This is a genomic window from Collibacillus ludicampi, from assembly GCF_023705585.1.
Classification (GTDB): Bacteria; Bacillota; Bacilli; order Tumebacillales; family BOQE01; genus Collibacillus; species Collibacillus ludicampi.
Genome location: NZ_BOQE01000001.1, coordinates 3,627,625 through 3,685,295 on the forward strand (window position 1 = coordinate 3,627,625; position 57,671 = coordinate 3,685,295).

Below are 57,671 nucleotides of genomic sequence, written 5' to 3' on the forward strand. Positions count from 1 at the left end.
GTTGTTTCCCATCCCATCGAATCGGGCGCATCGTTAACCTTCCTTCCTATTTTAAAAATGAGTGCTTGGGTGGATGTATCGTTTTGCGCTAGGGTTCGATGAAGGTCGTCATTGCGGGCATATGCTTGGCGTTCATGCTCCGTGGAGGTCGTTTCGGCGTGTATATGCATTGCGCTTATGCTCCGTGGAGGTCGTTTCGGCGTGTATATGCATTGCGCTTATGCTCCGTGAAGATCGTTTCGGCGGGTATATGCATTGCGCTTATGCTCCGTGAAGGTCGTCTCGCATGGAATCATAATCATATGTTGCGAGACGACCTTCAAAGTCGCTATTACGCGCAATGCATATACCCTTTTACATCCGAAAGGAAGCGAGACGACCTCCAAAGTCGCTGTTTCACGCCAAGCATATGCCCTCTTAACAGCTTAAAGGAAGCGCAACAACCTTCCACTCACATCTGCGCTGCAAGCGATACACCCACCCAAAAGACACTCCGGTAATTTTGGAAGCCACAACTTCTCCTTCCGCAACAGAAACTTTTTACACTCTGATGAGACTACTTAAGGCACGTGTGGCTATTTTGAAAAACTTGGGGTTATACAATCGTCCTACAAGGTCCCCAGTTCATCCAGCGCATGTGGACACGCGCATGTGCGCTCATGGTGACCGTTTTCGATCGTTAAGAGAAAGAGTTTTCGAACGGTCTCAATCCGGTCTTTCATGGTATCGATCACTTCCTGATGAGTGAGTGCATGCGGACTGATCCCCGAACAGTAGTTGGTCACGATACCGACCGTCGCGTAACAAAATCGGGCTTCTTTCGCTAAGATCACCTCGGGTACGGATGTCATCCCAACCACGTCCCCTCCCCAAGAGGCGTATGTGCGAATCTCGGCACGTGTCTCAAAACGCGGGCCTTCCGTACAGACATATACGCCGCCGTCTTGAACAAGAATCCCGTTCTCCCTGGCCACTTCGACCAATTGTCGTCGCAAACGATTGCAATAAGGATCGGTCATATCGATATGTATGACCCCTTCTTCTCCTTCAAAAAACGTTTGCACGCGATTTTTCGTCATATCGATAAAATCATCAACGATCACCAGACTACCAGGGGGCAGTTCCCGCTTCAGTGAACCTACAGCAGCCGTCGCCAGAACCTGCTGCACCCCCAACTCTTGCAACGCACGGATGTTCGCGCGAAAGTTGATTTTGTGTGGCGGTACAGAATGTTTATAACCGTGACGTGGCAGGAAAACAATCCGTTTCCCTTTGTATTCGCCTATGGTAACTTCTACAGCACCGAAAGATGTATGTATCATTTGACGAGTGGAATGATCCAGCAACGCCGGATCGTAAACGCCAGTCCCCCCGATTATCGCGAATTCTGCTTGCATGGGCTCCTCCTTTAATCACCGTACCAGGTATTGGGTCATAACCATTTAATCAGAGGATGTTCTCCTTCGTCAAGATGAGGAATGTTGGCGTATCAATTGTAGCAACTCTCCAATGTCTACTCCGGGACGAGTCAGAGGTGCGAACAAATCGCCCAATGTATTCACGCGTGATACCATGTTTACAATCGTAAAATCTTCGGGTACAACCCCTTTTTGCAGTTCCTCCCAAGTGAGAGGGGCGGATACACAAGCCTTTGCAACCGCTCTGGCCGAATACGGAGCGATCAACGTTTTGTTCGGCGCATGTTGCAGGTAGTCGATATACACTTTGTCCCCGCGATCCTTCACCATCCGCTCAACTGTAATGATTTTCGGGTATTTTTCTGCCATAAACCGACCGATGAAGGAAGTGATCATCCGGGTGTCTTCATATGAAAAACCTAGAGCGAGCGGAATGAATATTTGGATACCGGATGCGCCTGAGGTTTTCGGATAAGAAGGGAGCCCCAGATCGTCCAAAACCTCCTTCAAACGTAACGCGACTTCTCTTACCTTTTCAAATCCGGGAACAGACGGATCCAAATCAAACGCGATGTTCGTCGGACTATTCGGCGCTTGGATTTGGGAAAACCACGGATGAAGCTCAATACAAGCATGATTGGCCAACCAGATGAGAGTGCTCGTATCATTCGCTAACATGTAATGAATGGTTCGTTTGCTCTCCTCCGACCAAACAGGATACGTATTGACCCATTTCGGCGTTTCTTTCGGCGCGTTCTTCTGATAAAACGAGTGCGCGTGAATCCCGTCCGGAAAACGGATCACTGTCAACGGCCGATTTTTCAAATGAGGAATTAAGTAAGAAGCCATTTGAATGATGTACTGGATATATTCCGCTTTGGTAATCCCCGCTTCCGGCCAAAGCACCTTATCAAGGTTCGTAACGCGTACAGGATGTTCACAGATAAGCGTATTCCCATCAGCCGTCATAAGAACCCTCCTCAAACTATTCATTCAGTAGAGTTCCCAGACTGGAGAATTTCCACATGCGAACTCATGTTTGTATAATTTGCCATCCTATGATATAATTCAAGTAAACGACGTGTGTTTACGAGATCTGCGTAATAGGAGAGTTATTTTCATGGTCAAATTATCGAAAAGGCAACAGCAGATTATCGATTTTATAAAGAAAGAAGTTCGGGAAAAAGGATATCCGCCTTCTGTTCGGGAAATTGGGGAAGCGGTCGGTCTGGCTTCCAGTTCAACCGTGCACGGACATTTAGCAAGGCTTGAACAAAAAGGGCTAATCCGTAGGGATCCGACGAAACCAAGGGCAATTGAAGTGTTGGATACGGATGAGTACATGGCAGATTATGAATATTCGACCGTGATGGCCCCCATCATCGGCAAAGTTACGGCGGGCAGCCCGATCACAGCGATCGAAAACATCGAAGACTATTTCCCCCTTCCCTCCCGTTTTGTCGGAGACGCGGAAGTGTTTCTTCTTCAGGTACAAGGGGATTCGATGATTGAAGCGGGTATCCTCGACGGAGATCTTGTCATCGTACGCAAACAGTCGACCGCCCAGAACGGTGAGATTGTTGTCGCGATGACGGAAGAGGGAGAAGCGACTGTGAAACGCTTCTTCAAGGAATCGGATCACATTCGTTTACAGCCTGAGAATGCTTCTATGGAACCATTGCGCTATCATAACGTAGTGATCTTAGGAAAGGTGATCGGCGTCTTCCGTCATATCTTTTAAGATCGAATGGTGTTAATCGTATCCTTTAACAAACAGGTAAGCATGCAATCGAAACAAAAAACTCCGGCGGTAAACCGGAGTTTTTTGTTATTCATCCTTAATAAAGAGATAAGTATTGATCGCGTTCCCATGGTGTGACGTGCGTACGGAACATGTCCCACTCGATCGTTTTCGCTTCTACGAAATGTGTGAGTGCATGTTCACCGAGAGCACTGCAGATCACTTCATCGGCAAGAAGCTCGTCAATCGCTTCTTTCAAGCTGCCAGGCAAGGACAGAATGCCTTCTCTTTCACGTTCCGCATCACTCATGACATAGATATTGCGATTGACTGCTTCCGGCAACGGAAGTTCACGTTTAATTCCGTCGAGACCCGCTTTCAACATGACTGCAAGAGCCAAGTACGGGTTACAGGAAGGATCCGGGTTACGGACTTCAATCCGTGTAGACAAACCGCGGGAAGCAGGGATGCGAACGAGCGGCGAACGATTTTTCGCAGACCAAGCGATGTAAACAGGTGCTTCGTATCCCGGAACGAGCCGCTTGTACGAGTTGACCGTCGGGTTCGTGATCGCTGCAAAGCCGCGAGCGTGCGCCAGAATACCCGCCAGATAATGTTTCGCAACTTTTGAAAGGCCCAGCTCGTCATGTTCGTCGTAGAATGCATTGCCCTTCTCGGTGAAGAGGGATTGGTGTGTATGCATTCCGGAACCGTTGACGCCGAATAACGGTTTCGGCATAAATGTTGCATGTAAACCGTATTGACGTGCGATTGTCTTGACAACTAATTTAAATGTCATGATATTGTCTGCAGCTTGGACGGCATCCGCATATTTGAAATCGATCTCATGTTGCCCGATCGCCACCTCGTGGTGAGAAGCCTCGATTTCAAATCCCATTTTTTCGAGAGCAAGAACGATTTCACGACGGCAGTTTTCCCCGAGATCGACAGGTGCAAGATCGAAATAACCGCCTTTATCGTTGACTTCCATGGTAGGATTGCCTTGTTCGTCCATTTTGAAGAGGAAGAATTCCGGCTCCGGACCCACATTCATACTCGTGAAGCCCATTTCTTTCGCTTCTGCGAGCACACGCTTCAAGATGCCACGGGGATCCCCTTCAAACGGAGTTCCGTCAGGCATATAGATGTCACAGATCAGACGGGCAACTTTTCCATGCTCGCTGCCCCATGGGAAGATCAGCCATGTGGAGAGATCAGGGTAGAGATACATATCCGATTCCTCGATACGTACGAACCCTTCGATGGAGGAACCGTCAAACATCATCTTATTGTCAAGGACTTTTTCAAGTTGTGAAATAGGTACTTCCACATTTTTGATCACACCGAGAAGGTCTGTGAACTGCAGGCGCAGATAACGGACATTCTCTTCCTTGGCCATGCGAATAATGTCTTCGCGGGTATAATTGCGGTTCATGTTCTGGTAGCCTCCTTTTGTATATACAGATGCGAATGAATAAAAATTCGCATCGGGATTAACCTGTCACAACACCACTTCCATGATTAGTGGAAAAAACGTGAAAGCTCTCCTTGGATCAAACTGTTCGGTAAACCCGGACGGCTTGCTCTCGTTATGATTTCCTTTTTCAGCAGATCATGCAACTCTTGTTCCGTGAGCTCTTTTCTCTCTTTACGCTCGGGCCCTATCTTCACATCCGCTTCCGGTAACTGAGAAGCTTCAGGTGCAACGCCTACCATTTTTTTGATCCCAGCAATGTTCAACCCTTGATCGATATATCGTTTAATTTCTAACAAACGTTCCACATCGTTAAAAGAAAACAATCGTTGTTTACCTTCCGTTCTTGCAGGGCGAATTAACCCGTGTTGTTCATAGTAACGAATCTGGCGGGCAGAAAGATCCGTAAGCTTCTGCACGATTCCAATGGGAAAAAGCGCCAAATTCCGCCTGATTTCATCGTTCATGTGGAATCCCCCTCTGTTAGAAATTCCAACCGACACTTGTATTATAAAATTGGTACAATAAAAGTGTCAAGCAGTGTTAATTAATTTGACATAAAAAACCCGAATGACTACAGCAATTGTTTTTCCATCATGGTTTGAACCGCTAAAAGAATGGCCAATTTGGCATGTTCATATGTAAGCCCGCCTTGTAAAAAACCGATATAAGGTTCGCGCAAGGGACCATCCGCCGATAGTTCCAAAGAAGCACCTTGTACAAATGTGCCGGCCGCCATGATCACGGGATCCGCGTATCCTGGCATTGCCCAGGGTTCGGGGCGCACGTGAGAATCGACAGGTGATGCCGCTTGAATCGATTGACAAAATGAAATCAGCCGCTCTTTTGTCCCCAAACGGAACGCCTGGATAATATCCGTTCTTTTCGCATTCCATTTCGGCAGTGTTTCAAGCCCCAACTTTTCGAAAAGCAAAGCGGCAAACACCGCACCTTTTAATGCCTCTCCTACTACATGCGGCGCCAAGAAGAAACCTTGTAGAATATGACGGTTCATCCCTAGCATCGCGCCCTGTTCCGCGCCGATACCTGGCGCGGTCAAGCGGCAGGCCGCTTGTGCCACAAGATCTGCCTTTCCCACAATATATCCCCCGGAATGAGCCAAACCGCCGCCCGGATTTTTGATCAGGGAGCCAACGATGAGATCGGCACCAACTGCCGTTGGTTCTCTCTCTTCCGTAAATTCACCGTAACAATTATCCACAAATACGATGAGCTCCGGCTTTATTTTCTTGATAAAAGCGATCATTTCTTCGATTTCCTTGATGGAGTATGAAGGGCGCCACGCGTAGCCGGATGAACGTTGAATCCCGATCAATTTTGTGGAAGGTTTGATTTTCTTGGCCACCGTTTCGAAGTCTACCCGATCGTCTTTCAGAGGAACGTAATCATACGTGACCCCCCATTCGGCAAGAGAACCGTACCTCCCTTCCTCACGAATACCAATGACTTCCTCAAGCGTGTCATAAGGCGCACCCGTGATATAAAGCAATTCGTCCCCCGGTCGCAATACCCCGAATAAAACCAACGCGATCGCATGCGTTCCCGAAACTATATGCGGGCGTACGAGCGCCGCCTCCCCTTCAAACACTCGGGCATAAATGTGTTCGATCACATCCCGTCCACGATCATTGTGTCCGTAACCTGTCGAGGAAGCAAAATGATAATCGCTCACCTGCGCTTCCCGGAAAGCAGCTAACACTTTCGCCTGATTGTTTTCGACCACTTTGGCGATATCAGAAAATACAGCTTTTGCTTTTTCCTCCACTTGGGAAGCAAGTGAGCGTAAGTCATTCCGATAAATCAACTTCTGATACAACGATCTTCTCTCCCCTGTGTCATTTCATTCTCCTAAATCTTTTCGAAAAAGATCTAATACGGAAGCCAGTGCCGGGTTTACATTCGCCTCGATGGAAATCCCATCTTCTCGGAAGGTTTCCCGCAGAACGCTGCCCTCCGTATGAATGCGGTTCAAAAGCGAACCGCACTCATACGGAAGAAGTATGCGGACGCGGACAGCGGAACGTTGTAACCGCTTTTCGATCACACTCATGAGACGGTCGATTCCTTGACCGCGTGTTGCAGATACGCGCACTGTTTCCACTGCCATCGCATCATTCTCCATCCAAAACTCACGTACCTGATCGATCTTGTTGTAAACGGTCACGATCGGCTTGTCCAAAACGTTCAGCTCTTGTAATACTTGATATACGGTATTCATCTGCAAATCATGATGAGATTGACTTGCATCTACAACGTGCACCAACAAATCGGCATCAACCGTCTCTTCAAGGGTTGCGTGAAACGCATCGATCAACGTATGGGGCAAAAACTGAATAAATCCCACCGTATCCGTGAATATGACGTTTACGGAAGACGGCAAACGGATGCGTCGAGCGGTCGGATCCAATGTATCAAACAAACGGTTCTTTCCTTCCGCGACATGGCCTGCTTCCAAGCCATAGCGTTCCACGATCGCCCTCAACAAGGTACTTTTCCCTGCATTGGTATACCCTACGAGTGCAACGACGGGAACATCCGCTTTTTTTCGTCGAATTCTATGAAGTTGGCGATGCCGGCGCACTTCCGCGATTTCTCTCCGCAAATCGGCAATCCGCCTCCGGATTCGCCGACGATCCGTTTCTAATTTCGTCTCCCCTGGCCCTCGTGTTCCAATTCCTCCGCCAAGTCGGGACAATGCTTTCCCTTTCCCGGTTAATCGCGGCAACAAGTACGTAAGTTGCGCCAATTCCACTTGCAATTTTCCTTCCCGCGACCGGGCTCGTCCCGCGAATATATCGAGGATGATTTGCGTACGGTCGAGTACCTTACACGGAAGAACGCGTTCCAGATTTCTCACTTGTGCAGGAGACAGCTCCTGATCAAAAACCGCCAGCTCGATTTCAAGTTCAGCGCAGATGCGTGCAAGTTCTTCTACTTTTCCTTTCCCGATATATGTAGCCGGATCAGGTACATCGCGTATCTGTATGATTTCGCTTACAACCTTCGCACCTGCCGTCTCTACAAGCCCATGCAACTCCGCAAATGACATTTCCCATGCATGATTTTGATATGTGGGTAGTTTCACACCAACCAAGATCGCTTTTTCTTCCCGAATTTGCACGTAATGAACACCCCGTTTGCAAGAAAACAAGTTTATTGTACCACACGCACCGCCTCCAGTGTGAAAAGAGGCAGGATGTCATTCTCTTTTTTGGAAGGATTCCTCTTTGCAGGGAAGAAACGAGCTTGAAAGTCGTCTCGCAACATCAGTCATGATTCACAGCGAGACGACTTTCACAGAGCATGAACGCAAAGCCACGCCTACCGTACCATTGATTTCCAAATTCGTTCTTAAGGCATTATCGCTTGCAGTGATCATCCCGACCACGATCACAAATGGGACAAAAACCTGAGCGATAACTCTCCTCCCGCAATCGGAGTTTTGACTCTGAAAATCCCTTTTCTCGTCCCAAACGAATTCCGATCCTTCTGCCTGCAGCATAACCGATAAAAAGAAGGAACAAGATACTAATCAAAACCCATATGAACATGATCACGGTTTATGGCCTCCCGTGAACTCCAAAATCATATGAACAAATGGCATCGCGAGTAGTACCAGAACCGTCCCCATCGCGTTTAATAAAACGGAGACGAGAAAGAAAATCAAAAGCAACAATGTCGTTTCCACCATTCCCAAGAGCAGAACCATATTTCTTTGACCGGTTTGCGAATCTTTGTGAATATCGAAGATATCATCGAGCAACTGCACGGTCGCCATCATGGTGACCCCCCAGATGGCGGGCATGAAACCCACAATGATCATACTCACGAGAAACGCTCCTGCCATCTCTGCATACCCGGGAAGGCGTGTAGGCATCTTTTCCGCCCAATCATGAGTCATTCCTACCGCATAACTGCCGAGAAAAAGCGAGAGGGAATAACTGAGAGTTAACGCACAGCCGAGAGCGAGAAGCAACAATGTATAGGGCAAGGAGGCTCGCCCCAATCGAATCGCCAAGGTTCTCTTTCCTAAACATTGATCATATTCGATATCGAGAAAATCGTCCATGATCTTGATCGCGAGACCCGTCAAGAGAATCCCCGCAAAGTCCGTGAGCAGACTAGACCATACGCCAAACATATTCTTTCACCTCACGGAAGCCTTGGCGATACAAAGCGGATACCGGGAATATCACTTGTTGCGGCAGATCGTTCTGCATATAAGCCAACCCTTTTTTTACATCTGCCACATCGATTTTGTTGGCGAGAAGAGCATATCCTCTCTTGTGTTTACCGAATTCGGTGATTTGCAAATCCAATTCACCGAGTGCTTTCAATCCACCCGCCCGTTCGATTTCAACCAGATCGACGATATGCAAAATGCAATCGGCCGACTTCATCTCATATAAAGTTTGCGCCATCGCTTCTCTCAGATCCCGATCCGGATGAATCCCGTCAGCCAATCCCGTGGTATCCGTAAGCCTAAATTGCCGATAACCTTTGCCCATCGGTAATTGCAACTGAATGGATTGCAGACTGCGGGTCTTATGCGGACCTAAACCGGATAATTCATGACGCGCGGTAGGAGGATCGAATTTGCGCTGACGACATGTTCCATCGGGAAGTTGATAGTAGACCTCCAGTCTCTCCAAGCCTAAGTATTCGGCAAAGTTGAGACAAAACAACGTCTTGCCAACATTCGTTCTGCCTACGACGATACAATTTCTCACTGCTCTCCCTCCTCCAGGACAAGATCGTCAGCAGTGATCATCATCAGTTCCTCGCGCGTCGGAGATTTGACATGTAAGAGACGCACCGCCTGTTGTCGAATGGCCCGTTCTATGATATTGCGTACCATGCGGGCGTTGGAAAAATTTACTTTCCGATGTTGAATGCAAGCCCGCAAATATTGGCGCAATTTCACATCCGCTTCTGTCGACAAGCGATATTCACGAGAGCGTAACATGAATTTCGCGATCTGCATCAGTTCATTCTCTTCATAATCTTCAAATGTGACGGTAATGGGAAAGCGCGAAGGAAGTCCGGGATTGGTACGTAAAAAAAGGTCCATCTCATAACCATAGCCCGCTAATATTAAGATGAAATCGTTTTTATGGTCTTCCATCGCCTTGACTAACGTATCGATCGCTTCTTTACCAAAATCTTTTTCGCCGCCGCGCGCCAGGCTGTATGCCTCGTCGATGAACAGAATGCCTCCCAACGCTTTCTTCACATGCTCCCTTGTTTTTTGTGCCGTATGTCCGATATATTCACCCACCAGATCGGCGCGTTCCACTTCGACCAAGTGTCCCTTCGAGAGAACCCCCATCTCGCGCAACAACCTCGCGAGGATTCGAGCCACTGTCGTCTTTCCCGTTCCCGGATTTCCGCGAAAGATCATATGCAATACGACCGGTTCGGCAACAAGTCGGGCTGCCTTACGCCGCTCTTGTATCTGTATGAATGCGTAAATTTCTTTCACCAATGATTTTACTTGTCGGAGGCCTATTAAATGATCCAATTCGCTCATAATGGCTTCAAAGCGATCGGAATCTGCTTGCAAGGAGCGGCCGATCTCGCGCTTTATCCCGAACTCCTCGTGTGTATGAAGTCGTCTCAATGCATCATTCAGCGCCATCTGCCCCGATCGAAACGGTTCCAAAATCTCGTCTAGATCTCGATGGATGGGAGGGCGCTGACCGCTCTTCATCAATGTCTTCACACCTCACTCCCAAAAGAGATTGGTATAGTATACGCGCGCGTATGGGATTAGGTGATCGCCTAGAAATCTTCACCACGAAGATCCGATTAAAGGATGGGGGGCTGTCCCAACATGACCCGATCAAACAAAAAGACCGCCTCACTCATCTGTGAAACGGTCCAAAAACATAGTGGCACTGCTTAGCGGAATCACCATGCTACAGTATCGTAGCAACTTGTCGTTCTACCGGATATAGTTGAACCACTCGTATCTCTCGTTGAGCTTCTCAAAGATTGTAGGTTTAGATACCTCGGGTTGATTCGAAAGCTCGCTGACTTTTTTCTGTATCTTCTTAACCTCTACAGTATCGAGAACCTGTTCTGCTACTTTTTATAAACACCCTTTTCTTCAGACCGTACTCCATAGCCCACCAATGTGGTTGAACGATTCATTCTTATAGTCCTCTTTGTGACCTGTCCTTTAGAAGGTATCAATTTAATTCACTGTTGTTTTTGTAAATAATCAAGACATCGCTTCCCTAACAGCGAAAATTATATTTTCTTAACGAAAATTACACAAAAATTACTCGAAATTCTTTCATATTCTATGAAATAATTTCATTAAATGTTTTATTATACTTATGAAATAAAAATTAAAAGAGGTGATGTGTTGTGAAAAAAACAATGGCTACTTTAACCATGATTTCAGCACTTTCATTAGTGCGGTTCCTGTTTTTGCAAAAGGAGGTAACGGTAACATTCAAATTATAGGGAACGGTCATGCTCATCAAAACATTCACATTACAAATACAACCAATGTTGTCAATAACACATTCGTTTTCGACGATGTAAAAGGACATTGGGCAAATAAATACATATTGGATCTTGTGAAAAAAGGGATACTCTCCGGTAAAAGTAAACAGAAATTCGATCCAGATACTCAGGTAACACGCGCAGAATTCGCTACAATGGTTACGCGGTATTTTCAATTAAAAAATGAATCGACTCAACAAGACTTTGAAGATGTGCCTCCTACTTCTTGGGAGTATAAGTATGTAGAAGCCGCTAAAAATTACTTTGATGCCTACCGTACTTTAGATGGCGGTCTTCTGTTCAAACCCTTTGAGGGTGATAAGCGCGAAGACGTAGCAGTCACTTTGGTAAAAATCTTACTCAAGCAAAATCCGGATATGCAATTGTTAGATGCCGATACTGCAACACAATTATTACAAGAAAACTTCCCGAAAGATTATGCAAAGATTCCACAAGCACTCCAACCTTATGTAGCTACGGCAGTTAAATATGATTTGATGCACGGATATGGAGATGGTTCTTTTAGACCTGCTCGTGTTGTTTCACGCGCGGAAGCTGCCACATTACTTGATCGCTTACAAGATAGTACAGTCGTTGTAATGGGAGATCAATCAAATACGGGTGCTACAACTACAACGACTACATCTTCCGGCACGGAAACCACTGGCTCTCAACAATCTGTAGAAACTTCTGCCTCGAGTGGGTCTACAACTTCCGATACACAAGCTTCCAATCAAGATTCCGAAGATAGTTCAACTTCTGGAAACCAATCAACTCAAACCACTACATCAGGTAATACCAACGGTTCTACTTCTACGGAAACAGTAGCATCAAACGTGTATGGCACCACAACAAATAATCAATAAGATAGATAATAGAGAGGTGCGGGCACTCGCCTTCGACCTCTCTACAAGTAAACGTATCATGACGAAGCATTCGACAATGGTTTCCAGCCTTCGCTCTTGCCAATAGGTAAGGTCGAGGGCTTTTTTAAGTGTTTGGTGGATTTCTTTGTCTTCAAGCGAAAGCACCTGCTTACTTCTTCATTTAGGACTTCTACTTAGTGATAACGTTTATTCCGGGAGTACTCACAGAAAACACCGCAGAGAGCCCATTCCTTTAGGCGTGGGAGGGATGGGCCATTTTCGCTCCCTCTGCATTGAGTGAATCCTTCAAATTCGTCTATACGAAAGCCTCATTCGAAAAGTTCGAAGGAGGCTTTTTAGGAATGAGATTCGCAAAACTTCACCCATCGTTTGTCCTCGGCTGTTATTTTTTCTTCCTTATATCTTCAACATCTCATTTTTTCTTCTCGAGTACTTCTTGAATCCCAGGTAATATTTGTGTATGTTCTATCTGCACAGCTTGAAGCGCATGAGGGTCGAGTCCAAGCATTTTCAAAATCGTAGGTGCGACTTGCATGGTTTGAACTGGAGCGGTATTTTGTTGGGCTTTTCCTATCCCTGCGAAGGATACCAATAATGCCACATTCGTATCATCGTGGCTAAAACCACCATGTTCAGCAATCTTTTTTCCAGGTTTTGTGTATATTACCCCTTCATTGGGTTGGACAACAATATCAGGTACTCTTGAATCAGTGAGGGGATTATTGAATATCCACTGGGACTTCGAATTTGAGAAAGAATATACATCTTTAATGTTCGCTTTTTCCTTATTCTTTTTGATAGCAGCTACCACGGAATCAATCTTGGACTGATCAGTAAGCCAGATCAATGCAACGTCATCTGCAGTCACTTGAGCAATGAGGTCAGAGGGTACACCTTCAGTGATCAGGCTTTTATCCGTTATTTTCAGTTTAGCAGGGTCGATCGGGGATTGCCCGTGTTTAGCAGTTATAATGATAAGTGTAGAATCAAAAAGATGTTGTTTTTTTAATTCATTCGTGATTTTGCCAATGGATTCATCTGTATGTGTTAAGGCCTCTGCAAGACCATTACTGAACGTTCCGTTGCCATCGGTATAACCGTTTCCAGGGAGTTTTTGGGCAACACTAACAGCTTGAAAATTCATGCCAAATATCGTTGGTACGGGAGCGGATTTTGTCCCTTTGTGATCCTTGCCGTCGATTTCATTCAGAAGAGCCGCTACCTTTAAATCATCGTTTGCCTCAGTACTAGCTATACTGGTGGTGGCATCACCATTGGCTGCTATTTCAGGAGTATACAAGTCGTCAACACCTTTGCCAGACGGCCCATTCACTAAATCATACGCAAGATGTTTGTCCGCCCATGCCGTACGTTTTCCGGCAGCCTTGATAACTTCAAAAATAGTATTTACTCGTAAATAATTGTGAGGATAGACGGGCTTTTTTGTCACAGGGTCACGGGGTAACGCATCAGGATTCATGCCACCACCGCCATCAAGTTTACTGAAGTCGTTATCGATGGACTCGTCATAAAGAACCTCGGTTCCTGGTTTATCACCTGCTTTACTTGCGATAGGTGGTAAGAGTTTTCTATCATAGCTGTCATCATAAAAAACGCCGGTTGAATTCGGAGAACCGCCTGTCACTAAAGACAGAAGACCTGGGAACGAGTCAGATGGCTTTGAGGTGGAGGCATTCGTATAGGTAATTCCATGGTTGCTTAAAGCCGCCAGATTAGAATGTGGATGGTTTTTCACGTAGTTAGCGAGGTCACTTGCATGCAATCCATCTACACTAATTAATAAAACTCGTTGTACTGCATGATGCTGACTGTCACTATTAACGTTGATGGATGTTTCCTTTAACGCATAACTGGGTGTCGCGAAAATAGGACTTAACGCAAGGATACTGCTAGCAAGCCCAATGGCTGTTATCTTAGACTTCATTTTCTTCAACTCCCTATGGTATTTAACTAGTAGCAAAATAATAATAAAAAACTAATATTAATCGGAAGTTAAATTAGTGCAAATATTCATCATACGGAACATTTACATTCTTTACATTTCAGAATCAATATTATCGTCTTGAGCATAGATGCGGTCTCGTAGTACGTGCTATCAACAGTACCCTTCTGTATGTAAGGTAAAAAAAGATGTAATACCAAAGAGAATGTTAAATAATAGATTATGAATAAAGATGAGTATAACCCACAAAGGAACCTAAAAAAGATTTTTAGAATAAAGAGTCAACATGCACCATGTAAGAACAGGGTTTTGAATTTTTAAAAAGTCGCCCTTTGTTTTTGTTAATTCAACAAATATAGGGAATTTTTTAATAACATAAGATAAGATCAGTATGGCGATAAGAAGTAAACCAAAGAAAACCTGACCCGTAAATTGATTGGCTTTCCCTCCCCCTTTTATAAGCAGAAATACATAAAGCATTAAAGTTAACATAGATGATATACCAACTACAAAATTCGCTGTAGAATACTTCTGTGTAGTTTTCAATTGAATATCACCTTCTACTTTATTTGAAAAGACAGAGTGGAATGAAACCACCTTGTCTTTTCTCTATTCTCTATTTTTAAGCTACAGCCGCAATACCGATTACACCTAGATCCGGGAGAACGGAAATGAGCAATCCGGCAATTTCCCAAATGCCATAACCTTCCGCCAGGAGGTCGAGAAGTGGTTCTGTGTGACGTAATCGACCCATTGCCTTTGAATAAAAGTAATAGCCCCTACGTATACACACGTAAGGGCCTAGTGGAGGTTATGAGAGGTTGGATCCGACATTGAAAAGATTGGACACTCCTCATGCATCAATTCCCACGATCCCTTGTGTGGCTCGGAGTTGCGACATTATAAAACGTATAGAATGTCCAATTTTGTACGGTATTCACGCATCGCTATGATAAAGTATTTGCGCATAATTATTTCGTGTAGGGAATAATGATGGATCATATCTCTCGAATTCTTAACCATCTCACTGAGTGTTTGTGAGCAGTCCTATTAATTCCGCAAGTTTCTTTTGCTTGATACCACGCTCCTTTAGTATTTCCTTTACGAGGGGTTTTTGATGTGAGAATATGGGAGATCGATGTAGTTCAAACGCCAGTATCATTTTAATTGGTGAATGTCACTAGTGTTGCATAAATTATAACTGAATTTTCTGCGTTTTAATCTAATGCTATTTTAACAAAATAAGGACAGAGCACGTTAAAGGTAGCCCCGCCCATTTGGTATAATATGTATATTCTAAAAAGAAAGGGTTCCGTTACTGTCCTGTATTCTGGCATGCCGATTCATTGCTGAGATCTCTTACCTTCGCCTTTTTTTCGATGATCTATTGTACTTGAACCATTCTATGTAATCGCACCATAAGAAGGCCTTTAGACTTCGAAGCAACTCCAATAAGCTTTTGGTAGTTTGAATTTGCATCTTCATTAGAATCATCAGACAATAGGTGATCAAAGCAAGATACACTTGGTTCCAAACCGCCGTTTCGGAGAGACCATAAAACGTTTTGATTCTCAAATGTTGTTTCATCCATTTAAAAAACAATTCGATTGCCCATCGTGTACGATATATGTCACTGATCTCTTCTGCTGACAAATCAAAACAGTTGGTAATAATTCTTATGTCATTGCCCTGTGAATCCTTTGCCTCGACCAGTCGAAGTACGTGATCCATGGGCTTTTGAGGGGATCCTAGCAACACTTTTGTGTCCGCAAGGACAGGACTCTCATGAAGCACTTGAGATTCCAGAAGGTAGAACGTTGCATTGTCCTTCAAACGGGTAACAAAGCCTATTCCCCTACGGCAATAATCATCAAATTTCTTGTAATCGACATAACCACGATCAAACACATAGATGGCTTCCGAATCATCAATCAAGGAATCCATTTGTGTGATGTCATTAGGCTTCGCCGTCGTTAGACGAATCTGTTCAGGATAGACTTCATCATGATCGACAAATGCCAAGCTCACGTGGATTTTTATTCCCGCTTTGGTTTTCCGAAAGCTCGCCCAGCGGTATTTTGATAAACATAAACTGATCGTAGTTGAGTCTATGATTTTGTATGGCTTCCGCCCGGCAGGGTTAGCAGCCATGCATTGGATTTTTCCAACTAAAGAAAAAAACAGATGAGCGAGTAGATCGGTATCCACCTGACGGTGTTTCCGTGAAAGTTGCGAATAGCTGATGGAATCTAATTGCAAGAATTCTTGCATATGAGGATTCAAGATATCTGCCGCAACGGCACGTAAACTTTCACGTTTTTGCAAGATGGCGTGCAGAAATAACAGGACGTAAGATTTCGTAGTAAGCTTCTTAGCGTATTTATCTTGTTGGTTTTGATCTACTTTTTCTTGAAAATTACACTGAAAAAGTGGTTCAACCCATTTACCAAATGCCGAAAGTAGGGTATCCTTATCCTTGTCCATAAGTGTATTTCCTTTCAATGGATTTGGACAGGACTACCTGACCTCTCCATTGTAAAGGATTTTTTTATTTAAGAGATGAAAAAAATAATAGAAGAATATTCTGAATTAATTAATGCAACACTAGTGGGTGAATGTGTAGTCTATATTGATCATTAATTAATATTTATTAAATATTTTATATCTCGCACAATCAATCCACAATGCGGGTCGTCCGGAAAGGGAATAAGGAACGGATCATTCCCTTGAACGCTGAAGTTCGCCTGTTCATTTTAGCGAAAAATCTTTCCTGGATTCAATATCCCGTTCGGGTCTAAAGTCTGCTTAAGACTGAGCATAACATCCAGCGCTTCCCCATGCTCTTTTCGCTGATATTTTGCTTTTCCGACACCTACCCCATGTTCCCCCGAACAGGTGCCACCACGGCTTAGCGCATACTCGACAAGGCTGGCATTGATTTGCTCCGCTATCTGCATCTCTTCCGGATCGTTGGGGTCAATCATCAGCAATGTATGAAAATTACCGTCTCCAATGTGTCCGAGAACACCCCCGTGAATTCCCGATTGATCGATAGTCTCGCGCGCACGTTCAACAGCTCCCGACAGTTCTGTCAAAGGTACGCAAATATCGGTTGTCATCATCTTCTTGCCCGGATACCCGTGTAAAAAAGCGTACGCCAAATGATGGCGAGCTTCCCACAGTTGCGCCCTTCTCTTTGAATCCGTCTCAAATTCGAACCCACGGCACCCATTCTCCATTGCAAGTTCCCTAGCGGATTCCATATCTTTTTTTAACCCATCTTCATTCCCATGGAATTCCAAAAACAAAGTAGGTGTTTCCGGAAAATCGGTCTTGCTGTGCAGATTTACTTGTCTGATGGATCGGGCGTCAACCAGTTCGATCCTGGCCACCGGTATACCGACCGAGATGATCGCCACGGCGGCGTCCACCGCATTTTTGACAGATGGAAAATTTGCTCTCGCCGCCATGATCGCCTCCGGAATTCCATAGACCCGCAGGGTCAATTCCGTAAATACCCCCAAAGTCCCTTCCGATCCCACAAATAGCCCAGTCAAATGATAGCCGGAAGAAGATTTTGCTGCAAGTCCGCCCGTGTGGATGATCCTTCCGTCTGCCAGGACAACTTCCAGATCCCTGACCTGATCTCGCATTACGCCATAGCGAACCGCCGTCGTACCGCTCGCGTTCGTTGCCGCCATTCCTCCCAGCGTCGCATCAGCTCCAGGATCTACTGAAAAAAAGAGCCCATATTTTTTTAACTCCTTGTTCAGCTGGCTTCTTGTAACACCTGGCTGTACGCGAACCAACAAATCATTTGGACGAACCTCTAGGATTTTGTTCATCAGTTGAAAATCGATGGAGATGCCACCTTGATACGGAATGACGTGTCCCTCCAAACTGCTGCCCAATCCGAACGGGGTAACCGGAATTTTGTAGTTATTTGCAAACTTGAGAATATTGATTACATCATATCTGTCTTTTGGAAAAACGACTACATCAGGCAGACTGGGCGTATGGTAAGACTCATCTTTTCCGTGTTGTTCCAATACAGTTGGGTTATTTGTTACTTGTTCCTCCGATAATATACCGCGCAATTCACGGACTAAATCCATTGAGTTCACTCCTCCGCCTCTGTAGGATAAACCCTGACGTTATTCCCGCCAGCTCTAACATAAAAACAGGTCATTCGATAGAGCCTTCCGATTCGAACGCCACCACAGAAATCGGCTATTGAGCCTCCACGTCGGACGAAGGGAAAAACGATGATCCCACATGCTCTTTCCGAATGGCAAAGATTAAAAGGCTGGTTACAATAAGTGAAACGCTTAAAAATATCAACCCTACTGTTACACTTCCTGTGGCGTCCTTCAATACGCCCAGCATATACGGTCCCACAAATCCACCTAGGTTTCCGATAGAGTTAATGACCGCAATCCCTACTGCCGCCGCCGATTCGCTGAGGAACATCGCCGGCAAAGCCCAGAACGGTCCAAAGAAACTGTAAATCCCTGCCGTGGCGATCGCCATCATCATGATTGAGACGTAGGGGTTCGAAGTCATGCCTGCACCAATTAACCCTAGAGCCCCGACTATCGGCGGAATTGCAGCATGCATGCGTCTCTCTCCCGTCCGATCGGAACGTCGGGCCCACCATATCATTCCGGCGGCGCCTACAATGTAAGGAATCATTGTGATCAGACCAACCTGAGTGTTTGTCAGTATTTTGGAAAATGCTTTAATAATTGTTGGCATCCAGAATCCGATTCCGTACAGGCCCAATACCTGGGTAAAGTAAATGAGTGAAAGATGCCAAACCCTGGAATTCGTTAAAACCTCTGCGGTCGTATACTGTTTGACTCGTTGCTTGGCCTCGTGTTCCCTCTGTAATTCGGTTTTCAACCATTCCTTCTCTTCCTGTGTCAGCCAGTGCGCGTCTTCTGGACGATCCGTCAAATAAAAATAGGTCATAATCCCCATGATGATAGCCGGCAATCCCTCCAGAACAAATACCCAACGCCAGCCTGGCATACCCAACCAATGAATGTGATCCATAATCCATGTGGATACGGGAGCCCCGACAATATTGGAGGCCGCCAGAGCCGTCATGAAAAGTGCAAAAGCGCGTGCCTGCTCTTTAGCCCGGAACCAGTATGTGATATACAAAATAATTCCCGGAAAAAATCCTGCTTCCGCCAATCCGAGCAGAAACCGCAAAATGTACAAGTGAGTGGCGTTTTGCGCCCACGCAGTAATCACGACGACAATTCCCCAACTGATCAGAATCCGGGCGATCCAGATGCGTGCGCCAACACGGTGCATCAAAATGTTGCTAGGAACTTCAAAAATGAAATAACCAAAAAAGAAAATTCCGGAGATGAGACCGAATACCTGACTGGACAATCCAAGAGACTTGTTCATGTCCAAGGCGACATATCCTAGATTCACCCTGTCCAGAAACGCAACGATATACAGAAGAAAAATGTAAGGAATAATTCGCCTTGAAACTTTACGGAGCGTTTGCTCTCCTAAGGTTGTTGCATCACTAGCCATTTGGCGCTCCCCCTTTTGTATATTTTTGGGCCATAAAGGATTGTCATATTTACTGAGAATTGAAATATATAAATATAATTTTTGAAATAATATGTATTTTGTAATAAGTCTATCATTCCCCCCTTCCGCCGTCAACAGCCGGATTCAGAGTATGGTTGTGAATAGAGGATTGTACCTTCCTCTGGAATTTAGAAGGACAAAGGGATTCTCACCTTGTTGTTTCCTTTATATTCCACGCCCCCCATCCACATTAAGGATTTCTCCGGTCACCATTTTTGCCAGATCGGAAGCCAAGTAAAGAGCAGCCTGTGCAATATCCTCTGGTTGAATCAGAGACCCTAACGGAACACTGTTTAAAAAGATTTTTTTCTTGTCCTCTTCCACCTCCGTTTCATTCCCTTTCAGGAACTGACCGATCATCGGAGTTTCCGCCGGTCCTGGATTAATCGCATTGACCCGGATTTTGTACGGGGCTAATTCGAGTGCCAGTGCCTTCGTCAATATAATAGCCGCTCCCTTTGAAGCACAATACGCGTTCAATCCCGGACGAGCCCGAATTCCAGCGATGGAAGCTATATTGACAATGGAGCCGTTTTTCTGTGCTTTCATGAACGGAACGACATGTCGAGCTGTCAGAAAGATCGATTTGGTGTTAACCGCTAGAATCCTATCCCACTGTACCTCACTCAATTCTTCAATCGGAGTAAATACTTGTGGAACACCCGCACAGTTTATCAGGACATCAATCCGGTTGAACGTTTCAAGCGTTCCCTTTACCATGGAAGCAACACTTGCATCACTCGTCACATCGGTTCCAAAGGCTCGGGCACGGTTGGTGCTCAGTTCTGCCGCAACCCTCTCCGCAGCTTCCCGATTCAAATCGGCGATCGCCACATTCGCCCCCTGCTCTACAAATAATTTGGCAATCGCTTTCCCCATTCCAGACCCCGCACCTGTTACAATGGCTGTTTTTCCTTGCAGGTACCCGTTACTCATAGGTTAATCACCACCATCCTCTCTTCCGTCATCTCTCGTATAGCATAATAGGGACCTTCCTTACCGATTCCGCTGTTTTTGACTCCTCCGTAAGGCATCGCATCGTTTCGATACGTGGAGACATCATTGATGATTACACCGCCATACTCCAAGGTTTTTGCCGCCTTCAAAGCCAAGTTCAAGTCGCGGGTAAAGAGACCAGCCTGAAGTCCGTATTTGGAATCGTTGGCTTGAGCAAAGGCCTCGTCGATATCTCGGTAAGGGATAAGACATACGATCGGGGCAAACACTTCTTCGCAAACCACTTTCATCTCAGGACGAGTGTCGACGAGGACGACTGGATAAAGGATCGATCCCTCTCTTCTGACCGGCAGCAGAGATTTGGCCCCTCCAGCGATGGCTTCCTGAACCCACGTTTCCGCGCGAATCGCTTCTTGCTCGCTAATCATAGGACCCACATCTGTATCTGGATCCTCAGGATTGCCCACCTTTAGTTGCTTCACGTAGGACAAGTACTTATCCGTAAATTCATTAAAAACGGATTCATGGACAAAGATCCTCTGCACAGCGATACAGGCTTGCCCCGCATTATGAAAGCTTCGGCTTGCCGTCTGCTTCGCTGCCCAATCCAGATCGGCATCAGCGTGAACGATGTTGGGAGAGTTGTTCCCTAATTCCAGAGCTACCGATCGCATCCCGCTTCGCTCTTTTATATATCTTCCGACTTTTGCAGATCCCGTGAATGAATACATGGCAACTCGTTCATCATCCAAGAGCCATTCTCCGACCTCAGCGCCACCATTGATCACATTTACATACCCCTTAGGAAGACCTGCTTCTTCCATAATTTCTATTAATTGCATAGTAGTCAGTGGCGTTGTTGGCGCTGGTTTCACCACCACGGTATTACCTGCTGCGAAAGCGGGAGCAATCTTATGTGTTCCTAGCAAAAGCGGATAATTAAATGGAGTAATGCCCACGATAACTCCCTTCGGTACGCGGATGGTGAATCCTAACCGATTTTCGCCCCCCTGGATCGCATGGAGCGGTACCATTTCCCCAGAAATCCGCTTGGCCTCCTCAGCACATAAACGGAACGTTTCAATGGTCCGATCTAATTCCCCTTTTGCATCTTTTCGAGTTTTACCTACTTCACGTATAAGAGTGTATTCCAAAGAAGTCCGACGCTTTTCTATTATTTCCGTCGTTTTTAATAAAATTTTGTATCGTTCAAATGGGGTGAGAACATCATTTTTAAAAGTATTTAAAGCCGTAGAAACCGCATCTCCAACATGATGTTTTTCTGCTTTTGCGACTGAAGCTATCATTTCACCTGTATACTTGTGGTAAACAGGAATAGATTCTTTCGTTTCTACCCATTCCCCTCCAATATACAGACCATAGGATTTGATTGACATTGTCTTCAAAACCTCCCACATGACATTCCATGTTCCCTTAGAATTCGTTTGGTGATTTCTTCCCCCATTTCGATTGTTGAAGCGTTTCCGCCAAGATCTGCCGTCCTCACTTTTCCCTCGCACAAAACCTCCTCGATTCCTTGAAGGATCAACTGACTCATTTCCATTTGCTGAAGATGTTCCAGCATCAAACTAATGCTCCAAATTTGCGCGATCGGATTGGCAATCCCTTTTCCGGCGATATCCGGGGCTGAGCCATGAATCGGTTCAAACATGGACGGATAAATTCGTTCCGGATTAATGTTGCCCGAAGGAGCTAAACCCAATCCCCCCCCGATTGCCGCCCCTAAATCCGTTAGAATATCCCCGAATAGATTGCTTGCTACCACGACGTCAAACTCTTCCGGTTTGGTAATAAAATAAGCAGATAGGGCGTCAATATGGTATACATTCGTTTCAATTTCTGGATGCTCTGTCGCGATTTCTTTTACTATCTCATCCCAAAAAGGCATGGAATGATTGATCCCGTTTGATTTAGTGGCAGCCGTTACCCTTTTTTTTCTTCTTCTTTTCGCAAGGGAATAAGCATATTTCACGACCCGTTCAATCCCGTGCCGGGTAAAGACATTGTTTTGCACGGCCAGTTCGTAAGGGGTTCCTTCATGCAGCCGCCCCCCCATGTTCGAATATTCCCCTTCGGTGTTCTCCCGAACCACAACAAAGTCAAGATCCTCATATCCCTTATTACGTAGCGGACTTTCCAAACCGCGAAGAAGTTTGATTGGCCGCAAGTTCACATACTGTTGAAAAGCTCGGCGGATCGGAAGGATTAGCTCCCATACTGAAATGTGATCAGGAACTTCTTTTGCCCCAATCGACCCCAGAAGGATTACATCATAGTCTTTCAGTATATTGAGACCGTTTTCAGGCATCATTCGACCATGCCGCAAATAGTAATTACAATTCCAGTCAAATTGGTCACAAGCAAATCGCAAGCCCCCATGGATGTTTTCAATGGCCTCAAGAACCTTTAACCCTTCTTGCATCACCTCTGGGCCAATTCCATCGCCGGGAATCACAGCCACTGAGTAGTGTTGCACCTCCATCACCTCATTTCTCTACTATTAAAGTTCGATTTAACCACTTACTATCCGGATAAAGCAATTATCATGCCAATATTGTATAAATTTCAGAATCATTCATTCGCAAGGATTTCATATGTTGTCCTCTATACCAAACTGTTGTATTTTTCAACAACATGTTGCATTTTGCTTTGTCTGGAGATTTTCTTCTTGGAGCTTCCTCCGGAGAGTACCCATAGAACTGCGTAGTCTATCTGTCTATATATTTAATTTTCAATCAAATCTTTTCGATATAAAATTTCGCCGTCTACCATGGTAAGCTCCACTTTTACCTCTTTAATCTTGGTTTGATCAATATTTAAAATACTATCATTTAAGACAACGAGATCTGCCAGTTTTCCGACTTCGATACTCCCTTTTATATTTTCTTCAAAACTGGCATACGCACCGTTCCAAGTGTACAGCTTAATGGCCTCCAAGACACTTACACTCTGATTCTTTCCAATACTTAATCCTGATTGACTTTTTCGATTCACTGCAACATGAATTCCTAATAGGGGATTATAATCCGTCACTGGAGCATCTGAACCTCCCGCCGCGATAATGCCTTCATCAATAAAATCACGGACAGGGTACATATAATTTACACGCTCGCCGTAATTATGCACATAAATTTCTCCGTATTCATATGGAAATGGTGGATTGGGAATGGGAATGACACCTAGTTGTTTCATCCTTTTTTGCAAATCAGGCATAGAAATTCCAGCATGCTCGATACGATGGCGATGATTCTCCCGCGGTGCTTCCTCTAACGCCTTTTCCACACAATTTAAATACATTTCAATCGCACGATCGCCTTGTGCATGCACCGTAATTTGATATCCTTTTTTGTGGGCATCCCCCAAAATCTGATAGATTTCTTCTTCACTGTAATAAAGAATGCCTGAATCATTCGGGTTGCTTGTATAAGGCTTACGAGTGGCAATCGTTGGTCCTGAACTGCTTCCATCTATAAATAATTTAGCCGGTCCGATTTTAAATCGATCATCGCCTGTACCCGTCAAAACACCGGCCTTCACCATTTTGTCTACAAAGTCATGGGAGTTGTTTAGTGAACAAATCATCGCATACACCCTTACACGGATGTCCCTGGCTTGCACTGCTTGCTGCATGAATCTAAAGGTGTCAGGACCGAACGTACCCGCCTCATGAACACTTGTAATTCCAGCAGCAAGGAAATGATCTGAGGCGATCTTCATCGCTTTTTTAAGCTCTTCTTCCGAATACTTTGCAACATCGACCATATTCATATTGGCAGCTTCAATGAGGCGGCCGGTTAACTTCCCTTTTGGGTCTCGCTCAATCACACCGCCGACAGGATCGGGAGTATCTTCCTTGATTCCTGCCAATTCCAGCGCTTTGCTATTTACCATGCAAATATGACCGCAAGCACGCGAAATGAAGATCGGATGATCCGTTGTCATGGCGTCTAATTCCTCAATCGTTGGATAGCGTTTTTCCCTCACCTTGGTTTCATTAAACCCCCAGCATCTTACCCACTCACCTTTCGGGGTTTCCGCTGCCTTTTTGCGAATTTCTGCTAAAATGTCATCAATTGAATGGAGATGATCCTGTTTGCAGCTTATCGCTAACTGACGAAGGCCATACAATACAAGATGGAGATGTGCATCAATGAATCCGGGAACAAGGGTTTTGCCTTGAAGATCGATCACCTCCGTTCCTTCTACGATGAAGCTCTGCACATCCTGATTTGACCCGACAGCCACAATGCGATTACCACGAACAGCAACCGCCTGCACAACCTTGTTTTCCTGGTCTACCGTAATCACTTCTCCATTTACAAATACAACATCAGCCTTCATCTAATCATCCTTTCCAAACTATTATGAAACCTTTTTCATCTAATTCATAATATAATTAATATTTTTATTTTTTACTCAAAAAAGTACGATATCATTCCTGCAGCTAATAACTACTATTTTTCACCTCATGCAACTCTTCCATTTCAACAGTCATTTTTTTAGTAATCAAGCTGACTACGGACATGATGATTACGTTGAGCATTAACGCGATGAACCCACCGTTTATGTCTTTGAACCATTGGGGGGCATTCGGCAATAACGTACCCATCGTTACATTGGCTATTGAAAGATATAAAGCGACCAACTCCCCCGTGATGATTCCCGCAAGCGCCCCATATTTATTGACAAAATTATTTTTCTTCAAACTGAAAAACAAAGCGGGGGCTAGTTGGATAATTAATCCGTAAGAAATGATGTTCAGCATCGCAAGGGCTTCTCCCCCCGTTATGGTTAAATAAAGGGCAATGGCAGAGAGGACGATAATTAAAAATTTTGAGACAATTGACAGTTGCTTTTCTGTGGCAGATGGAACAACTAATCTATATAAATTTTGTGTTAATCCTGCCGATCCGGACATTAGCATAACAGAAGTGGGTACCAAAGCAGTCAATACCCCTGCTCCTCCGATCAGTCCGATCACCCACGGACTAAACGTTTGCATAGAGAGTTTTAGCAGCGCAAGATCTCCACTTGCCCCTTTCAGGCCAGGTATCTTGACGAAAGCGGAAAAGCCAATAAAAAATATAAAGAGCAAGAGCAACGTATATAACGGTAGAGTGATCGCATTTTTTCGAATGGTCTTTTCGGATTTGGCAGTTAAAATGACCATAAAAGAATGCGGAAAGAGGTAAAATCCGATGGTGTTTAAAAGTACAGTTGAGATAAACCATGAATAACTAAGGCCTTTATCCGGTAGTGTTAAAAGATCTGGTTTAACGGTTTGCACGGCCTTAAATACCGAATGAACCCCGCCAAAGTAATGGACAGGTATATAAATACCGATAAAAACAACAACCGCTAAAATCATAAAGTCTTTAATCACTGCTGTCCAAGCCGATCCGTGAATACCCGATACCATGACATAAATGGCAACAACGATGGCACCCAGACAGCTGGCTGCAACCGGAGAAATTGCTCCATACGATGCTTCCGAAACAATAATCCCTAAGCCTTTTAATTGAATAACGATATAGGGAACTAACGCAATGCTTCCCACAACGGCAACCAATAAGCCGAGGGGGCGGCTATTGTACTTCTTGGCAAAAAAGTCCGGGTGGGAAATAATATCATTTTCTTTAGAATATTTCCAAATTTTCGGCGCGTACAAATAGGATAAGACATAAGCTAAAAAGATATAGGTTGGAACATAATAAGCAGCCGCCCCTTTTGAATAGGCCCATCCGCTTCCCCCGAGAAACGTAAACGTTGTGTAAACCTCTCCGGCTATGAGTAGAAAGGCAAATAAGGTTCCAAAACCTCGTCCGCCTACGGTCCATTGCTCCAAATTCATTTGTTTTCCTTTTCTTGCACGTATCCCTAAATATAAAGCCAGAGCTAAGAAGATAAATATAATTGTTAAGGATACTCTCATTCCACATCACTCCCCTTATTATCAGGATCCAATCTGTAAACAATCATTAAAATAACAGAAGATAACACCATCCAGAATACAATCCAAAAAAGAAGAAAAGGCAGTCCCAATACATAAGGTTCAACCCTATTTACAGCCGGCAAGAAAAGTAATACCCCTATAAAAGGCAACAAAAGTAAAAGTTTAATATTTTTCATTCCATACTCTCCCCGTGATTCAAATTAGGATAAATTTAAAAAACTTTGCCCAACATCAAATCTATGGCGGAACACAATATTCTTGTGTTGGGCAAACTTACGAGGTATGATCGGACTACGGCCTCAGAAAATTCAGGGCTGCCAACGCATAGATCTCTGCCGTTTCCACTAACTCGGCGATATCGACATATTCATCGACATGGTGTGGAACGTTGCGATTACCAGCTCCGGTTGTAATGATAGGGACACCTGCCATGTGAAGAAACGTTCCATCCGTAGCCCCGGGAACCCCATTGTACACGGGATCTTTTCCTGTCACTTCCTGATAAGCTTCCGCAACAGCCAGTACCAACGGATTTTCCTTGTCTGTTTCCGTACAGGGTCGGTCTTCAATGATTTCCAATGTCGCTTTAAACTCAGGGTCTTCCTCCCCCATTCGATGGAGAATGGCCTCCATTTCCTCCCGAAGTTTCTGGTGATCCTGTTGGGGAACCGTGCGAATATCTAACGTCATCATGCATGTGTCTGGAACCACATTAATCTGTGGTTCCCCTTTGATTGGCGCTTGCAAGATGGTCGGGGTAATACTCGGCCATCCGAGCATCGGGTGTTTCCCCACCCTTTCTTTTTCCTTTTTTTCCAATTTCTCTAACTCAACAATAATTTTAGCCATTCTGGTGTTAGGATTGATCCCGGTAAGAGGCATGGCCCCATGTGCCATTTTTCCATAAGTTTTAACGACAACACGCATGGCCCCTTTTTGAACGATACATAATTGATTTTCTTCGGGCTCACAGATGATCGCACCATCCACTCCTTTGGCCCAGCCACGTCGGATAAAATCTTTAATCCCAATCATTAAACCTTCTTCATCGCAAGGGATGCAAAGAATGATTTTCCCACAAAAAGGGATTTGGGATTTTTGAATAGCGTTCACTGCTATGATCGCTGCCGCAAGATTTTGTTTTGTATCACAAGCACCTCGGCCGTAAATCCTTCCATCCTTGATTTCCGCACCGTACGGATCGAAGCTCCATGCATTGCGGTCACCCTCAGTTACAACATCGGTGTGCCCTTCGAAAAGCAAAGTTTTACCTGGACGACCCGAGTCATAGATAGCAATGACATTCGGACGCCCCGGAACGACTTCTTCATAATAAACGGTCAACCCCATCTTTTTGAGATAATCTTCCACAAATCTGGCTACCTTTTCTTCATTTCCACCCTCAACTCCAGGACGGTAAACACTTGGAATTTGAATCAATTTCCGTGTCAAATTGACTAACTCTTTTTCATCCACATAGTTCCGTATCGTATCTACTGTTACTCCTTTCATATTCTATCCTTGTCCCCTTTCGGTATCATGGATTTGATCAATTTGATAAGAAAAGTCCGGTCAAGATCCCTCATGATTTCAATAGCTTTTTCGGCATCTAACGGCCAAGTTGCATCCAAATTCCCTTCTCCAGGGCTGACGGCTGCCGAAAATCTCTACAACTGAATCACCTCGTCCTCTTTCGTAATCACAAATCCATTTTCAACGTATAAGCATTGCAAATTACATGCCGATAATTTTATAAATTCAGAAATCATTATTTAGAGGGGTTTCACTAAGAGGATTTCCTCTTGGACTGTTGGATTTTTCAACAGCATGTTGTATTCTACCGTATTACAGGTTATATTCCTTGATCTTCCTCCATAGAGTAGAGCGATCCATCCCCAATGATTGGGCTGCCTTCGTCTTATTATTTTGGTATTTTTCAAGAGCGCGGCGTATCAGCTCCATTTCCACCGTCTTCAAGCTCAACTCGTTTTCCCGTATGCTGTGCAATCGGTTCTTTTGGATTTTCTGAACAAAAAATGCCGCACTTCTCATCGTTAATTCAGATCCTTTTTCTAATAAAACCATCCGCTCTATGACATTCCTTAATTCACGAATGTTTCCCGGCCAATGATAATCCATGAGAAGAGAAAAGATATCGGTCGAAATCTTATCAATTTTCTTTTCTCGTTGCTCATTTAATTGGCTCACTATACTTCTGACAAGATCGGGAATATCCCCAATCCGTTCTCGGAGAGGAGGGAGATCCAAAGTAAGCACATTGATTCGGTAATACAAATCTGAACGGAAACGTTGTTGCTCAATCTCCTCCTTTAGATCCCGGTTGGTCGCCGCGATGATACGCACATCCACCGGAATGACCCGTTCCCCGCCCACACGGCGAACCTTTTTTTCCTGAAGGACGCGCAGCAGAATCGCTTGAATCCGAAGCGGCATCTCGCCTATTTCATCGAGAAAGAGCGTGCCACCATGGGCCAATTCGAATAGGCCGGCCTTTCCTCCTTTTCTGGCTCCGGTAAATGAACCCTCTTCGTACCCAAATAATTCACTTTCCAAGAGACTTTCCGGTAATGCGGCACAGTTCACGGCCACAAACGGGCCGAGCGATCTGGCACTGGCCAGATGAATGCCCTGGGCAAACATCTCCTTTCCCGTTCCAGATTCTCCTGTTATCAGCACAGTTGCCTCGGTTTCAGCAAATAAAACGGCCTGCTCTTTTGCGAACTGGATTTCCTGCGAGGAACCAACAATATCGCTGATTCGGTAGCGGGCTTCCAGTCCACTTTCGTGAAGCATCTTGCGGAGTTTCATCTCCATCTTCTGAATATCGGTGATTTGCTTAAAATTGGATACTGCACCCACAACGGTACCATTTATAATAACTGGAAATCGGTTAATTACGATATGCTTATCCTGTAATACCGCCAGATCCCCTAGTTCCTTTTTCCCGGTCCTAAGGACTCGAACCATGTCTGAATGAGGTATAAAATCCGTGATTTTCTGCCCCAACACTTCCTCAGGTAGCCCCAACATCTTCTTCGCATGGTGATTGACAAGCGTTATATTTCCCTGCTTGTCCACTGCTATGACTCCATCATGGGATGAATGCACGATCGCTTCTAATTGATATCTTTCGCGAATGGCTTTCTCCGTAAAAGTTAACAGGGAACAGGCTTGCTGGACGACGGAAAACAAATAAGATAAGGAAGGGGAAACCAAGTGAAATTTCTTTTCCCACTTCTGGTCCCATGAAAGCATCTTTCCCCAAGCCGGCATAAAATACATCTCATGTGAATCGCTGTCCAATTTGACTAGTTGATCCTGTGTTAAAAAATCCAAAGAATAAGGAATAATACCTTCTCCAACTTTCCCGGATATCCGGAATTCCTCTTTCAGTCTTTTTATTTCCTCAGCAGAGGCCACAATCACAGCTTTACGGATCGCGTCCCTACACCCGCTACACAACACAATTTCTCTTTCCAAATCCGCCAGATGGATCGAAACCGACAGAACTGGAATGGGTAAGGATTCCAATTCTTTCGCCCATACAATAGGAGTAATCACCACCATAGGTTTCATCATCTGGTCTAACAGAGACTTAACGGAGTAAAAAAGAGCTGGTTCGTGCCCATATTCTCTCAACAAAAAAGAAAGCTGAACCTCTAAAGGCTTGTTGAACTTATATAAGGCAATCATTCCCTCATTCCCCTTTTGGTTTTAGCCTTAACACAACTATTTACAAACTATTTCGATATAATTGGTGCATTCCCTTCCATAATTTAGACAATGAAAAGGAAGTACATTTCTTTTTCAAAGTGAAGTTTATTTCGTTATAGACATGCTCCTAAAGTAATAAATGGGTTGGGATTATAGTTTCCCAACCCATTTTGTCATCTCCAGAAGATGTGTTTCATCTGAAAATTTTTTATAATTTAATCAAGAATTAAAGCAAGCCATTCTTTCATGATGAGGGCTCACTGCCGCTCAGCACTTAGCTGTCTCTTGGCATTGAAGTGTTGACCTTTCCATAACGGTCACGGACTCTTTTAAGCCTTGCATGGTATTCTAAAATTTGTAATCTTGCCTGTTCGGCTTCAGGTGCAATCGGACGTAAATCACGTAATCCCCAATAATCAACAACAACATCAAGAACCTGGTCAAAATATTGAAGCGGCCCGTAATTGGCTTCCCTTGCAATAATGCCCATCCGGTTTTCAAAATCGGGCATTACGGCACCTGGCATTTTAAAATGAATGATGACATTTGCAATGTGGTAACAATAATTCGGTTCCAGTTCGAGATGTGCACGAATGACATCCCTGTAAAAAGCGTAATGAAGTGTCTCATCTTTGGCAAGGCGATGCAATAAAGTGGCAAGTTCTCTATCATGATTACCCGCTATCTTTGCAACGTTATTGTAAAACACCATTGTTGCAAGTTCCTGCAAAGTCGTATACGCCATGGCTTCTATCGGTGTATGGAAATCGGGTTCAAATCCGTCTTCAAGTACCTGTTTTCGCAGTTCGTGCAATCGATTAGGGTTTACATTACGAGTCAGTAAAAGATAGGTTTCCAATAAATTAGAATGTTGATCCTCTTCTGATGTCCATGTATGAATAAAATCTGTGATCACAGAGAGAGATCCCTTAAACGTTTCAGAAAGGTAAGTTGTAAACCAAGGTAAATTGACTTCGGTCAACAATGCAGTTTCGACAGCAGTGATAATTCCGGAAGGCAATGTAACTTGGCTTTGATCCCACGGAACTCGTTTGAAATCGATCCCTTTATCCCAGGGCAAAAACTCATGGTAGCTCCAGTCTATCTTCTTGGCTCGCACTTTATGTTGTTCATACAGCTCTTTCAAACGTGGTTCTAAACGAAAATCCAAATCATTTGTTAACATATTTTCCTCTTTTCTTATGGAATTAAATTGCGATAAACCGTGAGGTTTTAGTCAGCGATTTCGGTAACCTATTCTAAATTTATTCGAGTCAAAGCATTCTAATGATCCTCGGTTACCAAGCCCCATAGACTCTAAAATAATACAATGTTATAACGCTTTGTACCTAAACAGGCCACCCGATTGTTCTTCTGTAATTCGATCCTGTTCAATCAGTAAATCAAGATAACCGATCACTTCAGACATGGTCAAGGCTAATTCTTTTTGGTATACTCCAGGGAACATTCGTTGACAGATTTGATACGGCGTGAGAGGTTCATGAACCAGCCAACCTCTTATCTTTTGCGCTCTTACTTCCTGCTCCTGTATTCGACGATCGATCAACGCCTGCATATCATGAACCTCGTCGCCATGACCGGAAAAAACGATGGTCACATCCAGGTGTTTGCACCGGAGCAGCGATTCCCGGTATTGAAGCAATGTTTTGGGTCGCTCTTCCCCACGTCTTAAGGGAGATTCGAGAATTGCATTCGATGATATATGCTTGATAATATGATCCCCTCCCAGCAGCACTCCGTCACTTTCTCTGTGAAAAACTAAGTGAGACTGGGCGTGGCCAGGGGTTTCATACACCTTCCATCCCTCCATCCCAGGGATTTGATCACCTTCCCGCAATGTATTGCTTAACCGTACCCTGCAAGAAAGTCTGTCCAACATTTGATAATACCTGTCAGTATCAGCCAGCAATCCCTTTTCCACTCCCATTTTCAGATAAAACTCAGTGAAATAATTTCGGTGCCAGCGTAAGAACTCGTCATTCTGCTCGACCCACGGCACCCCAAGGGGATGTCCAAAAACAGGAATATCTCTCTTTTCCAAGAGAATATCCAAAAGTCCACAGTGATCCACATGATGGTGGGTCAGAATCACCTGGTCAATATCATTCAGAGAAAAACCCACTTGTTTCAATTGACTGGTAAATGAATCCCAGGCTTCCTCTGTTTTCGGCCCAACATCAAATAATGTAACTGCTTCTCCTTCGACAATGTAAACATTTACAGGTCCTACAGCGAAAGGAGTCGGAATCACCAATTTATGAATTCCTGCAACGGTTGTACTGATTGACGTATCTATCTGCAACAGAATCACCCTCAATCATAAATTATGAATGAATAATCATTCATTAAAGGAGATAAAAGCCCTTCATTTGCATTTTAAAGATTTTTTTATAATTTCTCAATACTAAAAAACTAAAATATGGAAGTCACAACCAGTGAAGACAAAAGTTTAAAAGTCTAAATTCTCATGGTACCTTTAAAATCTTCCTGATTTAAATAAGCGAAGCGTTCGAACTAAATACAAAGTACGAAAAGCCCCATTAGCCGGGGCTTTTGTAATGATGATCGATGGTTATTTATTGGCTGCCTGTTGCATAGCCCTCAATTCATCAGGTGTAAAGTGTGAAAGAACTTCTTGTTTCAGTCTATTTTTTTCTTCCGGTGTTAAATTGTCTCGATTGGCATAGGCTACGGAAAGTTTTGCGAATTCGGTGGGTCCCAAGCGTTTCATGGCAAACTGAATGGCCTCTTCCCGATTCGAAAAAGAAGCCGTTCCTTGCTCACCGGATGTAGTTGAACCACTCGAATCACTCGTTGAGCTTCTCAGAGCTTGTAAGGGTTTCGATCCCTCGGTTTGATTCGAAATCTCGCTGATTTTTTTCTGAATCTTTGTGACCTCTACAGTATCGAGAACCTGTTCTGCTACCTTTTTATAAACACCTTCTACACCAGACCAGACTCCATAGCCCACCGATGCAAGTAAGAACAACGAGATGATCAAACGTTTCAATCTTATCATCCCCTTTGCGACTTGTCCTTTACAAGGTATCGAATAACGATGAATTTTTCAAGTCTGAGAGACGATAAGCGGTGCCATCAGAGAATGAAAAGTTTCTTGTGCGGGAAGAAATATAAGGCTATCTCAAGAAACGGAGTGGCTTTTGGGTGGGTTGTATCGCTTTGCGACGCAGAGGTGAGTTGAAGGTCGTTCCGCATCCATTGGCTGTATATGGGGTATATGCTTTGCGCGTAATAGCGACCTTGGAGGTCGTCTCGCAACAGATGATCATAATTCAGTGCGAGACGACCTCCACGGAGCATGAGCGCAAAGCATATACCCCAAAGACGACCTTCATCGAACCCAAGCGCAAAGCGATACACCCACCCAAGCACTAGTTTTCAAAATAGCCTAAGACGCCACTCATGCGTTGGCGTCTTCAACGGAAACATAAACAGGACTTCCCGTGATGTTTTTAATTCTCAGTGTATAATCATTTGGCTGCTTTTCCACCCATTTTTGTTCCACATAGCTTGCGGGATCCAAGAATCGTCCCTGATCTTGATCGAGTCGTACATGGATACGGTACGTATCGGAGGTAACCTGTTCATCCGAAAATTCGATCTCCTGATTGGGATATAACAATTTCATGTCCGTCTGTCTCACAAACATCGCCCCCTTTTATTGCCTAGTATGGACTTGAGAGCGTTTGAGTTATACAAAAGGATATCCTTTTATATGAGCGGTATTTGTATAGAGAATCCTTACGTTTCCTTAACGGACAATCAATGAAAAGCAAGTAAACTGAATATGTAACTCCGATCTTAAAGATTGAAGGTGAAAAATCACGCAGACAACTTATCCTTCCGCAAGAAAGATTCCCGTTGATGTGATTCTATAAACGTTCGAATATTTGTGAAAGTGAGGATTCCAATACAAATGGAAGTTGTCATCTCCCAGGCAAGCCGGGAAGACTTCCCTGCTATGATTCAATTGGCCGATCTGACGTTACCCGACCGCATGAATGTACACGAACTCAAGAAGTATTTTGAACTGTTTCCCGAACTCATTTTTAAAGGGACACATAACGGAGAACTGATCGGGTTTTGTTGCGCAGGGATCAATATGTATCAGACCACCGGATGGCTGATGTTCAGCAGTGTAGCTGAAGGATTCAGAGGCAGAGGAATCGGCAAGCGTTTCATTGAGACCCGTTTACTCGCACTCAAGCAATTTCCTCATTTGCGCGAAGTGCTCGTTACAGTTGGTGAAACCAATTTTTCTTCGATACGGGCATTAGAATCATTTGGCTTTCGTCTCAGATATATAGATAAGGATTATTACGGTCCGGGAAAGAGCCGTAAGATTCTCGAACTGCCCGCTTCATCTCTCCCTCTTCCAAACGCTCTTTTATCCAAAAGTAATACTGCAATTGATGGCAGTGATTTCCATAAAATCCCTGTACATAACCTCTAATCGTCTGGTCATGTTGCCATGTGTGTTTCATTCCGGCACATCTAATAATTGGATGTGCCGGTTAGCAATCTATGACTTTCACCATATTCTCTATGATCGCCTTTTTTCGATGATGTTATGCTGCAAGCGCTGGTTGAACAGTTTGACCAAGCGAATTACCTGAATCGGATCTTTTCAATATCCTTGCGGAAATCCTTGTTACGGAACCGGACACTGCAAGAATAGCCACCCATTGCGGTAAGCCTAAAGCCACCGTTCCGAATATCCTTTGTAAACCTGGGATGTACATCGCTGCGAGAAGCGCCAGCCAAGATCCTCCCATTGCCAAGAACAGGGATCGATCTTTTTTCCCCGTCAAAGGTTTCGTTTCAAGATATCGCCAAGATACAGTCTGGATTAACTGACCGGCGACCAATGTTGCAAACGTCATGGTTTGAGCAATCGGGAGGGATAAACCGCTGGTCAAGGCGCCGACGAATACCCCGAGAGCGCCGATCCCAAGAATTGTACCGCGCGTGAGGATCGTGCGATACAAGGAACGGTCAATCACATCCTGATGCCGTTCTCCCTCACCTGTTGATTGGGCATCGGTGGCCAAAACGATGGCTGGCAACGCATCCGTTAACAAATTCATTAACAGAATCTGCAAAGGTATGAGCGGTATAGGCAAACCGATGACGATCGCCGTCGTTGCCACGAATACTTCAGCCAAATTTCCGGTCACCAAACATCCGATGGCTTTGCGGATGTTGCCAATGATCGTTCTCCCCTCTTTTATGCCTGTGACAATAGAACGAAAATCGTCTTCCATCAAAACGATACCTGCCGTATCCTTGGTGATGCCAGTCCCCTGACTTCCCATGGCGATTCCTACATCCGCTTTGCGAATGGCAGGCGCGTCGTTTACGCCATCTCCGGTCATGGCGACCACTTCGCCGCATCGTTGATAGGCTTCCACGATACGTAATTTTTGTTCGGGAGATACGCGCGCAAATATCGATGTTTTCCTCACGAGGGTGTCAAGCTCATTGGGTGAAAGTCGCTCCAATTCTTCACCGGAAAGAATCCGATCCCCCTGCTTATAGATCCCTAATTGTTTTCCAATGGCACAGGCCGTCACAGGATGGTCACCCGTTATCATTACCGTCTTGACCCCCAAACGACGAGCTTCTTCAATACTTGCGGCCACGTCTTCTTTAACAGGATCCATCATACCCATGAGTCCTACGAATATTAAAGCTTCATCGGAGACGTCAGCGAGATTCTCCCCATCCTGAACCGGACGATATGCAAAACCGAGCACACGGAACGCTTGTTCTGCCATGCGTTTGTTTTCTGCCAGGACATCTTCGCGCACTTCTTCTGTCAAATCCAGGATTTCTCCATTCTTACGATAATGCGTGCATTTGCGCAAAATCACTTCCGGTGAGCCTTTCGTCAACACAAGACAGTTCTCGTTTGTTTCGATACCTTGACAAACGACACTCATACTCCCGTTTTTCGAATCAAAAGGAATTTCTCTGTGGCGTTTCCAGGTTTCCTGACGCAAACCAGCTTTTTTCGCGGCGACAAAGATCGCCGCTTCCGTCGGATCCCCGATGGGAATATATTTCTCTTCCCTTTTTTCAATCGATGCATTATTACATAGCAAACCGATCGTGAGCAATTGCCGGATGTCATCATCCAGCTGATGAACAGGAATGAAAACGCTCTCATCAGACGAATAAAATTGACCTTCGGGAATATAACCATCACCCGTTATGCGGACACGCCTCCCCACAGTGGCCAACTCTTTCACCGTCATCTCGTTTCGCGTAAGCGTTCCTGTTTTATCGGAACAGATGACCGTTATACGTCCAAGGGATTCCAGACTTGCTAATTTGCGCACAACCGTTTTTTTCTTCGCCATGCGCATCACCCCGGCCGTAAGCGCGATCGTAATGGTTAACGGGAGGCCTTCCGGAATCGCGGATGCAGCCAATGTGACAGCAGACAAGAGCAACTGCACAGGGGGCATCCCGCGCAAAAGTCCTGCTGCAAGAACGATTCCGCCTGCGATCATGGCACCTGTAACAAAATGTTTCCCCAGTTGTGATACACGCATTTGCAACGGTGTTGGCGGCTCTTCCCCCTGATGTAACAGATCTTGCAGAGCGCCGATTTGGGTGCTTTGTCCCGTGGCAACAACGAGAGCTTTCGCGCGACCTCGAGTGATAAGGGTGCCCATATAGAGCAGATTGCTTCGTTCTGCCAACGGTGTTTGCGGCGCCAGAGGATTGGATTGTTTTGCAACAGGGACCGATTCGCCCGTGAGCATGGCCTCATTCACTTCCAAGTTCGAACATTCCAGAATGCGCAGATCGGCAGGCACGAAATCTCCTGCTTCAAGGTAGACCAGATCACCGGGAACCAATTCCTCCATCGAAACCAATTGTTCGGTTCCGTTTCGCACGGTTTGCACAAGTTGATTGTCTTCGTTCTTCAGAGCTAACAAGACTTGCGCGGAACGTAATTCCTGCCACGTTCCAATCAAAGCGTTCACAACCAGTATGCTTCCCATGCAAAATGCATTAAAGCTTTCTCCCATCAAAAAAGACAGACCAGTCGCACCGAGAAGAGTCAGCGTGGAGAAATCTTTAAATTGACTCAAAAACACACGTACAGGATTCGGTGGAGGTGTTGCTTGCAACCGATTGAACCCAAATGTTTTCTGCTTGAAAGACACTTCGGCGTCCGTCAGACCGGTGGAATGACCCCCGACCGCTTTTATTACGTCCGCTTCTTCCATGGTGTGAAAGAAGCTACCGTTATCAGAAAAATTTAACCTTTTCTTTTCTTCTTCTCTGCTTGCGGAAACATGTTCCCTTTTGCCGTTTTTGCCGAAACGTTGTTGCCATTTTTGCCTGGATAAAAGAAACAAACCGACCGTGTCGGCGAGTAAATTGACGAATGGTGCGGTAATGGGGGCCATCAACGCCAATCCAGTTCCCATTACATTCCAAGTTTTTACCACACGCAGATCACGTTTCACTTGTTCTCTTACCTCAGTACAATATGCAAATACATCATCCAATTTGGATGCATCCGCTAGAGATAGGGTTACGAGGTTGGGGTGGTCGATTGAAGAGTCAGGCTCTCCGATCAACAGTACAGGATGGCCTTCTTCCATCTCCTGCTTCAGTTCGTATACAGTGATCATACGGAACGGACACGGTAACCTTTCCTCCCGTTGAAGACAGCGAATCAAATACCCCTTTTTTTCCCATCTCTCGATGCTATCACGCCAAGGTGAGGAGACTTTTTGTTTGCATCCAAACAGGGCGAGGATTTGACCGTCTTGAACGAGGAGATGGACTTTACATCCGCTGCGGCGCATGCGCCGTTCTTCCAAAAGTACTGGAGTCAAATCGATGTCATACGTAGAGATGAACGCTTTCGTTCCCAATAGGATCTCATTGCCTCCAACGATCCCCCGTATCCCCTCCTCAGTTTGTTCCACTTGAAAGGGGGTACGCAATGTCCGTGCTTCCTTTGCAACGGCTTCCAGAAGCGGGGAACGCAGCGGATGATCTTCTACTTTCTTTAATAGAGATGCCGCCAGGGTTATCGCTTTATCTTCTTCAAGCCCGCTCTGAACAACGCGAAGTGTCCATTCTCGACTGTCTTCGTGAAGATTCGTTCCATCTGCAAAAACGATCGTTCGTGCAGACGCGAGCGTTGAAAGATTCCCCTGTTTGGGAACAGGAAGTTTTCTCGCAAACATTTCATGTTCTGCCTCCGACCATGCATGTCGATGCGCAAGTTGCGCGGGACGCGGATTAGCAGCCAGAAGCACCCCCAATGATCGCAAGGGGCTTCTTGTAACAAGAAGTGATAACGATGCCGTCCAAACTCCGAATCGGCTCATCTTGTGGCTATGCCGGTCGATCTCCGGATCATAAGTGATCTTAGAGTCCATAGGAGGCAAAACGTTATAACGACGATACATCGCCATGTTCATCAACGTAATGGCGGAGAGAGCGATCAAATTTTCGCGCAGTGCCGCTAAACTGATCGCAGCCATATTAAAAAGCAGTTCCGGATTTGTACTTCTTTTTCCGATCAATCCTTCAATCGCGCGGCGCACCATTGGGTAACCCGCCGCGATGGCGAAGCCTGCTGCTGCGTAAAAAGGTAAGGGAGCAGAAGCAAGCAGCGATCGTCCGATTAACAATCGTTTTAAGGATAGTCCACCCAGAAGACAAAGTGACGCCGCTGCGGTGGCTCGGTACGGGTTTGTCGGTCTAGCATCCGGTTGGACGTTCGTTTGTGAGATACGATGAACGCCTTTTTCTTGAACCGCGGGATATCCCGAGAATGTTGGAGGGATTGCCATCACTTCTTTTTCACTAGTTGCCGCGATTTGAGAGTGTGTATCTGACAAAGGAGAACCGGTGGATACCAAGAGTCTTACCCGGTTGATCAACTGATTCTCCGTGATGTCATTCACATGGTATCGAATTAACGCGCGACCGGTATTCGCATTGCATTGGATTTCCTGTACGCCTTGAATCCCTTTTAACGCCATTTGTAACGTTTGGGACACATATGGATTTTTGCGCATCATGGGAATGTCCAGACGTAGACGCCCCGGCAAACGATGCAAGATCGATACTTGCAAATGGCTCCCTCCTTTCCGTGTTGTTTTCGGACTATAATATGTACGAATTTCAAAGACTTTATGAAAAAAATCAACTTCCTTCATGGAAGGAAGTCTTTAGGGAAGAAGGTAAGTGAAAGTATGGCTTTGCTTTACTGTATCTCTCCGTTTGCTTGTCCCCTCGAAGGAACGATGAGATTGCCCGTTTTCTCTCCGACCATGCGGCCCACACGATCTCCGACGATTCCGCCGATGAGAGAACCTGCGATCGTGCCGATACCTGGCATCAGTGTTGACCCGAGCACCGCTCCGTATTCCACACCCGCCATGATTCCAAGGGCTCCCGTCACATTTTCAGTCGTATGTCTTACGTAATCGCTGCGGTTTAACTGACCTCTCGATAAAGCTACCGTGTTCATGAATTGAGAAACGCCTCCAGATAGGATACCTGCCCACAAAGAACCTCCGCGAAACATACGTCCATCCTCCCTTTGTTTGTTACTACCTTTTTAATTATCAACCTTTTTAATTATCAACGATTTTTTTCATCTTCATGCAAATCCCAGATAAAGAATGAAATCCAACGGAATGGGAACAACAAAGACAAACGTTTGCTTGATCAAGGGGGAAAAATGGAGTGAAGTATCCTGGAAGATTGATCGTCGTTGAAGGAACGGATGGATCCGGCAAAAGCACTCAGATATACTTGTTGAAAAAGTGGCTGGAAGCGGAGAACTACCCGGTATTTTTTACCGAGTGGAATTCTTCCGAGCTCATCAAGCATTGGACAAAAAGAGCCAAGAAAAATAAAATGCTGACTTCCCTTACATTTAGTCTGATCCACGCCAGCGATTTCTTTGACCGTTACGAGAAATTCATTCTCCCACGCTTGCGAACCGGATATATCGTTTTGGCCGATCGTTACATTTACACCGCTTATGCGCGCGACATCGCACGAGGCTGTGACCCTGCATGGGTTCGCAATACATACAAGACGGCCGTTCGGCCCTCGTTGGCTCTCTACTTCCGTACTCCATTAGATATCGCCGTTCATCGCATTCTGAGTGGGAGACCTGAATTAAAATATCATGAAGCGGGAATGGATCTGGGAGTCAGCAATGATCCGGTAGAGAGCTTTAAAATTTATCAAGGGTTGATCAAGGATCAATACGATGCCATGATCGAATCCGAAGGGTTAACGGTTATCGATGCAACCAAAAGCATTACGGAACAACAAACTGCTGTCCGCCAGTTGGTTTCGAAAGCACTCAGGGATTATGAACCACCGATTTACGTTGAAAAATTCAGAAAAGCTGCAGCTGGATCCTGGGGGAATCTAAGATGAAGACAGAAACTCAACCGAGCAAGAACGGAATTTCTCAGATGATGAATGAAACCTTGCCGGGAAAACTACTTGTTATTGAGGGTTCTGATTATTCCGGTCATTCGACACAAAGCGCTCTTTTGAAAGATTGGCTGGAAGTGAAAGGATATGGTGTTTTCGATGCAGGGATCAAACGCTCTTCATTGATGCGTGAAGCGATTGAAGAAGCCAAAGAAGAACAGATTTTAGGTCGAACGACATTGGGACTGCTTTATGCGACAGATTTTGCGGACGAATTTGTAAACGGCATCATCCCTGCGCTTCGAGCGGGTCAGATTGTCGTCGCCGATCGTTATATCTATACGCTCATCGCCAGACAACTCGTTCGCGGTTCTGATGAAGATTGGTTAGAAAAGCTTTTTTCTTTTGCCCGCAAGCCGGATCTTATCTTCTATCTATCCGTCCCGCCCGAAGAGCTCTTGCATAGATGTTTATTTTCTTTCGGAAGATTACCCTATTGGGAATCGGGAATGGACTTGGCCATATCCAATGATATGACGGACAGTTTCTTGATGTATCAAGAACGGTTACTGAAAGAATACGAACGACTCTCAGAGAAATACAGATTTATCATGGTAGACGGATGCCGATCCATTGAAGACATTCACAAATTTATCCGTAAACATGTGAAAAGGTTGTTGAAAATGGAATGATGACGGAACGAATCGGAATCATCGACCTGGGTTCAAATTCTTCCCGCTTTGTGATTTATGAGATCCGCAGCAATGGAGCGTACCAACCGATTTTCGAAATGAAACAGACGGTTCGGCTCGCACAATACATGGACGAAGAGAAACACATCACCGATGAGGGCATCCAAAGAGCCATTGCATGTGTGAAACTTTTTTATCGTACCGGCCAGCTATATGGAGTGACCCATTGGATACCGGTAACGACCGCGGCTGTCCGCCAAGCCGCAAATAAAAATCAAATTTTACAATCATTAGAATTCGAAACACGTTTGACATTCCGCGTCTTGGATGGTTTTGAGGAAGGGAGATACGGTTACCTCGGGGTCATTAATACGATCGATGTTCAAGATGCTCTCTTGTTCGATATTGGAGGCGCCAGTATCGAACTGATGTACGTGAGAGGCCGTCAATTGGAACAAGTGATCAGTCTCCCATACGGAGCCGTGAATTTAACAAGGAAATTTCAGAATGTACCCGAGAAAATGCATGGGGAAACGATATACCGCTTTATGAAAGAACAGTTTTCAAACATCGATTGGTTGAATCAGATCCACGTGTCGAACCTGATTGGAATGGGTGGATCCGCCAAAACCTTGGCAAAAATAGATCACAATAAAAAAGGACTCGATTTCAAACGAATCCATGGTTACGAAGTCTCACAAAAGTCCTTGCATGAATACTTTCAAAGAATCAACTCGCTTTCTAACGATCAACGGAAAAAAATGAAAGGCGTATCCAAACAAAGGGCTGAAGTCTTGCCGGCAGGACTCGCGACGATGCATGCCTTATCCGAGAAATTTCCTGTGGGAAAATTGATGATCAGCCGAAGCGGTCTTCGAGAAGGGCTCTTTTTCGAGTATCTGTTCCGATTTAACCAGAGTCCTGTGGTGGAGTCTGTATTGGATCATAGTGTTTTAAATTTCCAAAAACTCTTTCACGTGAATGTGGATCTTGCTTCGAAAGTCACTCGTACCGCCTTGTTCCTTTTTGATTCCCTGAGACCGATTCATGCCCTTGGAGAGTACGAACGAAAGCTGCTGCAAGTATTTTCACAGATTGAAAGCTGCGGATACTACATTAATCCGGATTCCTGGGCCAAACATTCTTCCTATCTTGTATTGTCTTCCCATTTATATGGTCTATCGCATGAAGAGTTGGTCCATTTATCTCTCCTATTAAAAGGTGAGGTGAATCGCAACCTAAAAAAAGTGTGGATGATCCATGAACTTGCAAAAATAATGACCTTGCATCTGAGTCATGAGTCGCAACAGCAACTCTTCTGCAAGATCGACGGTGAAGATATCTATATAGGAAGAGCCCCTGGCATCAAGCATACGATTCCACTTACTGCGGAAGCACAATTCATGGAACAGTTCCAAAAAGTTTTCGGAAAGAAACTCCATTTTGTCGAAGAGTAACGAAAAGCGCAAATACGTCCGGACAAACTCAGGACATCATGACATACATCCGTTTTCTTTGTCCTTGTGTTGCCAAATCCATGATCGTTTCAACCACCTCAATCGATGCATAAGGCCGGCGAATCCCATTCATCGCTTTTACCATTTTTTCTATCCGTGTATGATTTTGCAGGAGATCATGAACGATATTCGACGTATCAGCCGGAGTACCCGCAGTGATCGCTACGCCGTACTCGTTCATGACCTGTCCGTTCCTCCATTCCTGTCCAGGGATCGGTGTATACAATACCATGGGCAGTTTCATAACGAGCGCCTCTGCTATAGTGAGACCTCCAGGTTTGGTGACGAGCAAATCGCTTTCTGCCATCAACCTTTCAATTTGACGACTATAGCCCAGAATTCGTACATTCTTGTGATTACCATAGCATGCTTTCAACTGCCGACGAAGGGATTGATTCAATCCACATACAACGGTCAACGTGCACGGAATTTTTGACATCACCATTTGCTGTACCACGGGTAAAACGCCAATCCCCAATCCTCCGCCAATGATGAGAACATTGCCGTTAAAAACAGGGTCATCGGATTTTTTGGCTGCTGTTTCCGTGAAGGTGCGTAAGACGGGAATTCCCGACACAATCACTGCGGCCCGGTTGCCCGGACGTTTGAGGCTCTCTTCCTTCATTTCATTTACCGGCACACAATACACATCGACTCCCCGATGTGTCCAGTAGGCATGCAAGTCAAAGTCGGTCAACACAGAACACAAAGGGATTTGCAATCCCTGTTTCTTCATCTCGGCGATGAGGAACGTTGGCAACGGATGTGTACAAACCACTACATCCGGGGCAAGTTGATGCAGCCAAGAGACTACTTCCTTTCGCAAAATTCCACGGACCAGGGAACGACTTATACCTTTCCACTCTTTTTGCCGGTGTTTTTCATACCATTTGCCCCACAAGTTGGGGTAATGGGACAGCGATTGTAAATATAATGTTCTTGTGACTTTGGCGGTACGAGGTCGAAATGTATCTAATACATTTAATCTTGTTACCTGGATGTTCTCGTTAAGGCTCAAGAGAGCCTCTTCGATCGCCATTGCTGCTCTTTCATGACCTGCGCCAATCGATTCGGATAACAAGACGATATGTGGCATACTATGCCTCCTTAGCGGAACATCTCACTCCAACGGTTAACCCAGTAACCGGGCGGTGGTTGTTCCAAGTATCGCGCCAAAGACAATATCGGTCGGATAATGTAACCCCAGGTACACACGGGAAAAGGAAACGAAAGCGGCTAATCCGTAAAAAAGATAATTGTACGCGGGAAAAACCTCGGACAATATAGTGGCCATGCAAAAAGAGGCTGTGGCGTGGCCTGAAGGGAAGGAAGCATCCTGTAAGAGCCACCGTCCTGTAAAAACATTATCCAATACTTTGTAAGGACGCGGACGTGGAAATATTTTTTTACAGAACCTAACGATCAAATGACTGATCGAAAGGCATATGGACAGATGCACACCGACTTGGTGCCAAAATGCATGATCACTCAGCAATAACACGAGTGTAAAACCGATACACCATATCGCTCCACCCATGAGTGTTACTATGGACATAAGTAAGTCAGTTAAGAAACATTTCCAGGATCGGTTCACCCAGAAAAATGTCTTCACGTCTCCTTCACGTATCCAATCAGTCACTCTCTCCATCACAACGCCTCCTCCCTCGTGACTTTAACTGAGTTCGGCTCCCCATAAATTTGGATTTCCAGCTGATACAGCGATCGCCCCGTTCGCGATGGCCGCCTGCATTTGCTCCCGTGTTTCCAACAATCCACCTGTAATAATTGGAATGCTCGTTCTATTTTTTACTTTTGCTATCATCTGCGGTATAATGCCAGGCATGATTTCAATCGCGTCTGGTTTCGTTTCCTCTAAGGATGCAAGCCCATTGTCCAAAGCATCCGAATCAATCAAAAACAGACGCTGGATCGTCAGGAGATTATGCTTTTTTGCATGTTTAATGATCGTTCCTTTGGTACTGATAATACCGGTCGGTTTCACATACTTTGCTATAAATTCAAGCCCTTCACGATCCAGTTGTAAACCACCTATTTTTTCTAAGTGCAAGAATACAAGCTGTTGTTGTTTTTTATAGAAGTCTACGTAACGTTTGAGCGCACCGATGTTTCCGGTGAGGAGAAAAACACCGCCCAACTTGTGTTCTAACGCTTTTTCAATATATTTCACATGTTTCACCGAAGCGATCTTCTTGTATTCAGCCAGTCGAGCGTACAATTCCTCCTTCTGCAACGTGTGCTCCCTCCTAATGAAGCAAGTAAACCTATAGCAAGATCTTAAGGATATCGAACAATTGCTTTTAGAGATTCTCGCTATAGGTCTCTCCCAATTTTCAAAGCAAGAAACATGTATTCTCTTGTCACTTCAAATGATACTTTTCTTTCTTGAATCCAAAATAAATACAATGTTAAGTATGAGTAAACGAAATCATTGGAGTCCGACCCAAATGTACCCTTGATTTTCGATTCTATGGTAAACTTGAAGGAAGGAAATGTGCGGAAGTGTTAATAAATCAAAAAGACAAATAGATAGGAGAGAGAGACATTGTCTTTTGACGAAAACAGTAAGTATAAGTGGTTGGTGTTTTTCACACTAGCTGTCACGTATTTTTTCATTTTTAGCCAGCGTACTGCACCTGGATTGATTACGGATCAATTGATGAAGCAGTTTCAGATGACTGCTTCGACATTAGGACTGCTTACAGGATTTCAGTATATTGCGTATATGAGCTTACAAATTCCCTTAGGTATATGGGCGGATCGATTCGGCCCTTATTTGTTTTTACTGATGGGTACTCTGTTGGACGGTGTAGGGACGATTCTGTATAGTGTTTCCCCGAATGAATGGATCTTGATGTCAACACGAGTGTTAGTGGGAATTGGGGATGCAATGATTTGGATTAACATCGTGTTGGTTTTAAGTCAATGGTTTCGGGCTGATGAATTTGCAAGTCTGCTAGGTTGGACCGGGATGTCGGGAAGTCTCGGCGCTATCCTAACCTCTGTACCCCTAACCTTTTGGATCGCTCATCAAGGTTGGAGGGTTCCCTTCTTCTGTTTAGGCTTGATCCTATGCGGATGTGCCGCGATGATCTACTTGGTCATGATGACAGGAACGAAACGCCATACTGCCCCCTACCAGCTGAAGATGAACCAACCAGTACAGGAGCTCAAACCAAAAAACAAAGGAGTATTTAGGAAGCTCCTACATAGCCGCCAAGCGTGGGCGACCTTTCTCTGTCACTTCGGTCTCGTGGGGACCTATATAGGGTTTATCGGGTCTTGGGCAGTGCCTTATGGTATGGTGGTTTATGGATTTCATCGAACGACGGCGAGCGAATTGGTGACAATAGGTTTAATCGGCGCTTTGTTAGGTGGACCGATAACCGGTTATATTTCTGATAAGTGGGGATCTCGAAAACAACCTTATGTTCTCATCCACTTCATCACCTTTTTAAGCTGGCTGACATTATGCTTGTGGGAAGCGAAACCACCAATCGCCGTTTTACTGATTCTTTTTTTCCTGATCGGTTTCGGCAACGGGGCAAGCATGCTGACCTTTGCAGTTGTTCGACAGTCGTTCCCAAAAACAGAGGTAGGGGTCGCTTCTGGATTTGCCAATACGGGAGGATTTTTAAGTGCTGTAACCCTGCCAACACTCTTTGGGTTGGTACTTGATCACTTTGGTGGCGCTCATTCGCTGGGAGCACATGCTGCGGGTGGAGGCTATCAATTTGGATTGTTAGTGCCGACTCTGTTCTCTTTGATCGGTATGATTGGAAGTATCGTTATTTTGGAGAAAAAACAAACACCGAAGCGAAAGATGAAGACTTCTGTCCTAGCAGGTATGTAAAGCGAGAACGGGATCGAGGGGAGGGGATGATTATCCCCTCTCTCCTCTCAAGTTTTTTCCGTGTATACTCGTAATTCCAGGTAGCGCTCCGGTTCATTGGTACAGATCACAATCCCTTCATCCAGTGCCGCCACCCGTTTCATCTCTTCCGGTTGATCGATCGTCCAGGCGATGAATTCAATCCCGCGATCCCTGTAGGAACGAACAAATGTCTCTGTCAAAAACGGATAATACATCGATAAAACAGTCGCACCTGTGACTTCCAGTTGTTCATCCAGTAATAAAGGCATCCCATCGATCAGCAACCCTTTCTTTAGATCGGGGGCCAGGCGGGAGACTTCGCGGATATTCGCATGATGAAACGAAGTGATCACCACAGAGGATTCCATCCCGTATTGACGGATCAACTCAATCACCTTTTTTTCAATGCCGGGATACCAGTCGCCAGCACATTTAAGCTCGATGTTCAACTTCTTTTTTCCTTTTACCAGTTGTAATACTTCTTCAAACGTTGGAATGGTTTCCCCTGCAAACGCTTCAGAATACCAGGAACCTGCATCCAACTGTTTTAATTCCTTCAGCGTATAATCTCCAACATATCCCGTACCGTTCGTCGTTCGTTCCAACGTAAAGTCATGGATGACTACAGGTACTCCATCCCGGCTTAATTGCACATCCAACTCAATCATATCGATGTGCGGCTGCTCGATCGCTTTTTGAAAGGCAGCCAATGTATTTTCTGGAGCTTTGTTCGACCAGCCGCGATGCGCAGCACACGGATTGTTCATCCTTGTTCCTCCTCTACTTTATGAAAAGAACCGCGAGAGGACCCGCGGCCTTTTCACCCTTCACTCTTATTTGTTTAATAATTGATTCGCTTTATTGACCGCTTCCTTCATGGCATCTTCCGGTGTAGCTTGCCCCAGAATCGCCCGTTGAATTTCGTTCATGATGACTTCCTGCAGTTCTTTGTATCCAGGAGCGATCGGACGGGGGCGAGCGTATTTCAACTGATCCACCGCCACTTTAAATTGCGGTTTTTCACTGAAGAACTTCTGCATGTCCGGACTGTTAACAGCCGATGTACGCACAGGCATGTAACCGGTTTGTTGCGAGAATGCGATCGTTTGTTGTTGATCGGTCATCCACTTCATGAATTTCCAGGCTGCATCTTTCTTCTTCGATTTTGCCAGCATCACAAGATTCGCGCCGCCCGTAGGTACACCATAACTTTCTTTTTGCGGCAGAAAGGCGGTACCTACATTGAATTTCGCTTTGCTCATCAGGTCATTCAGGCTTCCTGTCGAATCAAAAATCATAGCCACTTTCCCGTTAATAAAGTCGTTATCGGCAACCGCCCAGGCATCATATTTGGCTCCCGGAGGCATTTTCATAGCTCCCTCGTCGATCATTTTCTTCCAATATTGAATCGGTTCGATCGCTTGTGGGGAGTCGACCAAAGCCTTTTTCCCGTCCTCGCTCAGGATTTTGCCGCCATTTTCAGCGACAAGCGCTTCATAGAACCAGATATCGATCGGAGTTTCGAAGCCCCATTCCGTATCCTTTTTGGAAAGCTTTTTCGCATAGGATTCCAGCTCATCCCAGTTTTTCGGTCCGTTTTCATCCAAGCCGGCCGCTTTCAGTTTATCTTTGTTGATGTAAAGAATCGGGGTCGAACGGTTAAACGGCAATGCATAGAATTTGTTGTTCCAAGTAGAGTTACCGAGAAGACCAGGAATAAAATCGTTTTTATCAATGCCGTCTTTTCCGTTGATGTAGGGCGTAAGATCTTCAAGCGCGCCGCTGTTTGCGAAAGAAGCGACGGAAGCGACCTCAACCATCGTCACATCCGGCGGATTCCCTGCGGCAATGGCAGACATGACTTTAGCATGATTGGTGTAATAGTCACCTTGGAAGGTGGCATTCACTTTCACTTCATTTTGCGAATGATTAAACTCATCCACCATCTTCTTGATCACTTCACCGTTTTTGCCGCTGAGGGCATACCAGAAATCGATGGTCACCGGTTTATCACCGTTTCCGCCGCTTGTCTCCGTGGAAGTCGTTTTGGTTCCACAACCGGAAAGTACCGTTCCCACAAGTAACATGGGAGCTACCAATAAAGAGATGAGACCTTTTTTCATGATGATCCTCCTCTTGATTACTTCACACCTGAATAAACAAAGGCTCGAATGATCTGACGTTGGGCAAAGAAAAAGATGATCAAAATCGGAATCACGAGAATCATATTCCCGGCCATGACGATATTCCAGGCAACACCCCCTTCAGATGCTTTCAGAGCGGCAATCCCCACCGGCAAGGTGCGAACGACATCCTGATTGGTCATGACCAAAGGCCAAAAATAATCATTCCAGTGGTAAATAAAGCTAAACAGGCCGAATGTGACGAGAACAGGACGCGCCATGGGCACCATGATCTTCCACATGATTTTCCATTCGCTCGCCTGATCCAAACGTGCCGCTTCCAGAATTTCTTCCGGCACTTGCATAAACGATTGGCGAAGAAGAAAAATGCCAAAGGCGCTTGCCGCATAGGGGAGAATTAATGGGATGTACGTGTTGATCAAATTCCAACCGCTCATTTGAATAAACACGGGTAAAAACGTGATTTGCGGTGGAATCATCAAGGCAATCAATGTAAATCCGAATAATATCTTGTATCCTTTAAAACGATACCGGGCAAATGCATACGCGGCAGGTACAGCCGTGATGAACTGCAAGACGAGTATCGCCAAACTGACGAAAATACTGTTTATTAAGTAGGCGAGAAACGGACCGGAACTCCAGGCTTGCACGAAATTTTCCCAGTGAATCGATGAAGGGATCCACTTGGGAGGAAAAACGGTTGTTTCGTCGATGCTTTTCAGTGATGTAAGCATCATCCAGACAAAAGGAAAGAGAAAGATCAAAGATACAATCGCGATCCCGATCCATTCGACAGGTTTCAAGATTTTGCGCACAAGTTCCACTGAACTTCACCCCCTTTAGCGGTAGTGTACTTTTTTGGCCAAGAACAGAAAGTGAAAGATGGTAACAATCCCCACAAACAAAAGAAGAATGACACCTGCCGCCGACGCGTAGCCGATTTTAAAGAAATCAAAACCGTTTTGGTAAATGAAGAATACCAGCATGTTCGTACTGTTGGCCGGCCCTCCCTGCGTCATGATCTGTACGGTATCAAAGACCTGAAAGGAATTGACCGTGTTGATGATAAGCAAAAAGAATATTGTCGGTGACAGCATCGGGATCGTGATGCGCGTCAATTTCCTCCACCAAGGCGTTTGATCCAGTGCGGCCGCCTCATAAACTTCCTTGGGAATACTCTGCAATCCGGCAATAAAGATGAGCGTATTGTAGCCAAGGATTTTCCATACACTTACAAGTACCAAGGAATAGATGGCGGAACTTGTATCTGCCAGCCATTTTGATGGGGGCATTCCAAATAAGGAAAGTACCCAGTTCAGCAACCCGTACTGGGGATCCATCATCCACATCCATAACAAGGAAATGGATACAAGGGAAATAATGTGGGGACTAAAGATCGCCCCTTGTAAAAAGCGGTACCTGTTGCCCTTGCGATTCAGCCACAACGCGAGAAACAACGAGAGAACCAGGGAAATCCCCACCGTCAATACGGTATAAAACAACGTGTTCGACAGGGTTTGCAGAAAATCTGGACTGTGAATAAGTTCTTTATAGTTTTCAAGGCCGACGAATGTTTTCTCCGGACTGACAAGGTCCCATGAAGTGAAACTTAAGTAAAACATGTAAAAAATCGGGTAGATAAAAAACATCGCTAAGATCACAAGGGCCGGAGCGGTATAGAGATAAGGAGAAAGCCGTCGGATCACAGTACCGCACGCTCCTCTTTTCCCGCATTTGTTTCCTTTCGGACAGGAATGCAGCTTCCTTCCGCGTCAAAAAAGTAAAGGCTGTCATAGGGAAGTTCCACCCGGATCTGGTTGCTCAAGAATACGTTGTCTCCGTAACTTTTCACGCTCAGACGTCCCAGTTGAGTATCCACGTAATAAAGGGTTTCCGCTCCCAACATCTCATGTGCGACAATCGTTCCTTCACAAGTAAACACGCGTTCCTTGGGAACAGGCTCTCCCTTTTGCTGAAGTTGTATTTTTTCTGGACGGATGCCTATAGCATGCACGGAAGAAAGTTCAGTCTTGATGAAGTCAGCCGGAAGTTTGACCGTTTGATCACCGATCACCAGTTTTCCGTCCAGCCACCGGACAGACACGATATTCATCGGGGGCGTACCGATGAATGTAGCGACAAAGCGATTGGCGGGTTGATGGTAGACTTCCATGGGACTGGCCGCCTGTTGGACTTTTCCGTGATTCATGATGATAATCTGGTCTCCCATCGACATGGCTTCCACTTGATCGTGGGTGACGTATATAAATGTGGCCCCCAATTTTTTATGAAGTTCCATGAGCTCGACCCGCATTTGTTGACGTAACTGCGCATCCAGATTGGAAAGAGGTTCGTCCATGAGGAACACTTTCGGTTTCTTTACCATGGCGCGGGCCAGTGCCACCCTCTGTCGTTGCCCGCCGGACAATTCCCCTGGCTTGCGGTTCAAGTATTCCCGTAGCCCCACCACTTCCGCCACTTCTGCGATCAGTCGCTCACGTTCCGGTTTAGGAACCTTTCGATTCTTGAGACCGAATTCGATGTTTTCTTTGACTGTCATCGTGGGATAAAGGGCATAATTTTGAAAAACCATGGCGATATCCCGCTTGCCCGGTTCCACCTGATTGACTTTTTCTTCGCCGATATAAATGTCACCGCTTGTCGGGTGCTCGAGTCCCGCGATCATCCGCAAGGTCGTCGATTTCCCGCAGCCGGACGGACCGACCAGTACCGTAAAAGATCCAGAAGGGATCGTGACATTCAAATCTTCAATCACCGGGTTCCCGTTAAATGTTTTTGTAATCTGCCGAAGCAATACTTGCGACATGGTTTTACACCTTCCTAACATGGTTTCTCCTGAAGGCAAAGATGCATACTTTCCTCTTTGCACAACACACGTGACCCAATAACGATATATGATTGTTCTCTTAACAAAAAAACCTATAGCAAGATATCCGGAGCCATATCGATGTGTTACGGCTCGTCTCGCTACAGGTTTCTCCAAGTCTCCAACCCTTGTCTTCAACATATTCACTTTTCACTTAAAAGCATACAAGTTGGTTATTAATGTTTAATAAACAAATTGCGTAGTTTATGTAAAGAAAACAAGGCATCCGTTGACGAATCCTTGTCCCAAACTGGCATCCACATCGATGGTGATACAGTCACTATTGCTGCGGCTCTTTCAGAAAAACGACCCATACCGGTCTCTAACGGTATGGGTCGTTTTCATATGATTTAAAATTCCTTTCGGCCGACGCAATCTAACCTACGGTTACCAGGCTAAATTTCTCACTCAGCTTCGCGAGCATATCCTGTGTCATTTTCTTCAAATCGTATTCCGCTTTAAAGCCCCATTCCTCTTTAGCTGCTGTTACGTCAAGGGAATTGGGCCAACTCTCGGCAATCGCTTGCCTTACAGGATCTACGTTATAATCCATTTGAAACTCCGGAATATGCTTTCTGATTTCCGAAGCGATATCCTCCGGTTCCACACTCATGGCCGTCACGTTAAATGAATTTCGATGCTTAAGTCTTGAAGCATCGGCTTCCATGAGCATAATGATCGCATGCAATGCATCTGGCATATACATCATATCCATATAAGTCCCTTTCGCGATATACGATGTATATCTGCCTTTCTGTACAGCTTCATAATAAATCTCGACCGCGTAATCTGTCGTCCCTCCCCCTGGAGGCGTAACGTAAGAGATCAGTCCAGGAAAACGAAGTCCTCGCGTATCCACACCATATTTATAGTAATAATAGTCACAAAGCAATTCACCTGATACTTTATTTATACCGTACATGGTTGTCGGTCTTTGTATCGTATCTTGCGGTGTATGATCTTTTGGAGTAGTCGGACCGAACGCCCCTATGGAACTTGGCGTGAAAAATTGACACCGAAGTTCTCTTGCGACTTCAAGGGCGTTCATGAGCCCTCCCATATTCAAATTCCAGGCCAGAAGCGGCTTTGCTTCCGCGGTCGCTGACAATAACGCAGCCAAATGAATGATCGTATCCACACGATATTTTTTAGCGATTTCAAACATCGCCTTCGCATCCATGACATCCAAGATTTCAAATGGCCCCGATTGTACAAGTTCGCTTTCGTTTTTTCTGATATCTGATGCAATCACATGTTCAGAGCCATAGATATCTCTCATTTTCATGACAAGCTCCGAACCGATTTGACCCAATGCTCCAGTAACCAAAATTTTCTTCATGAGAATGCCTCCCAAAACGGTACCCCATCAATCGATGTTTTACCTTTTAAATAACCCCCAGCTCTTTCCCCACTTTTTCATAAATGGATAATGCCCGATCCAACATCTCTTTGGTATGCGCCGCTGTCGGCATATTTCGAACCCTCCCCGTTCCCCTTGGTACGGTTGGGAATACAATCGCTTTCGCATACACGCCTTCTTCATATAGTCTTTTGCTGAATTCTTGGGTTTTAATTTCATCCCCTATAATGCATGGAGTAATCGGTGTTTGACTTTCTCCAATATCAAACCCCAGCGCCTTGAGACCTCTCTTTAAATAATTTCCGTTATCCCACAATCTATCCTGTAACTCCGTACTGTTCAAAAGTATATCGATCGCTTCAATGCAAGCAGCAACAGCTGCAGGCGGCAAAGAAGTGGAAAACAGAAAAGGTCTGCTTCTAACCTTCAGCCAGTCGATTAGATCTTTTTTCCCGGCAACATACCCGCCAACAACGCCAATCGCTTTGGAAAGAGTCCCGATTTGAAAATCAATCTTATCGGACAGGCCGAAATGTTTTACGGTTCCCGCCCCGTTACCTAATACACCGGAACCGTGCGCATCATCCACATACGTGATCAGGTCAAATTCTTCGGCGATTTCCACAATCTCAGGGAGCTTGGCGATATCTCCATCCATGGAGAACACTCCATCCGTGATCACCATGATTTTCTTATACAGTCCGGATTCTTTCGCTTCTTTCGCCTTGTTTCTTAAATCCTCCATATCTGAATGTTTGTATCGGATGATTTTAGCTTTTGACAATCTGCATCCGTCGATAATGGAAGCGTGGTTCAATTCATCGGACAGTATGGCATCATCCTTATCCATCACGGCTGATATGGCACCCATATTGCAATTGAAACCGGATTGATAAACGATAGCAGCTTCGGTATGCTTAAACTCCGCCAGCTTTTCTTCAAGTTTCACATGGATATCTAACGTCCCGTTAATCGTCCTTACCGCTCCTGAGCCTGCCCCATATTTTTTCGTAGCCTCGATCGCTGCATCAATCAACCTTTGATCGGTTGCCAAACCCAAGTAGTTATTGGACGATAAGTTAATCAACTCTTTCCCCGCAATTTTTATCATCGGTCCGTTAGCACTTTCTAACGGGTCGATTACATTATAGAGACCTTTTCCTTTTAAATCCTCCAAATGTTCTTTCAAGAAATTCTCCAATACTTTACTGGACACCAAGGATCCCTCCCAAGGTTACTATGTATTCTCATTTATTCTTTACTCATGTTGTAATTCTCAAACAAACAAATGTACACTGTATAAATACATTTAAACGCAGTGAAAATCTTTTTGTATCAACGATCTTCATTATAATATTAACACACTTCAAACAAAATGTACACATATAGAGGACAAATTATTCGTCTATTTTCAAATGCATAAAAACCCCCCGGGAATCCCGGGAGGTTCTAATGAAACATCTTCTGTACCAACTGCTGAAATGCATGGAACACTTGCTTGAAAAACTCGACGATCGCATTCGTCTCTTGCGGATGATCTTTTGCATATTGTCCGAGGGTCTGTCCGATATCTTTGATTTGGTTGCCTAAGGCTGACCAGTCGATGTGCAAGGAGTTAAGTTTTTTCAAGAGATCGATGAGAGATTGAACTTGCTCAGGAGTCAATTGAATCCCCATCTGCTGTGCAATCTGTTCGATGATCTTCCGATAATCGGCATCCGTTTGCGGATTGGATTTCTGAATTTCCTCTTTGAGCCTGCGGACAAAATCGGCGGCCAATTGTTGATTCCCAAGTTCTTTTCCTAGCTCAGACGTTTTTTGTACCTCGTCACCCGCCGCTTGAACACGGTTTTCATTCAGTTTGTTTCCGGTTGCCGATTCAAACGCTTTAAAAATCCCCGTAAGAGCAGCCGTTCCTGTCACAGGCTCGGGGGCCGTCACATAAATGTCCGCATCTTGCACCCCAGCTGTTAACAGAGCATTTTCGTACATTTCGCCGCTAACCTGGATGATATTGGGACTCTTCGTGACTGAAATCCCTTCCCCTTTATTTTTTATCGTAATTAAACAAGAAGAAAGCTCACGTCCCGTTAATTTAGTGTCCGGAAAATAGTGGACTTCATCCTGATAAGAGACGACGATCATTGTATCCTTGTCCGAATGTTTAAATTCCGTTAAAATCGATGCTTTTTCTTGCGGGGTTAAATCCGCTCCCAAAGTAATGATTCGGTTACCGGGCTGCGCGTCAGCAAAAGCTGTTTGTGCTGGCAGGGTCAAAAGGAGCAAGGTTATTGCTATTTTTCTCATTGCAATCTCTCCCGTTCTCCTGTTGAGTCGGTATTGTATCCTCCACCATTATTATTAAAGATCTATTTTTTCGCAAGAGCGAGAGAGAATGCAGTGTTTTACACGCATGATAACGCTTCCAAATTTGTCATTTCTATTTTCCCGTCAGAGAAGAAAAAAGAAAGCCGCCCCACCGATTGCAGTATGAATATCACCGTCAACATCTCCCACTCTGTTTCCATCGCGATCTCGAATGATTTTCCCATCGATTTGAGCTACTTTGTTTTTGCTCATGTCTCGAATCGAACGACCATCTACTTCTCCCACCGTAATTCCCTCAAAATTTTTTATGAAACTCCCTTCTATTTTACCGATGATCTTCCCATGGATATCTTTAATGAAGTGACCTTCAACAAATGCGATAGGATCTCCCGATACATTACGTATGCACCCCATCGTGAATCCCCTCCGTTTTGATTCATGACAAATCAGTATTAGGATATGTATGAGTTTTCCGTTTAGAATCTAATACTTGTCCTATGAATCTCACTTCTCTGGGAATGGACATCGGGGCCATCATTAGCCCCTTTAGGTGCATTATTTTGATCGCAATTTGGAATTGACAGTCATTTCTTTATGGTTGGTCGGTATTCTCCATCAGTTACAGAAACCGGAGATAGGTTTTCGCATCGTTTCTATTTGCTATGTTCACCTTCGGACGGAATGTCGGCTTCTTGAAACATCCTTTTCATGGATTCTTTTTGATGGCTATTATACTGGGCAGGTTTGTAACGCCTTTGTTTCTTCCTGTATGCATTGAGGCTTACAACTTTGCTTTTTTTCTTTTTCTTTTTCAAAAACCGCTTTCTGACCTCATGTATCTTCCTTTTCAAATGGTTATGGATCCGGTCTTTCGCGAGTAGGTAGGCCGATAACAGGACGCCGATAGAAATCCAAAGCATAAGATCACCCCAGTTTTACAGTTACGTCCCCATAACAATCAAAAAACGTTGTTGCGACATACGCGTTGATTCGTCGCCTCTGCTCAACCACCAAACCTTTGTAAGTACATATTATAAATCAAAAATTCTAAATATACTATAAAAGAGAGAAAAAAGATTGACATATCTAAAATATTTGGAATCCAGAGTATGAGTGCTTGGGTGGATGTATCGCTTTGCGCTTAGGTTCGATGAAAGTCGAACGGGCATATGCTTTGCGCTCATGCTCCGTGAAGGTCGTCATTGCGGGCATATACTTGGCGTTCATGCTCCGTGGAGGTCGTCTCGCTTGGAATATGCTTAGTTGTTGCGAGACGACCTCCAAAGTCGCTGTTTCACGCCGAGTATATGCCCCTTTAACGTTCCAAAGGAACCGAGACGACCTTCAAAGTCACTATTACGCGCAAAGCATTTGCCCTATTAACGGTTTAAAGGAAGCGGAACGACCTTCAACTCACCTCTGCGCTGCAAAGCGACACAACCCACCCAAAAGACACTCCGTTGCATTAGGAACCTTAAAATCTCTTTAACGGTTTAATCCGGATTTGAATGAACAGAGACCTAATCCTCAAAGTAGTAGTTAAAAGTGATCGGAAACTCTTCGGCGTTACCGGATTCAAAATGAATTTCACCCCGGATGCCTTTCAAATCTCCGGTTCCGGAACCAGGAACGACCGTACGCTTTGATGTGAGAATTCCATTTTCGAATTTTCCAAGATGCTCCAATATGAAGCTCCCTGATTTATCGCCAACATGCCCGGTAATGCGTTCCAAGCCGTAGACAGTGGCAGATGCTTCCGAAAAATAGGATTTCAACTCTTCTAACACACCTTCGCCCTGAAGCTCCCCTTGATACAATGAAACAAAACTTCCCTTTGTGAGCTTTGGACCTCCATCGATTTCACTAAAAGGTATTTCGTTCCCATATTTTATTTTGAGGATTGAATTCGCTTGTGATTTCATAATTTCATAAAACCTCCAAAAGCATTTTTACGGTGTATTATACACCACCTTAGCAATTGACAACCGATTTTGATAAATAACAAAACGCCCGAAAAAACGGGCGTTTTCAGATTGAGCTTTCACGTGCTCTTCAAAAGTTAAAACATGCGCTTGA

52 protein-coding genes (2 of these 52 only partly in view) are annotated in these 57,671 nt (G+C 44.9%); 8 read left to right on the top strand and 44 right to left on the bottom strand.

Annotation, left to right across the window (positions count from 1 at the left end):
- The 3 genes from mtnA to ligD form a co-directional block, all read right to left on the bottom strand.
- Window positions 1–31, bottom strand: partial view of an S-methyl-5-thioribose-1-phosphate isomerase gene (mtnA, locus tag DNHGIG_RS18395; protein WP_282200966.1) — the 5' end (the start) only. The gene continues 1,004 nt to the left of window position 1, outside the view; only the first 31 of its 1,035 coding nucleotides appear in the window; it begins with the start codon at window positions 29–31; the stop codon falls past the left edge of the window.
- A 577-nt stretch (window positions 32–608) separates the two neighbouring features.
- On the bottom strand, window positions 609–1,397 hold the full coding sequence (gene mtnP / locus DNHGIG_RS18400; protein ID WP_282200967.1) for an S-methyl-5'-thioadenosine phosphorylase: 789 nt from the start codon (window positions 1,395–1,397) through the stop codon (window positions 609–611).
- 69 nt (window positions 1,398–1,466) lie between these two features.
- On the bottom strand, window positions 1,467–2,387 hold the full coding sequence (gene ligD / locus DNHGIG_RS18405; RefSeq protein ID WP_282200968.1) for a non-homologous end-joining DNA ligase: 921 nt from the start codon (window positions 2,385–2,387) through the stop codon (window positions 1,467–1,469).
- Between the two features lie 151 nt (window positions 2,388–2,538).
- Here ligD and lexA point away from each other — a divergent pair, with 151 nt between their 5' ends.
- Window positions 2,539–3,159, top strand: a complete 621-nt coding sequence (lexA, locus tag DNHGIG_RS18410) for a transcriptional repressor LexA (RefSeq protein WP_282200969.1) — start codon at window positions 2,539–2,541, stop codon at window positions 3,157–3,159.
- Window positions 3,160–3,256: 97 nt separating this feature from the next.
- Here the strand turns inward: lexA and glnA are convergent, their stop codons facing one another.
- The 4 genes from glnA to hflX all read right to left on the bottom strand — a co-directional run bounded on the left by glnA (window position 3,257) and on the right by hflX (window position 7,775).
- Entirely contained in the window at window positions 3,257–4,594 is a 1,338-nt protein-coding gene (gene glnA / locus DNHGIG_RS18415; RefSeq protein WP_282200970.1) for a type I glutamate--ammonia ligase, read from the bottom strand.
- A gap of 86 nt (window positions 4,595–4,680) precedes the next feature.
- A complete protein-coding gene (locus DNHGIG_RS18420; protein WP_282200971.1) occupies window positions 4,681–5,100 on the bottom strand; it encodes a MerR family transcriptional regulator in 420 nt (139 codons plus the stop codon).
- Between the two features lie 107 nt (window positions 5,101–5,207).
- Window positions 5,208–6,470 carry a methionine gamma-lyase family protein gene (locus DNHGIG_RS18425; protein ID WP_282200972.1) on the bottom strand — a complete coding sequence of 421 codons (1,263 nt, stop codon included), beginning with the start codon at window positions 6,468–6,470 and terminating at the stop codon, window positions 5,208–5,210.
- A 24-nt stretch (window positions 6,471–6,494) separates the two neighbouring features.
- Window positions 6,495–7,775: a GTPase HflX gene (gene hflX, locus DNHGIG_RS18430; protein WP_282200973.1), complete on the bottom strand. Its 1,281-nt coding sequence runs from the start codon at window positions 7,773–7,775 to the stop codon at window positions 6,495–6,497.
- A 106-nt stretch (window positions 7,776–7,881) separates the two neighbouring features.
- Here hflX and DNHGIG_RS18435 point away from each other — a divergent pair, with 106 nt between their 5' ends.
- On the top strand, window positions 7,882–8,067 hold the full coding sequence (locus tag DNHGIG_RS18435; protein ID WP_282200974.1) for a hypothetical protein: 186 nt from the start codon (window positions 7,882–7,884) through the stop codon (window positions 8,065–8,067).
- A 140-nt stretch (window positions 8,068–8,207) separates the two neighbouring features.
- On the opposite strand, the gene DNHGIG_RS18440 is transcribed toward DNHGIG_RS18435, so the two are convergent.
- Genes DNHGIG_RS18440 through spoVK form a run of 3 tightly spaced genes read right to left on the bottom strand, consistent with a single transcriptional unit; the run spans window position 8,208 to window position 10,367 of the window.
- Entirely contained in the window at window positions 8,208–8,795 is a 588-nt protein-coding gene (locus DNHGIG_RS18440; protein WP_282200975.1) for a hypothetical protein, read from the bottom strand.
- The gene (locus tag DNHGIG_RS18445) at window positions 8,776–9,384 is read right to left on the bottom strand and encodes a GTPase (RefSeq protein WP_282200976.1); all 609 of its coding nucleotides are present in this window, start codon (window positions 9,382–9,384) and stop codon (window positions 8,776–8,778) included. Before DNHGIG_RS18445 ends, DNHGIG_RS18440 begins: the two co-directional genes overlap by 20 nt.
- Window positions 9,381–10,367: a stage V sporulation protein K gene (spoVK, locus tag DNHGIG_RS18450; protein ID WP_282201476.1), complete on the bottom strand. Its 987-nt coding sequence runs from the start codon at window positions 10,365–10,367 to the stop codon at window positions 9,381–9,383. Before spoVK ends, DNHGIG_RS18445 begins: the two co-directional genes overlap by 4 nt.
- Before the next feature lie 652 nt (window positions 10,368–11,019).
- Between spoVK and DNHGIG_RS18455 the strand changes: the two genes are divergently transcribed.
- Window positions 11,020–12,033, top strand: coding sequence for an S-layer homology domain-containing protein (locus DNHGIG_RS18455; protein ID WP_282200977.1), 1,014 nt, complete (start codon window positions 11,020–11,022; stop codon window positions 12,031–12,033).
- Window positions 12,034–12,466: 433 nt separating this feature from the next.
- Here the strand turns inward: DNHGIG_RS18455 and DNHGIG_RS18460 are convergent, their stop codons facing one another.
- The 17 genes from DNHGIG_RS18460 to DNHGIG_RS18540 all read right to left on the bottom strand — a co-directional run bounded on the left by DNHGIG_RS18460 (window position 12,467) and on the right by DNHGIG_RS18540 (window position 33,981).
- Window positions 12,467–13,999 (bottom strand): alkaline phosphatase family protein, encoded by a 1,533-nt coding sequence (locus tag DNHGIG_RS18460; protein ID WP_282200978.1) that lies wholly within the window; start codon window positions 13,997–13,999, stop codon window positions 12,467–12,469.
- 273 nt (window positions 14,000–14,272) lie between these two features.
- Complete coding sequence (locus tag DNHGIG_RS18465) at window positions 14,273–14,563, bottom strand: hypothetical protein (RefSeq protein WP_282200979.1); 291 nt, start codon at window positions 14,561–14,563, stop codon at window positions 14,273–14,275.
- A gap of 813 nt (window positions 14,564–15,376) precedes the next feature.
- Window positions 15,377–16,501 (bottom strand): IS4 family transposase, encoded by a 1,125-nt coding sequence (locus DNHGIG_RS18470; protein ID WP_282197990.1) that lies wholly within the window; start codon window positions 16,499–16,501, stop codon window positions 15,377–15,379.
- Window positions 16,502–16,770: 269 nt separating this feature from the next.
- Window positions 16,771–18,132 carry an FAD-binding oxidoreductase gene (locus DNHGIG_RS18475; RefSeq protein ID WP_282200980.1) on the bottom strand — a complete coding sequence of 454 codons (1,362 nt, stop codon included), beginning with the start codon at window positions 18,130–18,132 and terminating at the stop codon, window positions 16,771–16,773.
- A 115-nt stretch (window positions 18,133–18,247) separates the two neighbouring features.
- Entirely contained in the window at window positions 18,248–19,570 is a 1,323-nt protein-coding gene (locus tag DNHGIG_RS18480; protein ID WP_282200981.1) for an MFS transporter, read from the bottom strand.
- Window positions 19,571–19,795: 225 nt separating this feature from the next.
- A complete protein-coding gene (locus DNHGIG_RS18485; protein ID WP_282200982.1) occupies window positions 19,796–20,566 on the bottom strand; it encodes an SDR family oxidoreductase in 771 nt (256 codons plus the stop codon).
- Window positions 20,563–21,984 carry an aldehyde dehydrogenase family protein gene (locus DNHGIG_RS18490; protein ID WP_282200983.1) on the bottom strand — a complete coding sequence of 474 codons (1,422 nt, stop codon included), beginning with the start codon at window positions 21,982–21,984 and terminating at the stop codon, window positions 20,563–20,565. The genes DNHGIG_RS18485 and DNHGIG_RS18490 overlap by 4 nt, the downstream gene beginning before the upstream one ends.
- A 5-nt stretch (window positions 21,985–21,989) precedes the next feature.
- Window positions 21,990–23,084, bottom strand: a complete 1,095-nt coding sequence (locus DNHGIG_RS18495; protein ID WP_282200984.1) for a tartrate dehydrogenase — start codon at window positions 23,082–23,084, stop codon at window positions 21,990–21,992.
- 248 nt (window positions 23,085–23,332) lie between these two features.
- On the bottom strand, window positions 23,333–24,949 hold the full coding sequence (locus DNHGIG_RS18500; protein WP_282200985.1) for an amidohydrolase: 1,617 nt from the start codon (window positions 24,947–24,949) through the stop codon (window positions 23,333–23,335).
- 103 nt (window positions 24,950–25,052) lie between these two features.
- Entirely contained in the window at window positions 25,053–26,540 is a 1,488-nt protein-coding gene (locus tag DNHGIG_RS18505) for a sodium:solute symporter family protein (protein ID WP_282200986.1), read from the bottom strand.
- Window positions 26,537–26,737, bottom strand: coding sequence for a DUF3311 domain-containing protein (locus DNHGIG_RS18510; protein ID WP_282200987.1), 201 nt, complete (start codon window positions 26,735–26,737; stop codon window positions 26,537–26,539). Before DNHGIG_RS18510 ends, DNHGIG_RS18505 begins: the two co-directional genes overlap by 4 nt.
- Before the next feature lie 115 nt (window positions 26,738–26,852).
- Window positions 26,853–28,073 (bottom strand): M20 family metallopeptidase, encoded by a 1,221-nt coding sequence (locus tag DNHGIG_RS18515; protein ID WP_282200988.1) that lies wholly within the window; start codon window positions 28,071–28,073, stop codon window positions 26,853–26,855.
- Window positions 28,074–28,406: 333 nt separating this feature from the next.
- A complete protein-coding gene (locus tag DNHGIG_RS18520; protein ID WP_282200989.1) occupies window positions 28,407–30,275 on the bottom strand; it encodes a sigma-54 interaction domain-containing protein in 1,869 nt (622 codons plus the stop codon).
- Between the two features lie 295 nt (window positions 30,276–30,570).
- Window positions 30,571–31,482, bottom strand: a complete 912-nt coding sequence (locus DNHGIG_RS18525; protein ID WP_282200990.1) for an acyl-ACP desaturase — start codon at window positions 31,480–31,482, stop codon at window positions 30,571–30,573.
- A gap of 147 nt (window positions 31,483–31,629) precedes the next feature.
- The gene (locus DNHGIG_RS18530; RefSeq protein WP_282200991.1) at window positions 31,630–32,619 is read right to left on the bottom strand and encodes an MBL fold metallo-hydrolase; all 990 of its coding nucleotides are present in this window, start codon (window positions 32,617–32,619) and stop codon (window positions 31,630–31,632) included.
- 270 nt (window positions 32,620–32,889) lie between these two features.
- Window positions 32,890–33,327 (bottom strand): hypothetical protein, encoded by a 438-nt coding sequence (locus DNHGIG_RS18535; protein ID WP_282200992.1) that lies wholly within the window; start codon window positions 33,325–33,327, stop codon window positions 32,890–32,892.
- Window positions 33,328–33,738: 411 nt separating this feature from the next.
- Window positions 33,739–33,981 carry a hypothetical protein gene (locus DNHGIG_RS18540; RefSeq protein WP_282200993.1) on the bottom strand — a complete coding sequence of 81 codons (243 nt, stop codon included), beginning with the start codon at window positions 33,979–33,981 and terminating at the stop codon, window positions 33,739–33,741.
- Between the two features lie 273 nt (window positions 33,982–34,254).
- Here DNHGIG_RS18540 and DNHGIG_RS18545 point away from each other — a divergent pair, with 273 nt between their 5' ends.
- Window positions 34,255–34,791, top strand: coding sequence for a GNAT family N-acetyltransferase (locus DNHGIG_RS18545; protein ID WP_282200994.1), 537 nt, complete (start codon window positions 34,255–34,257; stop codon window positions 34,789–34,791).
- Window positions 34,792–34,906: 115 nt separating this feature from the next.
- Here the strand turns inward: DNHGIG_RS18545 and DNHGIG_RS18550 are convergent, their stop codons facing one another.
- Together DNHGIG_RS18550 and DNHGIG_RS18555 are read right to left on the bottom strand one after the other, a co-directional pair.
- The gene (locus DNHGIG_RS18550) at window positions 34,907–39,451 is read right to left on the bottom strand and encodes a cation-translocating P-type ATPase (RefSeq protein ID WP_282200995.1); all 4,545 of its coding nucleotides are present in this window, start codon (window positions 39,449–39,451) and stop codon (window positions 34,907–34,909) included.
- A gap of 131 nt (window positions 39,452–39,582) precedes the next feature.
- Window positions 39,583–39,906 (bottom strand): glycine zipper domain-containing protein, encoded by a 324-nt coding sequence (locus DNHGIG_RS18555; protein WP_282200996.1) that lies wholly within the window; start codon window positions 39,904–39,906, stop codon window positions 39,583–39,585.
- Between the two features lie 161 nt (window positions 39,907–40,067).
- Here DNHGIG_RS18555 and DNHGIG_RS18560 point away from each other — a divergent pair, with 161 nt between their 5' ends.
- The 3 genes from DNHGIG_RS18560 to DNHGIG_RS18570 are packed head-to-tail and all read left to right on the top strand — an operon-like array spanning window position 40,068 to window position 42,924.
- Entirely contained in the window at window positions 40,068–40,775 is a 708-nt protein-coding gene (locus DNHGIG_RS18560) for a dTMP kinase (RefSeq protein WP_282200997.1), read from the top strand.
- Window positions 40,772–41,467, top strand: a complete 696-nt coding sequence (gene tmk, locus DNHGIG_RS18565; RefSeq protein WP_282200998.1) for a dTMP kinase — start codon at window positions 40,772–40,774, stop codon at window positions 41,465–41,467. The genes DNHGIG_RS18560 and tmk overlap by 4 nt, the downstream gene beginning before the upstream one ends.
- Window positions 41,464–42,924, top strand: coding sequence for a Ppx/GppA phosphatase family protein (locus DNHGIG_RS18570; RefSeq protein ID WP_282200999.1), 1,461 nt, complete (start codon window positions 41,464–41,466; stop codon window positions 42,922–42,924). Before tmk ends, DNHGIG_RS18570 begins: the two co-directional genes overlap by 4 nt.
- A 28-nt stretch (window positions 42,925–42,952) precedes the next feature.
- Here DNHGIG_RS18570 and DNHGIG_RS18575 read toward each other — a convergent pair whose 3' ends face one another.
- From DNHGIG_RS18575 to DNHGIG_RS18585, 3 genes are read right to left on the bottom strand one after another with little or no spacing between them, the layout of a single operon-like run.
- Window positions 42,953–44,080, bottom strand: coding sequence for an MGDG synthase family glycosyltransferase (locus DNHGIG_RS18575; protein ID WP_282201000.1), 1,128 nt, complete (start codon window positions 44,078–44,080; stop codon window positions 42,953–42,955).
- 36 nt (window positions 44,081–44,116) lie between these two features.
- Window positions 44,117–44,632, bottom strand: a complete 516-nt coding sequence (locus DNHGIG_RS18580; protein ID WP_282201001.1) for a phosphatase PAP2 family protein — start codon at window positions 44,630–44,632, stop codon at window positions 44,117–44,119.
- 24 nt (window positions 44,633–44,656) lie between these two features.
- Entirely contained in the window at window positions 44,657–45,235 is a 579-nt protein-coding gene (locus DNHGIG_RS18585; protein ID WP_282201002.1) for a glycerol-3-phosphate responsive antiterminator, read from the bottom strand.
- Between the two features lie 312 nt (window positions 45,236–45,547).
- On the opposite strand from DNHGIG_RS18585, the gene DNHGIG_RS18590 reads away from it, so the two are divergent.
- Window positions 45,548–46,855 carry an MFS transporter gene (locus tag DNHGIG_RS18590; protein WP_282201003.1) on the top strand — a complete coding sequence of 436 codons (1,308 nt, stop codon included), beginning with the start codon at window positions 45,548–45,550 and terminating at the stop codon, window positions 46,853–46,855.
- 47 nt (window positions 46,856–46,902) lie between these two features.
- On the opposite strand, the gene DNHGIG_RS18595 is transcribed toward DNHGIG_RS18590, so the two are convergent.
- From DNHGIG_RS18595 to DNHGIG_RS18650, 12 genes are all read right to left on the bottom strand, one after another.
- The gene (locus DNHGIG_RS18595) at window positions 46,903–47,643 is read right to left on the bottom strand and encodes a glycerophosphodiester phosphodiesterase (RefSeq protein WP_282201004.1); all 741 of its coding nucleotides are present in this window, start codon (window positions 47,641–47,643) and stop codon (window positions 46,903–46,905) included.
- Window positions 47,644–47,709: 66 nt separating this feature from the next.
- Complete coding sequence (locus tag DNHGIG_RS18600; protein WP_282201005.1) at window positions 47,710–48,999, bottom strand: ABC transporter substrate-binding protein; 1,290 nt, start codon at window positions 48,997–48,999, stop codon at window positions 47,710–47,712.
- Window positions 49,000–49,016: 17 nt separating this feature from the next.
- Window positions 49,017–49,835, bottom strand: coding sequence for a carbohydrate ABC transporter permease (locus DNHGIG_RS18605; RefSeq protein WP_439647784.1), 819 nt, complete (start codon window positions 49,833–49,835; stop codon window positions 49,017–49,019).
- 24 nt (window positions 49,836–49,859) lie between these two features.
- Complete coding sequence (locus tag DNHGIG_RS18610; protein ID WP_282201477.1) at window positions 49,860–50,669, bottom strand: carbohydrate ABC transporter permease; 810 nt, start codon at window positions 50,667–50,669, stop codon at window positions 49,860–49,862.
- Between the two features lie 53 nt (window positions 50,670–50,722).
- On the bottom strand, window positions 50,723–51,847 hold the full coding sequence (locus DNHGIG_RS18615) for an ABC transporter ATP-binding protein (protein WP_282201007.1): 1,125 nt from the start codon (window positions 51,845–51,847) through the stop codon (window positions 50,723–50,725).
- Between the two features lie 436 nt (window positions 51,848–52,283).
- Entirely contained in the window at window positions 52,284–53,246 is a 963-nt protein-coding gene (locus DNHGIG_RS18620) for an L-threonine 3-dehydrogenase (protein WP_282201008.1), read from the bottom strand.
- A 46-nt stretch (window positions 53,247–53,292) separates the two neighbouring features.
- On the bottom strand, window positions 53,293–54,483 hold the full coding sequence (locus tag DNHGIG_RS18625; RefSeq protein ID WP_282201009.1) for a glycine C-acetyltransferase: 1,191 nt from the start codon (window positions 54,481–54,483) through the stop codon (window positions 53,293–53,295).
- Between the two features lie 233 nt (window positions 54,484–54,716).
- Window positions 54,717–55,574 carry a DUF1002 domain-containing protein gene (locus tag DNHGIG_RS18630; RefSeq protein ID WP_282201010.1) on the bottom strand — a complete coding sequence of 286 codons (858 nt, stop codon included), beginning with the start codon at window positions 55,572–55,574 and terminating at the stop codon, window positions 54,717–54,719.
- A gap of 144 nt (window positions 55,575–55,718) precedes the next feature.
- A complete protein-coding gene (locus DNHGIG_RS18635; RefSeq protein ID WP_282201011.1) occupies window positions 55,719–56,009 on the bottom strand; it encodes a 5-fold beta-flower protein in 291 nt (96 codons plus the stop codon).
- 239 nt (window positions 56,010–56,248) lie between these two features.
- Window positions 56,249–56,515, bottom strand: a complete 267-nt coding sequence (locus DNHGIG_RS18640) for a hypothetical protein (protein WP_282201012.1) — start codon at window positions 56,513–56,515, stop codon at window positions 56,249–56,251.
- A 600-nt stretch (window positions 56,516–57,115) separates the two neighbouring features.
- On the bottom strand, window positions 57,116–57,517 hold the full coding sequence (locus DNHGIG_RS18645) for a DUF3224 domain-containing protein (protein WP_282201013.1): 402 nt from the start codon (window positions 57,515–57,517) through the stop codon (window positions 57,116–57,118).
- A gap of 137 nt (window positions 57,518–57,654) precedes the next feature.
- Window positions 57,655–57,671, bottom strand: partial view of a C40 family peptidase gene (locus DNHGIG_RS18650; protein ID WP_282201014.1) — the final stretch only. The gene runs 868 nt beyond the window's last position; only the last 17 of its 885 coding nucleotides appear in the window; the start codon falls outside the window, past its right edge; it ends in the stop codon at window positions 57,655–57,657.

Coding starts and splice junctions, on each gene's coding strand:
- mtnP (WP_282200967.1), bottom strand. CDS start 1,397: ATGCAAGCAGAATTCGCGATAATCGGGGGGACTGGCGTTTACGATCCG.
- ligD (WP_282200968.1), bottom strand. CDS start 2,387: ATGACGGCTGATGGGAATACGCTTATCTGTGAACATCCTGTACGCGTT.
- lexA (WP_282200969.1), top strand. CDS start 2,539: ATGGTCAAATTATCGAAAAGGCAACAGCAGATTATCGATTTTATAAAG.
- glnA (WP_282200970.1), bottom strand. CDS start 4,594: ATGAACCGCAATTATACCCGCGAAGACATTATTCGCATGGCCAAGGAA.
- DNHGIG_RS18420 (WP_282200971.1), bottom strand. CDS start 5,100: ATGAACGATGAAATCAGGCGGAATTTGGCGCTTTTTCCCATTGGAATC.
- DNHGIG_RS18440 (WP_282200975.1), bottom strand. CDS start 8,795: ATGTTTGGCGTATGGTCTAGTCTGCTCACGGACTTTGCGGGGATTCTC.
- DNHGIG_RS18455 (WP_282200977.1), top strand. CDS start 11,020: ATGTGTTGTGAAAAAAACAATGGCTACTTTAACCATGATTTCAGCACT.
- DNHGIG_RS18460 (WP_282200978.1), bottom strand. CDS start 13,999: ATGAAGTCTAAGATAACAGCCATTGGGCTTGCTAGCAGTATCCTTGCG.
- DNHGIG_RS18470 (WP_282197990.1), bottom strand. CDS start 16,501: ATGGACAAGGATAAGGATACCCTACTTTCGGCATTTGGTAAATGGGTT.
- DNHGIG_RS18475 (WP_282200980.1), bottom strand. CDS start 18,132: ATGGATTTAGTCCGTGAATTGCGCGGTATATTATCGGAGGAACAAGTA.
- DNHGIG_RS18480 (WP_282200981.1), bottom strand. CDS start 19,570: ATGGCTAGTGATGCAACAACCTTAGGAGAGCAAACGCTCCGTAAAGTT.
- DNHGIG_RS18485 (WP_282200982.1), bottom strand. CDS start 20,566: ATGAGTAACGGGTACCTGCAAGGAAAAACAGCCATTGTAACAGGTGCG.
- DNHGIG_RS18490 (WP_282200983.1), bottom strand. CDS start 21,984: ATGTCAATCAAATCCTATGGTCTGTATATTGGAGGGGAATGGGTAGAA.
- DNHGIG_RS18500 (WP_282200985.1), bottom strand. CDS start 24,949: ATGAAGGCTGATGTTGTATTTGTAAATGGAGAAGTGATTACGGTAGAC.
- DNHGIG_RS18505 (WP_282200986.1), bottom strand. CDS start 26,540: ATGAGAGTATCCTTAACAATTATATTTATCTTCTTAGCTCTGGCTTTA.
- DNHGIG_RS18510 (WP_282200987.1), bottom strand. CDS start 26,737: ATGAAAAATATTAAACTTTTACTTTTGTTGCCTTTTATAGGGGTATTA.
- DNHGIG_RS18515 (WP_282200988.1), bottom strand. CDS start 28,073: ATGAAAGGAGTAACAGTAGATACGATACGGAACTATGTGGATGAAAAA.
- DNHGIG_RS18520 (WP_282200989.1), bottom strand. CDS start 30,275: ATGATTGCCTTATATAAGTTCAACAAGCCTTTAGAGGTTCAGCTTTCT.
- DNHGIG_RS18525 (WP_282200990.1), bottom strand. CDS start 31,482: ATGTTAACAAATGATTTGGATTTTCGTTTAGAACCACGTTTGAAAGAG.
- DNHGIG_RS18545 (WP_282200994.1), top strand. CDS start 34,255: ATGGAAGTTGTCATCTCCCAGGCAAGCCGGGAAGACTTCCCTGCTATG.
- DNHGIG_RS18555 (WP_282200996.1), bottom strand. CDS start 39,906: ATGTTTCGCGGAGGTTCTTTGTGGGCAGGTATCCTATCTGGAGGCGTT.
- tmk (WP_282200998.1), top strand. CDS start 40,772: ATGAAGACAGAAACTCAACCGAGCAAGAACGGAATTTCTCAGATGATG.
- DNHGIG_RS18570 (WP_282200999.1), top strand. CDS start 41,464: ATGATGACGGAACGAATCGGAATCATCGACCTGGGTTCAAATTCTTCC.
- DNHGIG_RS18575 (WP_282201000.1), bottom strand. CDS start 44,080: ATGCCACATATCGTCTTGTTATCCGAATCGATTGGCGCAGGTCATGAA.
- DNHGIG_RS18580 (WP_282201001.1), bottom strand. CDS start 44,632: ATGGAGAGAGTGACTGATTGGATACGTGAAGGAGACGTGAAGACATTT.
- DNHGIG_RS18595 (WP_282201004.1), bottom strand. CDS start 47,643: ATGAACAATCCGTGTGCTGCGCATCGCGGCTGGTCGAACAAAGCTCCA.
- DNHGIG_RS18600 (WP_282201005.1), bottom strand. CDS start 48,999: ATGAAAAAAGGTCTCATCTCTTTATTGGTAGCTCCCATGTTACTTGTG.
- DNHGIG_RS18610 (WP_282201477.1), bottom strand. CDS start 50,669: ATGTTTTTTATCTACCCGATTTTTTACATGTTTTACTTAAGTTTCACT.
- DNHGIG_RS18615 (WP_282201007.1), bottom strand. CDS start 51,847: ATGTCGCAAGTATTGCTTCGGCAGATTACAAAAACATTTAACGGGAAC.
- DNHGIG_RS18620 (WP_282201008.1), bottom strand. CDS start 53,246: ATGAAGAAAATTTTGGTTACTGGAGCATTGGGTCAAATCGGTTCGGAG.
- DNHGIG_RS18630 (WP_282201010.1), bottom strand. CDS start 55,574: ATGAGAAAAATAGCAATAACCTTGCTCCTTTTGACCCTGCCAGCACAA.
- DNHGIG_RS18635 (WP_282201011.1), bottom strand. CDS start 56,009: ATGGGGTGCATACGTAATGTATCGGGAGATCCTATCGCATTTGTTGAA.
- DNHGIG_RS18640 (WP_282201012.1), bottom strand. CDS start 56,515: ATGCTTTGGATTTCTATCGGCGTCCTGTTATCGGCCTACCTACTCGCG.
- DNHGIG_RS18645 (WP_282201013.1), bottom strand. CDS start 57,517: ATGAAATCACAAGCGAATTCAATCCTCAAAATAAAATATGGGAACGAA.